Origin of the sequence: Derxia lacustris (assembly GCF_002105195.1) — a bacterium.
Classification (GTDB): domain Bacteria; phylum Pseudomonadota; class Gammaproteobacteria; order Burkholderiales; family Burkholderiaceae_E; genus Derxia; species Derxia lacustris.
This window is the reverse complement of the sequence record NZ_MUHU01000009.1, coordinates 1-57,671: the sequence shown is the minus strand read 5'-3', so window position 1 is coordinate 57,671 and position 57,671 is coordinate 1. Positions and strand designations below refer to the sequence as shown.

Here is a 57,671-nt window from a genome sequence, read left to right as displayed (position 1 = left end):
CGCCGAACAGGCTGTCGCGGTCGCCGCTGGCAAAGCTGTCGAGCCAGTCGTCGCCGGCGCCACCGTCGAGCCGGTCGCTGCCGCTGCCACCGTCGAGCGTGTCGGCGCCGGCGCCGCCCAGCAGCGTGTCGGCGCCAGCCGCGCCGTCGAGCCGATCGTTGCCGCTGCCGCCTTCGAGCCGGTCGGCGCCGGCATCGCCGTCGAGGCTGTCGTTGCCGGCGCCGCCGCGCAGCAGGTCGCCGGCATAGCCGCCGCGCAGGCTGTCGGCGCCGGCAGCGCCGGTCTGGTCGAGCACCGGCGCGGCGCTGCCGTCGGGCGCGATGGCGCCGACGAAATTGGCGCCGGTCAGATCGGCCGCATCCACGCCGCGCAGTTGCAGCACGGTCTTCCAGCCGAACTGGCTGCCGGCGGCGCCGTCCTCGTCCCATTGCAGCAGGCAGTCGTTGCCGTGTTGCAGCAGCCGCAGCAGGCCGATGCCGGCGGCGAAGGGATTGCCGCCATCGCTCGCGCCCGCATCGCCGACGAGGTAGCGCACATCGATGCGGTCGCCACCAGCGCCGGCCGCGAAATCGGCGACCGTGCAATGGCCGGCACGGCCCGGCACGAACAGGTCGCTGCCGCTGCCGCCGCGCGCCAGCAGCGTGCCGTCGGCGCTGCCGTCGTCGATGCCCAGCAGCAGCACATCGGCGCCGGCGCCGCCGTCGGCCACCAGCCGGGCGCCGTCGTGCGCCTGGAGGTCGAGCCAGTCGTCGCCGGCGCCGCCGAGCAGGCTGTCGCTGCCGCCGCCGGCCGAATCGAGCCGGTCGCTGCCGCTGCCGCCTTCGAGCCGGTCGCTGCCGCTGCCGCCGCTCAGGCTGTCGGCGCCGGCACCGCCGCGCAGCCAGTCGGCGCCGCTGCCGCCGTCGAGGGTGTCGGCACCGGCGCCGCCATCGAGCGTGTCGGCGCCGGCCTCGCCGCGCAGGCTGTCGGCGCCGCTGCCCGCGCCGCCCAGCAGCAGATCGGCGCCGCCGCCGCCGGCAAGGCTGTCGTCGCCGCGGCCGCCGTCGAGCGTGTCGGCAGCGCCGCCGCCGATCAGGCTGTCGGCGTGGCCGCTGCCGGTGCGCAGCAGCGCCAGCGGCGCGCTGCCGTCGGGCGCGTAGCCGCCGACAAAGTTGGCCGCGTGCAGGCTGGCCGGGGTCAGGCCGGCAAAGGTCACGACGGTCTGCCAGCCGAGCGGGCCGGCGCTGCCGTCGGCATCGAACTGGAGCGCGGTATCGGCGCCGCTGGCGCGCAGCCGCAACAGGCCGAGCGCCGGATCGAAGGGATTGCCGCCCTGCCAGGCGCCATGGCGGCTGTCGGCCCAGTCGAGCAGCACGCTCACGTCGATGCGGTCGCCAACGAAATCGGTGATGACGAAGCTGCCGATCGGCTCGGTCTGTGCCTCCGACCAGTTGTTGAGCGAGAGCCGGTACAGATCGGCGCCCGCGCCGCCGCTGGCGGTCACCGCGTAGTTGCCGGCACTGCTCAGGTAGACATCGATGCGGTCGTCGCCGGCGCCGCCGCCAACCTGCACCGCGCCGTGATCCGGCTGGTCGCGGCGGTAGGGGCCGGATTCGACGACGGAGATGCTGTCGTTGCCAGCGCCGCCGCGCACCGTGATGTCGCCAAAGCCGAGCACCGACAGGACATCGTTGCCGGCGCCGCCGTCGAGCCAGTCGTTGCCATCGCCGTCGCCGAGGAAGTCGTCGCCCGGGCCGCCGAGCAGGCTGTCGTCGCCGCGCCCGCCGTCGAGATAAACCGGCGAGCCGGCGCTGTAGATCAGGTCGTCGCCGGCGCCGCCGTGGACCGTGCTGTCGCCGCCGCCGCCCGCCACCAGGGTCTCGTCGGCAAGGGGATTGCGCGTGGCAGCAGGCGCAATGACGGGGCTGGCAGCAGACATGGCATTCCTTCGGCAGACGGTGCAGGGCCCGCCATCCTAGGGAATCGCGCCGGCGCAGGCAGTGCGGCCGGCCATGAGCGAAAACCGGCCTGGTGCCGCCAGCGGGCTCAGTGCTGGCCCGGCGGCTCCGACACCAGCGCCACCTTGCCGAAGCCGTTGTCGGCCAGATAGCCCATGGTCTCGATGACCTTGCCGTAGGCCAGATTGCGGTCGCCCTTCACATGGATGCGGCGCTCGGGGTCGCCCTCGGTCGCGGCCTTCACCGTCGCCACCAGCGCCTCGCGCGTGACCGGCGTCTTGTCGACGAACACGTTGCCGTCCACATCCAGGCTGATGGTCACCGGCGGCTTGGGCTCGGTGAGCGGTTTGGCATTGCTGGTCGGCAGATCGACCTTCATGCCGGCGGTCATCAGCGGCGCCGAGACCATGAAGACGATAAGCAGCACCAGCATCACGTCGACCAGCGGCGTCACGTTGATGTCGCTGACCGGCGCGGCGCTGAACGCGCCCGGCACGCCGCCGGCGGCGGGAAGCTTGACGGCCATGGCTCAGGCTCCCTTCAGCGCGGCCGTGGCGAGCGCCACCGGCGCATTGCCGGCGCGGGCCGCATCGCTGCGGCTGGCGCGACCGGCGTCGAGCGGCACGCCGATCAGCTCGGCTTCGAGCTGGCGCGACAGCTTCACCTCGATCAGGCCGAGCAGCGTCGCGACGCGCTGGCCGTACACGCCCAGATCGCCGGCAAGCCGGTTGTAGGCCACCACCGCCGGGATCGCCGCGACGAGGCCAAGCGCGGTTGCAAACAGCGCCTCGGCAATGCCGGGCGCCACCACCGCCAGGCTGGTGTTGTTGCTGGCCGCGATGCCCTGGAAGGAATTCATGATCCCCCACACCGTGCCGAACAGCCCCACGAAGGGCCCGACCGAGCCGACCGTGGCCAGCACTTGCAGCCGCCGTTGCAGCTTCTCGAACTCCACGCCGGAGGCGATCTGGCCCACGCGCGCGAGCCGCTCCTTCAGGCTGTCGCGGCCCGAGTCGCTGCGGTGCAGGCCCTGCTCCACCGTCTGGGTCCATTCGTTGATGACGGCGGCATGCACGCGGGCAAAGGGATCGTCCGGCTCGGACTTGAGCGCCTCGGCCAGCGCCTTGAGGCCGCCGGTCGATTGCACCGTCTCGACCCAGCGGTCGGCCGACCTGGCGGCGCGGCGCAGGCGCAGCCATTTCTCGATGACGATGGCCCAGCTGAGCACCGAAGCCAGCGCCAGCAGCACGATGATGGTCTTGACGATGCCGTCGGCCTGGAGAAACAGCTCGGCCGGCGAGAGCGAGGCCGCGTGAGCGGCGAGTGTGTCGGTAGCGCTCATGGCGACTCCTTGAAGATGCGTTTGGGATGCGGATTTGCGGGCCGGCTCAGTTGCCGAGCCGGTAGACGATGGCGCCCGCCAGCCGGTACGAGGCGGCGCCCAGGTCGGGCAATTTGGGGAAGGGCGCGGCGGCCTTGAGCGCGTCCTCGGCGGCGTTGTCGAGCGCCTCGATGCCGCACTTGTCCAGCTCGTAGCCGAGCAGCGTGCCGTCGGGCGCGAGCGTCAGCCGGTAGCCAATGCGGCCTTCCTGCCGGCGCAGCATCGCGGCCTTGGGATAGCGGCCCGAGGCGATGCGGTTGATGCGCGCGAACACCTGGTTGGCGTAGTCGGTCGGGATCGCGTCGGGCGAGTTGGGCGGGCCCGGATGCGCGGCGGCCGGCGCCGGTGGCGCGGGCGATGCCGGTGCGGCCACCGGGGCCGGCGCCGGCGCGGGTTCGGGCGGGGCCGGCGTGGCGGCGACCGGCGCCGGGCTCGGCACCACGCTGGGCGCGACCGCCGGCGCCGGTGCCGGCTTGGGCGGCGCGGCGCGCGGCGGCTCGATGGTCTTGACCTTGGGCGGCTCGATCGGCTTGGGCGGCTCGATGAGCTTGGGCGGCTCGGGCGGCGCGATCACCATTTCGATCACGCGCTCGGGCGCGGCCGGCGGCGCCGGCTCATGCGACCAGTTCCACAGATAGACCGCGAGGCCGGCATGCAGCGCCAGCGAGATCGCGGCGGCGAGCTTGCGGCGCGGCGAGGCCGGCGCCTCGGGCAGAAACACGCGCCCGGCGGCCAGCACCAGCGCGCGGGCCGGCTCGGCGCGTTCGTCGGCGGCGCCGGGCGGCAGGACGACGGCATTCATGCGCGGCTCCCGGTGGCGGTGGCGGGCCGGCGCGGCGCAGTGGCCACGGACTGGCGGCGGACGAGGGCGGCGTTCATCGCGGTGGCCGCTTCAGTCGAGGAAGTCGGGTTCTTCGCGCAGCACGCGGTCCCACAGCGACTGGAAGCTGAACCAGCCGCCGATCTCGGTGCCGACCTGGCCATGCGTGTGCTTTGCCACCTCATGGTCGAGCGGGCGGATCGGCCCGGCGGCTTCGGAGATGAGCTGGGTCTGGGCCGCGTTCTCGGCCGCGATGTACCACCACACGGCCGACTCGACCGTGGTGCCGACGGTCAGCAGGCCGTGGTTGCGCAGGATCGCGGCCTTCTTGTTGCCGAGCGCGGCGGCGATGCGCTCGCCCTCGCTCGAATCGAGCACCACGCCGGTGTAGTCGTCGAACAGCACATGGTCTTCATAGAACGCGGTCGCGTCCTGGCTGATCGGCGCAAGCAGCCGCGATTGCGCCGAGAAGGCCTTGCCCCAGAGCGCATGCGAATGCGCGGCGGCGATCACGTCGGGCCGGGCCTTGTGCAGCTCGGAATGGATCGCGAACGCGGCGCGGTTGAGATGGCCATCGCCCTCGACGATCTCGCCGTGATGGTTGACCAGCAGCAGGCTGGAGACGGTGACATGGCCGAAGTAGACGCCGGCCGGATTGACCCAGAAATGGTCGGTGCGCTCGGGGTCGCGCGCGGTGATGTGGCCGGCGCCGCCGTAGTCGTAGCCAAAGCGCGCAAACAGCCGGAACGAGGCCGCAAGGCGCTGCTTGCGATGCAGCCGTTCGGCCTCGACCGTGGGCTGGCGCGGAATGCCGTCGCCGCCGAACAGGCCGCGCCCGTCCGCGCTGCGCGGCACCGAATAGATGGCCGGACGCGGCGGCCTGGGCCGGGCGCTGCCCTGGCCGTCGGCCGCGATCACGGCCGCATCGACGATGAGTGAAGTCATGTTGAATTCCTTGAGGAGAGGTGTCAGTAGCCGCGCGCGGGGTCGACCACGTCGGTGAGCGGCTGGCCGGCGCGAAAGCGTTCGAGGTTCTGCACGAAGCGTTCGGCGAGGCTGTCGAACAGCGCCGGCGTGCCGGGCGAGCTGTGCGGCGACAGCCGCGCGCGCGGATGGATGTAGAGCGGATGGCCGGCCGGCAGCGGCTCGGGATCGGTCACGTCGAGCGTGGCCAGCGCGATGCGGCCGGCGTCGAGCGCCTCGACCAGCGCGTCGTGATCGACCAGGCTGCCGCGCGCGATGTTGATGAGATGCAGCCCCGGCCGCGCCGCCGCCAGCAGATGGCGGTTGACCAGCCGCCAGGTTTCCTCGGTGGCGGGCGCGGCCAGCACTACGTGGTCGGCGCGCGCAAACACCTCGACCGCGCTGCCGGCCAGTTCCACGCCGTCGAGCCCGGCCGGGCCGTGGCCACGGCGCAGCGCAATCACCTTCATGCCGAAGGCGAGCGCGCGCTTGGCCACCTCGCGGCCGATCGAGCCGAAGCCGATCAGCCCGAGCGTGCTGCCTTCCACCGTGCCGAGCAGGCGATGGCGCCAGTCGGCGGCGTCATGCACCCACAGCTCGGGGATCCGCTTGCTGGCCGACAGGATCGCGGCGAGCACGTATTCGGCGATGGGGCCGGAGGCGGTGCCGCGCGCGCTGCTGACCACCGGGCCGTCGAACAGCCAGCCCGGGTAGTAGTCGATGCCGACCGAGGACAGCTGCACCCAGCGCAGATCGAAGGGCCAGCCGGGCGGCTCGGGCGCGTGCTTCCAGGCCCGGCCGGGCGGCGCGACCGGGCTGCTGAACAGCACGCTCGCGCCCTCGGGCAGCGCCTCGACCGGGCCGGCCGGCACGCTGACGAAGCGCAGGCCGGTCGTGCGCGCCAGCACGCGGTCATGCACGCGCGCGTCGTGCTGGCTGGCGACGAGGAGTTCGCTCATGTCGGCTCCGGCGCGGCTCAGGCGGCGCGCGCGGCGGCGTCGGCGGCGGTCGCTGCGCCCTGCCCCGCGTCATGCGCGGCGACGGCGGCGCGCACCGCCGGCAGCAGCTCGCGGCCGTAGAGCAGCGCGTCTTCCACCACGTCGAAGCCGCGGAACAGGAAGTGGCCGATGCCGAGCTTGTAGTACTCGACGATGGACTCGGCCACCTGCTCGGCCGTGCCCACCAGCGAGGTCGAATTGCCGGCCGCACGGGTCAGGTCGGCGATGCCGGTCCACAGCCGCTTGTCCACGACGCGGCCCTGCGCCACGGTTTGCAGCAGGCGCTGGGCGCCGGTGTTCTGCGGCTCGCGCGGGCGGTTCAAAAAGAAGGTGTTGGACGGCAGCTGGGCCTTGGCGCGCTCCAGGATGTCGTCGGCGCGGGCCCAGGCTTGCGCCTCGGTCGCGGCCACGATGGGGCGCGACGACAGGCTGAACTGGATGTGGTTCTCGCGGCCGTGCTTGGCGGCCTCGGCGCGCACCTTGTTCACCAGCTCGGCGGTCTGGGCCAGGCTCTCGGCCCAGACCATGTAGACATCGGCATGCTTGCCGGCGACCTTGATCGCGGCGTCGGACGAGCCGCCGAAATAGATCGGCACATGGTTGTCGCGCACCGGCTTCACGCCGGCGAACTGGCCTTCCACGCGGTAGTGCTTGCCGGCGTGGTCGAAGGGCTCGGTGCCGGTCCAGGTGCGCTTGAGCACGTCGAGGAATTCGTCGGTGCGCTCGTAGCGCTCGTCATGGCTCAGGAAGTCGCCGTCGCGGCGCTGCTCGGTGTCGTCGCCGCCGCTGATGACGTTGATGGCCAGGCGCCCGTCGCTGAAATGGTCGAGCGTCGCGAGCTGGCGCGCCGCATAGGTCGGCGCGATGAAGCCCGGCCGCTGCGCGAGCAGAATGCCGAGCCGGTCGGTATTGGCGGCGATGAAGGCGGCGACCTGCTGGCCGTCGACCGACGAGCTGCTGTGCGCGATCAGCACGCTGTCGAAGCCGGCGTATTCCTGCGCGCTGGCCAGCGTGGCGAGATAGCGCTTGTCGACGGCCGGGCCGCTCGGGCGGTGGATTTCGCTGACGTTCTGGGTGTGGGCGATGCCGATGAATTTGACGGGCATGGTGTTCTCTCCGTAAGGACCAGGGGGCGCGGTGAAAGGCGCAGCGGGAATGCGGGTTCAGCGATGGTTGGCGGGCGCCGTGGCCGCGCCGATGAAGCGGCTGGCCACCTTGGGCACGAGCGGCGCGCCGGCCTCGGCGGCAGCGGCTGCGGCGGCAAAGCCGGCGCTGCCGAGCTGGCCGTAGACCGCGTCGTCCTGCGGCGTGTGGATGCGGCCGCAGAGCACGTCGCGGAAATGCCGCTCCAGCGGATTGGCGCGGTGCAGGCCGGGGTTGGACGAGAACTCGACCGCCTTCTGCACCGCCGCGATGGCCTGATTGGTCACCAGCGTCTTGATGAGGCTGTACTCGGCCGGCGCGAGGCCGCCGCGCACGCCGGCATCGAGCAGCACGCGGTTGGAGAACAGCAGCCCGTCGATCTCGCCGAGCGCCTGCTGATAGCGCTGGAGCGTGGACAGCGGCGCGCCGAGCGAGGCCGGCACGCGGGTGCGCGCCCATTCGGCAAACCAGTCGCGCGCCGCGTAGGCCACGCTGTCGTACACGGTCGACAGCAGCACGCCGATCCAGGCGGCAAAGCGCGCATCGGGCGCGGCCGGCTGGTCGGCCGGCGCCACGTCGACCGCATGCTCATCGGGCACGAACACGTCGGTGAACACCACGTCATGGCTGCCCGAGGCGCGCAGGCCCAGGTGGTCCCAGCTCTCGACGATCTCGATGCCCGGCGTGTCGCGATGCACCAGCCACGAGCCCACCAGCGGCACCGCATCGTCGCTGCGGCCCCAGACGAAGTACCAGGTCAGGCCCGGCGCGCCGGTGGAGTAGAGCTTGCGGCCGTCGATGCGCCAGCCGCCTTCCACCCGCCGCGCCACCGTGCCCGGCAGGCCGCCACGCGCCGGCGTGCCCAGCTCGGGCTCGACGCGCAGCGAATTGACCAGCGCGCCGTCGCGCACCACATCGCCGATCACGCGCCGGCGCAGCGGCTCGGGCCAGCGCGCGAGCCGGTCGTGGAAGGCCAGATGCAGGTATTGCATCACCAGCACCAGCGCGGTCGAGGGCTCGCCGCGCGCGACGGCGGCGACCACCTTGCGCGCGCTGTCGAGGCCGGCGCCGAGGCCGCCGTCGGCGACCGGCGCGGTGAGTGCGAGCAGGCCCAGCTCATGCAGGCGGGCGAAGTTGGCATGCGGAAATTCGCGCGTGCGGTCGTGATGTTCGGCGCTGGCGGCGAACTCGGCGCTCAGGCCGGCGAGCAGCCGGTCGAAGTCGGGCGAGGCAAGGTCCGGCACCGGCGGATGCGGCAGACGGTCGGTCATGGAGAGGTTCCCGGGGAGAAGGCTGGAAGACGGCTTGCGTTCACGCGCCATGTTTTTGATAGGCCGGGTTCCAGCGCAGCCAGCGGCGTTCAAGCCCCTTGGCCACGAGGTCGGCGAGCTTGCCGAGCAGCGCGTAGAGCAGCACGCCCACCAGCACCACATCGGTTTGCAGGAATTCGCGCGCATTCATCGTCATGTAGCCGATGCCCGACTGCGCCGAGATGGTCTCGGCCACGATCAGCGACAGCCACATCACGCCGAGCGCGAAGCGCAGGCCGACGAGGATGTTGGGCAGCGCGCCGGGCAGGATCACGTCGCGGTAGAGCGCGAAGCCGCGCAGGCCGTAGGCGCGCGCCATCTCGATGAGCTGGCGGTCGACGGCGCGGATGCCGTGATGCGTGTTGATGTAGAGCGGAAAGAACACGCCCGCCGCGACCAGAAAACGCTTGGCGCCCTCGTCGATGCCGAACCACAGGATCACGAGCGGAATCAGCGCCAGATGCGGAATGTTGCGGACCATCTGCACGCTCGAATCGAAGGTGGCCTCGGCCCAGCGCGACATGCCGGTAAGCAGCCCCAGCCCCAGCCCGAGCGCGCCGCCCAGCGCAAAGCCCGACAGCGCGCGCCAGCCCGAGACTTGCAGGTAGTTCCACAGCTCGCCGCTCGCGGTCAGCTGCCAGAACGCTTTCGCGACGGCGGTCGGCGCGGGAAGGATGTCGGTCGACAGCCAACCGAGCGCGATCGCGCCCTGCCAGCCGAGCACCAGCGCCACCGGCACCAGCCAGGGCAGCAGGCGCAGCAGGGTGGCGGCGAGCGGGCCGTCGCCGTCGAGCCGGGTGGTGGCGACCGGCGCCGGACGCGGCGCGGCGGCGGCAGGCCGGCGCGCCGGCAGGGCTTCGGGCAGCGCGCTCATGCGCGGCCCCGCGCGAAGAATTCGGGCTCGACCAGACCGCGCACATCCACCCGGCGCGGCAGCAGCGCCAGCTCGGCGAACACGTCGGCGACCTTCTGCACGGCGGTCACGTCGGCCTCCTCGACCGGGCGCAGCGCCTGATAGCCGCGCGCGATCACCTTGCGCACGATGGCCGGCGCGAGCCGGGTCTGCTCGGCATACACGCGCTCAAAGGCGTCGCGGTGCGACTCGCTCCATTGCCATGCGCGGTTCATGCGCAGCAGCAGCTCGCGGATCGCGGCGCGCTTGGCCGGATCGGCGAGCGCCTTTTCGGATGCGGTGAGAAAGCCGCGCCCGGTGCTGATGCCCTCGCCGTCGCGCAGCACGCGGGCGCCGGCGTCCTCGGCCACCGCGAGGTAGGGATCGAAGGTGGCCCAGGCGTCGATCTGGCCGGCGCGGAAGGCCGGCAGCGCATCGGTCGGCATGACGAAGCGCGCCTCGACCGAGGCCGGATCGACGCCGGCCTCGCGCAGCGCGCCGATCAGCAGGTATTGCGCGACGCTGCCGCGCGCCGACGACACCACCACGCTGCGGCCCTTGAGGTCGGCCACGCTGCGGATCGGCGACTTGCCCTGCACCACGATGGCGATCGAGCTGCCCGGTCCGGCCGAGGTGGCGACGATGCGGATGCGGCTGTTCTGCGCGGCGGCGGCCAGCACCGGCGTGTCGCCGGCCGGCGCGGTATCGACCGCCCCGGCGCGCACCGCCTCGAACAGGGGCGCCGCGCCCTGGAAGTTGGCCCACTGGTAACCGAAGGGCGCGCCGTCGAGCACGCCGGCCGCTTCGAGCCGGGCGCGGGTGCTGTTGGCCTGATCGCCGAGCACCAGACTGGCGGCGCCCGGCGCGTCGGCGGCGCGCACCGCGCCGGCCAGGCCGAGCAGGCCCAGGCCGGCGCCGGCGGCAAGCAGGGCGCGCCGTTGCGGGCGGGCCTTGCGGCGAAGGAAGTTGGCTTTCATCACGGGGCGGCGGGCCGCTGCGAGCGGCCGGTGAGATGTCGATGGCAGCGACGATATCGGCGCCCTCGGCCCTGCCCCACGATGTTTATTCAATATCTTTATGTGCCCTTATCATTAATAAATCGCATGACGTGAGGCAGCCGCCATGCGCCCGCCGCAATCAGTCGGCCACCACCTTGGCGCTGCGGATGATGTTGCCGGCTACCGCGAAGTCGCGCCTGAGCCGGGCCGAGATCTGCTCCGGCGCGAGCGGTGCCGGCACCAGGCTGAGCGCCTTGAGCTTCTCGACCACGCCCGGGTCGGCGGTCACCTCGCCGACCGTGCGCACCAGCGTGCGGCGGATGTCGTCCGGGATGCCGGCCGGCGCGGCAACGAAAAAGTACAGATCGAAATCCCAGTCCGGCACCGTGGCCTGGATCGGCGGCACGCCGGGCAGCAGCTCGGAGCGCGGCGCGCCGGCGATGGCCAGCGCCTTCACCTTGCCGGCGCGCGCGAACTGGGCCGCGAGCGGATCGAAGAACAGATCGACCCGGCCGGCGACCAGATCGTTGGCCGCCGCCGCACTGCCCTTGTAGGGCACATGCTGGGCATCGAGGCCGGTCTTGAGCTTGAGGTATTCGGTCGACAGATGGCCGCCCGAGCCGTTGCCCGAGGTGGCGTAGTTGAGCGTGCCCGGATGCGCCTTGGAGTAGGCGACCAGCTCGGCCAGGCTGTTGACCGGCAGATCGTTGCGCACCGCCAGCACGGTGACCGAATTGCCGATCATGCCGAGCGGCGTGAAGTCCTTGAACGGGTCGTAGCCGGCCTTGATGAGCTGGGGCACGACCGCAAAGATGGCGCTGGTCGCGTTGAGCAGGGTGTAACCGTCGGCCCGGGCCTTGGCGGCGTATTCGGTGCCCAGGCCACCGCCGGCGCCGGGCCGGTTGTCGATGACGAAGGGCTGACCGAGCTTCTCGGCCAGCTTCTGCGACACGATGCGCGCGGTGTTGTCGCTGGTGGCGCCGGGCGGATAGGGCACGACGTAGTTGACCGCATGGTCGGGCCAAGCGGCGGCCCGGCCGGCTTGCGGCAGGCCGGCAAGCACCGCCGCGCCGCCGGCGGCGGACAGCAGACGGCGACGCGGACGCGAGATTGCGTTCATCGGGAACTCCGGAGTGGGTGAGGACAAGGCCCGGCCGGACGCGGCCGGGCGAGAGGCGCGCAGGCCGACCGCGCGCGGCGCAGCGGCCGCCGGTCGGCGCGGATTCATTCGGCAAAGGCCACGCCGCGCAGCCGGCGCACGCGCGGCAGCGCGACCGCCAGCACCAGCACCACGACCAGCGCCAGCAGGCCGGCGGCGATCGGCCGCTCGACGAACACCGCCGGATTGCCGCGCGCCAGCAGCAGCGCGCGACGCAGGTTCTCTTCGAGCATCGGGCCGAGCACGAAGGCCAGCAGCAGCGGCGCGGCATCGCAGCGCCAGCGCCGCAGCGCCCAGCCCAGCACGCCGAACAGCGCGGTCAGCAGCACCTCGGCGGCACTGTTGTTGACGCTGTAGACGCCGACCAGACAGAACACCAGCACCGCCGGATAGAGCAGCCGGTAGGGCACCGACACCAGCTTCACCCACCAGCCGATCAGCGGCAGGTTGATGACCACCAGCATCAGATTGCCGATCCACATGCTGGCGACCATGCCCCAGACCAGCGCCGGCTGGCTGTCGATGACGCCGGGGCCGGGCGCGATGCCGTGCATCATCATCGCGCCCACCATCATCGCCATCACCGCATTGGCCGGCAGGCCGAGCGTGAGCAGCGGCACGAAGGAGGTCTGGGCGCCGGCATTGTTGGCCGACTCGGGCGCGGCCACGCCGGCCACCGCGCCCCGACCGAAGCGCCCGGGCTCGCGCGCGATGCGCTTCTCGACCGTGTAGGCCACGAAGCTCGCCAGCGTGGCGCCGCCGCCCGGCAGGATGCCGAGCAAGGCGCCGACGACGGCGCCGCGCAGCACCGCCGGCACGGCTTCGCGGGCTTCGGCGCGGGTCGGCCACAGGCTGCCGATGCGTTCGACCCGGCCGCCGGCCGCCTCGCCGCCGGCGATGTTGGCGACGATCTCGGCCACGCCGAACAGGCCCATCGCCACCGGCACGAAGCCGAGCCCGTCGGACAGCACCGGCAAGCCGAAGGTGAAGCGCTGCACGCCGCTGTTGATGTCGCCGCCCACGGTGCCGAGCAGCAGCCCGGCCAGGATCATGGCCAGCGAGCGCACGAACGGCCCCTGCGCCAGCACCACCGCCGCGATCAGCCCCAGCACCATCAGCATGAACAGCTCGGCCGGCCCGAAGGCCTGGGCCGCCGCCGCCAGCGGCGCCGACAGCGCGGCCAGCAGCAGCGTGGCCACCGTGCCCGCAAAGAAGGAGCCGAGCGCCGCCACCGTGAGCGCGGCGCCGGCGCGGCCGTTGCGCGCCATCGCATTGCCGTCGATGCAGGTGATGACCGAGGACGACTCGCCGGGCAGCCGCAGCAGGATGGCGGTGGTCGAGCCGCCGTACTGCGCGCCGTAGTAGATGCCGGCCAACATGATGAGCGCGGTGACCGGCGGCAGCGCATAGGTGGCCGGCAGCAGCATCGCGATGGTGGCCACCGGCCCGAGGCCGGGCAGCACGCCGACCAGCGTGCCGATCAGGCAGCCGGCCAGGCAGAAGGCCAGATTGAGCGGCGTGAGCGCCTCGCCGAAGCCGAGCGCCAGATGGTCGAGCAGCAGATTCATGCCGGCAGCACCGGCAGATTGACGCCCAGCCCGGCCACGAACAGCAGGCTGGCCAGCAGCGCCAGCGCCACGCCCAGCAGCGCCAGTTCGCGCAGCCGCGCGCCGGCGCTGGCCAGCCCCGAGACCAGCACCAGCAGCAGCGTGGCGCCGGCCAGCCCGAGCCGCTCGACCGACAGGCCGAACAGCAGGATGGCGCCGGTCACGCCGCCGAGCGCGCGCAGCTCGGCCGGCCAGTCGTTGCCCGGTGCGTTGCCCGGTGCGCTGTCGTCGCCCTCGACCGGCCCGCTCACCGGCACGGCCAGCGCCGCGCCCACCAGCAGCCAGCCGAGCAGCGTCGGGAAATAGCCCGGCCCCATGCGGCCCGCGCGGCCGAGCGCGTAGTCCTGCGCCAGCACGATGGCGGCGCCGCCGAGCGCGGCACAGGCCAGCGCCAGCCCCAGTCCGCGCGCCGAGGCACGCGCCGCCAGCTCGGCCAGACGGCCGCCGGCCGCACCGCCGCGCAGGTCGGGCGCGCGGTGCTCGATGTCGATGTTCATGTCCTGATTCCCCTGCGGTCGCGACGGATCGGCTGCGCGTGACGCCCGCCTTGAAGCGCGCGCCGCCGGACGGCGGCAGGCGCGCTTGCGCGGTGCGCCCGGGCAGTCGTTACCCAGTCGATGGGGCGCAGCCTAGGGCCGCGCGCGGACCGCATGAATATGCGAATCTCATATGAATATGTTTACTGACTATTTATAAACAGCATGTTCTGACTGACAAGCTCAGCCCATCCCAACGCCCTGCCGCCCCAAAGGAATCCGCCATGCCCTCTGTACCGCTCGTCCGGCGTCGCCTGCTGACCGGCCTCGGCCTGCTGCCGGCCGCGCTGGCCTGCGGCAAGGCCGCTGCGCAGGGCCGCACCGAGCTGCGCGTCGGCGACCAGAAGGGCTTCATGCGCACCGTGCTGGAAGCCGCCGGCGTCGCCGACAACCTGCCGTTCGACATCCGCTGGTACGAATTTCCGGCTGCCGCGCCCTTGCTCGAAGCGCTCAACGCCGGCGCGGTCGACATCGGCCCGGTCGGCGATGCGCCGCTGATCTTTGCGCTCGCCTCGGGCGCCAAGCTCAAGGCGTTTGCCGCGCGCCGCAGCGATCCGTCGGCCATCGCCATCGTCGCCAAGGCCGGCAGCCCGCTCACCGATGCGGCCAGCCTCAAGGGCCGCAGCATCGCCACCGGGCGCGGCTCGATCGGCCATTTCGTGGCGCTGGCGGCGCTCAAGGCGGCCGGCCTCAAGCCCGACGACGTCACCTTCCGCTTCATGCTGCCGAGCGACGCCAAGCTGGCGTTGCACACCGGCGCGGTCGATGCGTGGAGCACCTGGGACCCGTATGTGGCCATCGCCGAGACGCTCGACCATGCCAAGGTGATCGCCACCGGACGCGGCCTGTCGGCGGGCTTGAGCTTTCTGGTTGCGACCGAGCCGGCGCTGCGCGACAAGGCGCGCGCGCTGGTCGAGTTCCGCCAGCGGCTCCAGCTCGCCTCGACCTGGTCGCTCGACCATCTCGACAGCTATGCCCAGGCCTTCGGCCAGGCGGTCGGCATTCCGGCCGAGGCCGCGCGCCTGACCGTGAGCCGGGCGCGCGCGCAATGGGTCGAGATCGACCCCGCCGTCGTGGCCGAGCAGCAGCGCACCGCCGACACCTATTTCGACACCGGCCTGCTCACCCAGCGCGTGACTGCCGCGCCGAGCTTTGCCCAACTCAAGGCCACTTCATGACCGACTTTCCCTCCCTCGCCCGCCGCCGCCTGCTGGGCCTGCCCGGCGCCGCCGCGCTGACCTGCCTCGGCCTCGGCGCCGCGCCGGCCGGCGCGGCCGACATCGACCTGAGCCGGCAGCGGCTGCGCATCGCCACCTACAAGGGCGGCGACCGCACGCTGCTGCGCGCCGCCGGGCTCGACAAGACGCCCTACACCGTCGACTGGGCCGAGTTCGGCGCCGGCAACCTGATCGTCGAGGCGCTCAATGCCGGCTCGCTCGACTTTGGCTCGGGCAGCGAGATTCCGCCGATCTTCGCGGCCCAGTCCAATACCCGCATCAACCTGCGCGTGGTCGCGGTGGTGAAGGACGACGTCAACAGCCAGGTGGTGCTGGTGCCCAGGGATTCGCCGGCACGCGGCATCGCCGACCTGCGCGGCAAGCGCGTGGGCTATGTGCGCGCCACCACCACCCACTACTACCTGCTGCGCATGCTGGAGGACGCCGGGCTCTCGTTCGCCGACATCGATCCGGCCAACCTGAGCCCGGCCGACGGCTTTGCCGCCTTCCGCTCGGGCAAGCTCGATGCGTGGGCCATCTATGGCTACAACGTGCCGCTGGCCAAGTCGCAATCGGGCGCGCGCGTGCTCAAGACCGCCAACGGCTATCTGTCGGGCAACTATCTGTACTACGCCCATCCCGAGGCCATCGCCGACCCGGGCCGGCATGCGGCGCTGGCCGACTATCTGCAACGGCTGCGCCGCGCCTACCAGTGGTTCGAGGCCAATGCCGATGCCTTCGGGCGCATCTACGCGGCCGAGATCCGGGTGCCGGAAGACGCCATCCTCGAACTGTTCCGCAACCGCAGCCAGCCGCGCCGGCTGGTCGCCGTGGCCGATGCCGAGATCCGCAGCCAGCAGCTGGTGGCCGACACCTTCGCCAAGGCGCGCGTGCTCGATGCCAAGGTGGACGTGGCCAGCCTCTGGGACCGCAGCTTTGCCGGAGCGCTCGGTGCCGGCTGATGCGGCAGCGGGCTGTGCATCGGCCGACGCGGCGCCGCGCGGCGCCGCCGGCTCAGGCGGCGCGCGCGTCCTGCTCCACATTGGCCGCGATGCCGCTGGCGACCGAATCGCCAAAGCTCTCGATCGGCCGCGCCAGATTGCCCGGCACCAGACTGCGCACCAGCCACAGATCGATGGTCGGCGTGAAGTCGGCGACCTCGACGATCTCGACCTGATGGCGGTACTGGCTCACCGCCACCAGCGCGCGCGGCGCAAGGCCCAGCCCGCCGCCCTCGGCCACCACCTTGAGTTGCAGCTCGGCGCCAAAGGCATCGAAGGCCACGTCGAGCGGCAGGCCCAGGTCGGCAAGCCGGCGCTGCAGGCGCGCCCGGAAGCCGCAGCCGTCGGGATTGAGCACCCAGCCGCGACCGGCGATCTCGCGCAGCGGCCAGGGACCGCGCCGCTTGCCCAGACTGCCGACCGCCGCGACCACCACCATCTCGAAGGGCATGAGCCGGCGCGCCGACAGCGTGGCCGGAAAGCTCTGGCCGGACGGAAACATGACGGTCGCCGCATCGATCTCGCCGCGCTCCAGCAGGCCGACCAGCTCGGCGCTCCAGCGCGTGCAGACATGCAGCCGCAGCGCCGGGAATTCGCGCCGGAACAGGTCGAGCAGCGCGGTCATGCCCAGCTCGGCGATGGCTTGCGTCACGCCGAGCCGGATGCTGCCCTCGGGCACGGCATCGGTCGTGACCAGGCTGCGCAGCGAATCGACCTCGGCCAGCAGGCTCTGGCATTGCTCGTACACGCGCCAGCCCATCACCGTGGGCTTGAGCGGCTTGGTCTCGCGGTCGAGCAGCAGCACGCCGAGCGCCTCCTCCAGACTTTGCAGCCGGCGCGTGACGGCGGGCTGGGTCAGGCCCAGCGCCTCGGCGGCGCGCGACAGCGAGGCGTGGCGCACGGTGGCCACGAAGGAGGCGATGTCTTCGATCTTGAGATGCATGGCAGGCAAGCGCTGGGCAGTTTGAGCAACGCACCTGATTATGCGGACTCCACATGATCGACTGCCAATAACTTGAACAACCACAAACTCCGCCGGACATTACTTTTCATTCTTTTCGCGACGCCATGAGCCTGCCTAGCCCCCGTCGCCTGCGCGAATTCGTCACCGCGCTGGCCGAACTGCTCGACGAAAACCCCGACGAAGCCCGCACGCTCGATGCCGGCGCCACGCTGCTGCGCGATCTCGTCGCGCATGACGACTGGCTGCCCGAGGCCTATGCCCAGCCCGATCCCGAGCGCTATCGCCAGTACCTGCTGCATGCCGATTCGCGCGCGCGCTTCTCGGTGGTGAGCTTTGTCTGGGGTCCGGGCCAGCGCACGCCGATCCACGACCACACGGTGTGGGGCCTGATCGGCGTGCTGCGCGGCGCCGAGCTGGCCCAGCCCTACCGCCTCGACGGCGGCGCGCTGCTGCTCGACGGCGCCGAGCAGCGGCTGGAGCGCGGTCAGGTCGAGGCGGTGTCGCCGCGCATCGGCGACATCCACCGCGTGAGCAATGCGCTGGCCGATCAGCCCTCGATCAGCATCCATGTGTACGGCGCCAACATCGGCGCGGTCAGGCGCTCGGTGCTGCTGGAGGACGGCACGCGCAAGCCCTTCATCTCGGGCTATTCCAACGACACCCTGCCCAACATCTGGGACCTTTCCCGCGAGGTGACCGCATGAGCCTGCTGCTCGATTCCGCCGACTCCGACATCACGCCCACGGCTGGCGAACCGGCAGCGACCGCTGGCCTGCCGCAACGCACGCCGGCCTGGGTGCGCGAGCGCCTCATCGCACGCGATGAAATCGCGCTCATCGACCTGCGCGAGGAAGACCCGCATGCCCAGGCGCATCCGCTGTTTGCCGCCAACCTGCCGTTCGCGCGCATCGAGCTGGATGCCTGGAGCAAGCTGCCCAATCTCGGCGCGCCGATCGTGCTGTTCGACGACGGCGAGGGCCTGGTCGAGCGCGCCGCCGCCACCTTCCGGCACCTCGGCTATCGCGATGTCGCGCGGCTGGCCGGCGATCTCGACGGCTGGCGCGATGCTGGCTACGAGCTGTTCCGCGACGTGAATGCGCCGAGCAAGGCCTTCGGCGAACTGGTCGAGGCCGAGCTGCACACGCCGTCGCTCGCGGCCGAGGAAGTGCAGGCGCTGATCGACGCCCGCGCCGATGTCGTCATCGTCGATGCGCGCCGGCCCGACGAGTACCAGACCATGAGCATCCCGACCGCGACCAGCGTGCCGGGCGCCGAACTGGTGGCCCGCGTGCGCGCGCTGGCGCCCGATCCGGCTACGCGCGTGATCGTCAATTGCGCCGGCCGCACGCGCAGCATCATCGGCACGCAATCGCTCATCAACGCCGGCCTGCCCAATCCGGTGAGCGCGCTGCGCAACGGCACCATCGGCTGGACCCTGGCCGGCCAGCGCCTCGACCAGGGCCAGACCCGGCGCGCGCCGCTCGATCTGCAAACCCCGCCCACGCCCGAGGCCCGCGCCGCCGCGCGCCGCGTCGCCGACCGGGCCGGCGTGCGGCGCGCCAGCCTCGCCGACCTGGAGCGCTGGCTCGCCGAGCCGGGCCGCAGCACCTACCGCTTCGACGTGCGCCTGCCCGAGGATTTCGAGGCCGGCCATCTGCCGGGCTTTCGCAATCTGCAAGGCGGCCAGCTGGTGCAGGAAACCGAGATGCATGCGCCGGTGCGCGGCGCCCGGCTGGTGCTGGCCGATCCGCAGGGCGCGCGCGCCGACATGACCGCCTCGTGGCTGGCGCAGATGAACTGGGAGGTGCATGTGCTCGACGACGTGCCGGCCGCCGCCTTCAGCGAAACCGGCCAGCCGCCCGCGCCGGCGGCGCCGGTCGAGCCGCCGCTCGGGCCCGACGACCGCATCGATCCGGCCACGCTGCAAGCCTGGCTCGCGGCCGATCCGGCGACCCGGCTGCTCGACTTCACCACCAGCGCCAACCATGTCGCGCGCCACATCCCGGGCGCCTGGTGGGCGCTGCGCTCGCGGCTCGCGCATGCGCTGGTCACGGTGCCGGCCGGCAACCGCTATGTGCTCACCTGCGGCAGCAGCGCGCTGGCGCGCCACATCGTGGCCGAGGTGCGCGCGCTGACCGGCCGGCCGACCTTTCTGCTCGAAGGCGGCAATGCGGCCTGGTTTGCTGCCGGCCTGCCGACCGAGGCCGGCGACGCGCGCCTCGCGTCGCCGCGCATCGACCGCTACCGCCGCCCCTACGAAGGCACGGACAACCCGCGCGAAGCCATGCAGGGCTATCTCGACTGGGAGTTCGGCCTGGTGGCGCAACTCGGCCGCGACGGCACGCACGGCTTCAGGCCGCTGCGGCTGCGCGACTGAGCGGGGCGCCGCGATGACCGCCGCCACCGTGGCGCCGCGCACGCCGGCCGGCCCGGCCTTGCAGCTGCCGGCCGCGCCGCTCGCGCTCGATACCGACGTGCTCATCATCGGCGGCGGCCTGGCCGGCACCTGGGCCGCCGTGGCCGCGCGCGAGGCCGGCGCGCGCGTGGTGCTGGTCGACAAGGGCTGGTGCGGCACCAGCGGCGTGACCGCGCCGGCCGGCCCCGGCCACTGGTGGCTGCCGCCCGACCCGGAGGTGCGCGCCGACGCCATCGCGCGCCGCCACGCCGCCGGCCTTGGCCTCGCCGACGCGCAGGCAATGCAGCGCGCGGTCGAGGAAACCTGGACCCGCCTGCCCACGCTCGCGCCCTGGTACGACTACCCGCGCGACGCCACCGGCGCCGTGCAATACCGCGCCCTGCGCGGCCCCGAATACCTGCGTGCGATGCGCGCCCGCGTGCTCGCCGCCGGCGTCACCGTGCTCGACCATGCGCCGGCGCTCGAACTGCTGCTGCGCGACGACGGCAGCGCCGCCGGCGCGCGCGGCCTGCTGCGCCAGCCACAGCCCGGCCATGCCGCCGGCAGCAACTGGCAGATCCGCGCCGGCGCCGTCGTCATCGCCACCGGCGGCTGCGCCTTCCGCGCCCGGCTGCTCGGCGCCGACACCAACACCGGCGACGGCTATCTCATGGCCGCCGAGGCCGGCGCCGAACTCTCGGGCATGGAATTCAGCAGCTATCACACGGTCACGCCGACCTGGTCGTCGATGACGCGCGCCATGTCCTATGCCTTCGCGCGCTACTTCGATGCCGACGGCCGCGAGCTCGACATCCCGTTCAGCCACGACGGCATGGTCGCGCTCGGCCGCGCGCTCGATGCCGGCCCGGTCAGCTGCTCGCTCGACCGCATGCCCGAGGCGGTGCGCGAGGCGCTGCCGCGCATCTCGCCCAATGTGCTGCTCAGCTTCGACCGTGCGGGCGTCGATCCCTTCCGCCAGCGCTTCGCCATCACCCTGCGCGGCGAAGGCACGGTGCGCGGCGTGGGCGGCCTGCGCCACGCCAGCGCCGATGGCGAGACCACGGTGCCGGGCCTGTACGCCGCCGGCGACGCCAGCTCACGCGAGCCGATTGCCGGCGCGATCTCGGGCGGCGGCGCGCAGAACTCGTCGTGGGCGCTGGGCACCGGCGTGTGGTCGGGCGCGGCGGCCGCGCGGCGCGCCTTGCAGCGTCCGCTCGGCGCCGGCGAACCGCTGCGTGCGCCGGGCGGCGCCGGCCTGCGTCCGCGCAAGAACGGCCCGGCCGGGCTCGACGCCGCCGGCGCCATCGCCGCCGTGCAGCGCGAGACGCTGCCGTTCAACCAGAGCCTCTACCGCGACGGCCCGCGCCTCGCCGCCAGCCTCGACCGGCTCGATGCGCTCTGGCAGGAGCTGCGCGACCACGCCGGCCACGCAGCCGACGCCAGCCCCACCGACCGCCTGCGCTGGCGCGAAGCCGCCGCCCTCGCCGCGACCGCGCGCTGGTGCCAGGGCGCCGCGCTCGCCCGGCGCGAAAGCCGTGGCCTGCTTGTGCGCGACGACCTGCCCGCGAGCGATCCGGCACTCGCCGTGCGGCTGCACACCGGCGGGCTGGACGCGCGCTGGACCCGTTACGCCCGGGCGGCCTGACTGCCGGTTTCCTCCACGCCGCGCCGGCCATCCCGCCGCGCGCGCCCTTGCCTCCGTCCACCCACCATGCTCGAACTCGTCCTCGCCGACCGCTGCACCGGCTGCAATGCCTGCGTCGCCGCCTGCCCGACCAATGTGCTCGACGCCCAACCCGACGCGCCGCCCGTCATCGCGCGCCAGGGCGATTGCCAGACCTGCTTCCTCTGCGAGCTGTACTGCAAGGCCGATGCGCTCTACGTCGCGCCCGACGTGGATAGCGCCCGGCCGATCACGCCGGCGGAGGCCATCGGCGGCGGCACGCTCGGCCGCTACCGCCGCGAATCGGGCTGGGATGAATGGGCCGGCGATCCGCGCCATGCCAACGAGCATTGGCGCATGGGCGAGATGTTCGGGATTGCGGCGAGGATCGATGCGGAGGCGCGGGTGAAGGTCAGGCTCGTCGAGTCGTCACAGCCCGCCCCTGAGCGCGATCAAGCCCTTCCCATATAGCGAGCAATCCGGTAGCGCCGCTGCAACTCAATTGAGAACCGGATTCAACCGGTATTCCCGGCCTGACGGAGCCTGTTGTTGGAGCGCCCCAAAACATATCCTGAAATTCCCCCCAACAATGTGCCCAATACATTCTCCGACAACCGATGCCCCAAGCCGAGAAGCAGAATGGTCACCGTCAGCAGGAAAACCGTGAAAACATCGAGAACGATTCCCGATGCAAATATCGCCGCTTGCAATTCCTTGTCCTTGTAGAGCACAGGTATCACAAGTATTCCGATCAACAACAATCCCAGAACCGGCAATCCCCACTGAATGATCTTCTTGTCGATCTGCGATTGCCCTTCCTCGATCGTTTCATTCAATTCCTTTTGCGACTCCTTCAGCACCGCCATCTTGCCGCGCGCGGTCACAAGCCCGGCATCGTGACGGGCAATTTCCTTCGTCAAATACTCTTTTGCCACCTGAGCGATCTTCTCGAATCCATCCTTGTTGAAATAGGTACGCAACTCTGCCGATGAAGTTTGCGCCACGGCGAAGGATTGAATATTCTGATTGAAATAAAGAGGCCGTCTCAACTCATCGACATAACGCAACGCCGGCGCTTGCCAGACCGCCGCTTGAAAACCATCGGAAAATTCCTGCAAATACTGCTCATCGAGAGAAACGGTGCGCGCATCGCGCTTGACAGCGCGCCAGATCTCCAAAATTCCGGGAAAGGCATCCCATACGTCATCGGCGATCTTGGACGAATAGTTTTGAAAAAACGGGAAATCCGACTGGGAAATTACATATCCTTCCTTCGACTTCGGCCGATCCTCCAACCACTTGGCAAACTTCTCGACATCGCGCTCCAGTACAGGCGGCAATGTCATCGATTTCGTTTTTTCCAACTCAGCTCGAAGACGCCCGACCGCCGTCTCCCGAGCATTGATTTCCACAGACAATTGATCGATCTGCTTCAGCAGGTCGGACAATTGCTGCTGCGCAACGATCGGAGATGGTGCAGCCAAACGTCCTGCCTTGTCGGAATCCGCAGAATTCGCCGTCGAAGCGGCAAGTGAAGTGAGCAACGTCAGCACCACCCGGAACATCGAAGCAAATCTACGCATGTTGAACTCCACCTTGTCGAACTCAACCCAAATGATTCACTGCCGTCACCACCTCGAAACCAGTTGCGAATCCGATTCCATCAAAGAATGAAGTTGTCGGCGCCGAACGCGACCAGACCGGTAATGCATACGGAGAAATCCGCCACCAGATCGCCATCCACATCACCGTACAAATAGGTATTGAATGCATCCTGGGTATAGCGCAACTGCGCGCCCACATCCGTGAAGCGATCGCGACCGATGAAGGTGAAGGCCTGATTGCCGTCGATTGCAAAAGAAGCGTCGATTTCGGACAAATCGATGACATCGCCCTCGGCAAGCCGGAAATCGACAATTGTGTCGCGCGCAGTGGCCAGACGGCCCGAATCGGTGACATGGGTAAATGCAAATACATCGGCGCCGATGCCGCCGGTCAATTTATCCGCACCACTTCCACCTTCCAGCCTGTCGCCACCCGCACCACCATTCAGCACATCGTTGCCGCCGCCGCTCCGCAGCCAATTGGCAGCGTCATTTCCGGCAAGAATATTGGCCAAGCCGTTGCCGCTGCCATCGATTGCCGCCGATCCGGTCAACGCGAGATTCTCCGCACTCGTCCCCGCAAGAGAAAAACTCACCGAAGCCTGGACGCTATCCACGCCCGCGTTGCCTGCCTCGATTACCCGGTCGCCGAGATTGTCAACGATATACAAATCGTTGCCGACGCCACCCGTCATCCTGTCTGCACCCGCACCGCCATCGAGCGTATCGTTTCCGGCGCTATCGGTCAGCACATCGTTTCCACCACCCCCTTGCAGCCGGTTGGCCTTGCCGTTTCCGGTCAACGTATTGGCCAATCCGTTGCCGATGCCGTTGATCGCAAGCGTGCCGGTGAGAATGAGATTTTCCACGACGGTATCGACGAGCGAAAAACTCACCGACGATTGAACCGTATCGGTGCCGCCGCCCGCCGATTCGGCAACGTGATCGCCGATGTTGTCCACGATATAAACATCGTTGCCGGTGCCGCCTGCCATGTCATCGGCGCCGGCACCCCCATCCAGCGTATCGTTGCCGCCGCCACCGCTCAATATGTCATTGCCGCCGCCGGCTTGCAGCCGATTGGTGGCGCCATTCCCGGTCAGAATATTGGCAAGACCGTTCCCGCTAGCATTGATTGCCGAATTTCCGGTCAGGGTCAGATTCTCGATATCGGTATCGAGCAATGAAAATGCTATCGACGACTGTACGCCATCGGTGCCGGCACCGGGCAATTCGACAATGCGGTCGCCGATGTTGTCCACGATATAGATGTCGTTGCCGGTCCCGCCCGTCATCTGGTCGGCACCGGTACCGCCATCGAGCGTGTCGTTGCCGGCGCCGGCAGTCAGGCTATCGTTGCCGCGACCGCCTTGAAGTCGATTGGCACCGGCATTCCCGATCAGAAGATTGACAAGATCGTTTCCGCTGGCATTGATGGCCGAGATTCCGGTCAGGGTCAGATTTTCGACATTGGTCCCGACCAGAGAAAAACTCACCGACGACTGGACGCTGTCGTTGCCGGCATTGGCTGCCTCGATTGCACGGTCGCCGCCATTGTCGACGATATACACATCGTTGCCCGTTCCGCCCGACATGCGATCCGCTCCGAGCCCGCCATCCAAAGTGTCGTTGCCGGCGCCGCCTGCAAGCGTGTCATTGCCCTTGCCGCCCAGCAGCCGATTGGCAGCAGCATTGCCGGTCAGACTGTTGGCCAGATCGTTGCCGCTGCCATCGATGGCCGAAGTTCCGGTGAGAAGCAGATTCTCCACCTGGGTATTGGCGAGCGAAAAACTCACCGATGCGCGAACGCTGTCGATTCCGGCATCTGCCAATTCGACAATGCGATCGCCAACGTTGTCGACGAAATACAAATCGTTGCCAGTGCCGCCGGTCATGGTGTCCACACCGGCACCGCCATTCAGGCTGTCGTTTCCGCCAGCGCCGACCAGTTCATTGGCGGCCGAATTGCCGCTCAGCATATTGGCCAGATCGTTGCCGGTGCCGTTGATTGCTGCCGATCCGGTCAGGACAAGATTTTCGATCTGAGTGCCAGCCAACGAAAAGCTTGCGGATGAGCGCACGCTATCGATTCCGTCATCGGCGGCTTCGACAATATGCTCGGCACTGTTGTCGATGAAATAGACATCGTCGCCGCTGCCGCCTTCCAGCGTATCGTCACCGCCATTGCCGATCAGTGAATCGTTGCCGTCCAGACCTAATACCAGCGTGGCACCCGATTCAGCCGCAAGACTGTCATTGCCGGCACCGCCTGAAATCGTCGTGGGCCCGACTTCGCCATTGAATACGACGGTGTATTGCGCAGTCTTCACATCGTCGAGGACATGAATCCGGGTTTCATAAACCGGGCGCAGCGCGGCATTGGCAAAAGTGCGGTCGGTAATCCAGAACTGCCCCGAATCGAGCAGGCTGCCGTCGGCACGCATGACCGACAGGATTTGAATCTGGCCGGCCGCTCCGGCCAGCACGCCGGAAAGATAGCCCCACGCCTGTTCGCGGTCGCCGGCAGAAATGACGACGCTGTGGCCGCCACCGCTGGCGGCAATGCTGCCCACCGATGTGCCGACGGTGGCCACGTCGACGATCTGGCCGCCCGACAGATGCAGCTTGTCCGGCTGGTCGAGCAGATCGGGAAAATCGTTGATGAGGAAATCGGTGCCGCCGTCGCCATTGAAATCGGCACCGTGAATCAATTCATGGACTCTCACATCGGTGATCTGGGAAACCTCGGACATGCCCAGTTCATTCACATGCTCGAAATTGACCGTGTAATCGATGAATTTTCCCTGCAATGAGGCTTCGAGCGACCAGATTGCGGTCCTGGTCTGGCCAGCGGCAATATCGCCGAAATGCGCGGTGAGACCGTTGTTGGCAGCCTGCCCATCGACCTGCGAACCGATGATCGAAAAATCGATCAGCAATCCCTTTTGATTGTCGATGATTTCGGGCTGGGCGCTTTCGATCCGCACATCGGATGCCTTGCCGCGACCGGAATTGGTGACGCGCACGCCCAGCAGAAATGGCTGGCTGTCTTCCACTTCATCGGTAAATGGATCGTCGGCAACGACATTGCGTTCATAGTAATAGTCGAGCTGCAATTCTGCCGAAGGATGGACTTCGATCTGCACCGGCTGAAAATCGATCGCCACGCTGGCGCCGCCGTCCAGATAGGTCATTTTTCCGCCAATGCTGTAGCCGGTATCGCCGAGCGCGGCGGCCAGCCGGCTTGGCAGGAACAGGTATTCGGCATTCAGAGTTTGGCCGGCTGCCAGCCCGGCGGTGCCGTCAAGGCTGGCAATGCCTTGCAGACTGGTATTGGCAGAACCGAAAAGGCTGCTGTCCACCAGATTGCCGCTCTTGTCGAAAATCAGGATTTCAAGTTTGAGATTTTGCAGTGGCGTTTCTCCGGCGGTCAGTTCCAGCGTGCCGAAGAAAGCCTGGCGCTCCATCACGAGATCCTGCTCGATGCGCAGCTTGATGGTGGCGCAGACGCCGGAAACCTGCTTGTCTTCCTCGATCTGGTATTCGACGATGGCCTGGGTCAGATCCTTGACCATTTCATCGTCGGAACGGGCGATTTCCTCGCGAGCTTCTGCCGACAGATTGGCTGAGCCAATGGCGTTTTCAAGCAAGGTCTTGGCAACGTCGATGGCGTAAAAGTCGGGATTGGCCCCTTCCGGCAATTGACTGGCCAGATGAATTCCGTGATCCCAGTAATCGATCGTTCGATTGAAACGCGCGACAAACGCATCGACCAGTGCCGCCGAGATGCCCTTGGGTACTGGAATGACCGAGGCATCTTCGATCTTGACGCCGGCGAGATAGGCTGCGGCGACAAACTTGGCGAAGGTTTCCAGGCCGGCATAATCCGTCGTATCGAACCAGCGGATATCGCCATATAAATTGGCCAGATAAAGACCATAGGCGGATGCACGCGCAACATAATCGTCCGCAAGCATGAAGCCGTCGAAACGGTCGCCGAGTATTTCCTCGGGAGTCGCAGCTGTTCCCGCAGCAGCAAGCGCATTGCCTGTCGCAGAACCGCTTGCAGACCCGGAACCGCATCCGCAATCGGCGTCTTTGCTTGCTGCGTCGGTCATGCCGATGGAATTCGGCATTTGCATGCTGGAATCGCCACGGGCACTGGTGATGGTGTGTCCATAAAGCAGACACTCCGCGAGATCGTTGATGTCATTACCGATCGTCAATACCGAACCCAGCGCCCCGAGAAAGTGCCCACCGACCGTTTTGGCGGTTCCCGCCAGGGTGTGCCCATCTGCCATGTCTTCGAGCAGTGAGCCAGTGATCGATAAACTGGCTTCAGCGGCAGCCTGATTGGCCTGCCCCTCTCCCGGCTTTGAATTGTAGATTTCGTATGCCGCATCCAATAATGCCAATGGAATGGCCAATTGTGGCACCAAGATACTGATTGCAATGATGCCTATGTCCTTCAGCAAATTGACAGTCTTTTCCTGCACACAATCCGACGGTGCCGTCGCAGAATTGGCCGCACCGCAAGGCTTGGTCACGCTTTCTACCGGAATTGGCGAATAGGAGAATCCCGGCAATCCATGGCCCGTTCCCGAACTTGATCCGCCTCCGCCGCCACTGCTGCCTCCCCCGCCTCCACCGCCGCCGCCCGCCGACACAAAGCCCGAGACCGAGTCCGACCAAGCTCCGTTTGAAACCGGAACCACCGGCGTATCGGAGCAGCCGTCGTAAGCAATGCCCGCCACGCGAACCACGGTGCCATTGCAGTTGTATTCGTAAGTCATGTGGCCCGAACATCCGCTGCCATCGGGATCGGGCGTTCCGGGGTCGTCGGGATTTGTCGGATCGCCGAGCGGATCACGACTGATCGTGATCGGAATGGTCATGCTGGTTTTCGCCGGCAAAACCGGAATTGCCTCGATCAATCCGTCGATGGAAAAGCCGGTGGGATCGGGCAGATTCAGATCGACATTCAGCGCCGCAATCAGGCCGTGATTGGTGATCGTGACTTCGATGATCTCGGTTTCACCAGGCGCCAGATTTCCGAAATGCAGGATCGGCGGGTCCATCGTGACGACCGGCACCGGCACGTCGGTCTGAAAGGTGCTGTCGAGCGTGATGTGGGTGCGTTCCTCGACCGTGCCTTCGACCACCGTCCAGTGATAGGTGACGGTCTCGCGCGGGACGAAGGCGCGCAGCTCGGTCCGGCTGCCCTCGGTGATCTGGAACAGGCCGGTGAAGTTGCTGTGGTTGGCCGAGCTGACGCTGAGCACATAGCTGCCCTCGTTGAGCGAGTCGAGCTGGAGCGTGCCGTCCACATTGTCGAAACGCGCGACCTGCTGGCCTGTGACCGCATCGACGATGCGCACCACCGCGTCGCTCACCAGCGGATGTTCGGCGGCGAAGTAGCTGTACTCGTCGGTGATCCGCAGCGACAGCGAGCCGGTTTCGTCCGAGGTCAGGTTCCAGTCGAAATTGGCGGTCGACAGCTGGGCCGCGCCGCTGCCGTCGACATAGCGGACATGGATGTCGCCGGCGTAGGTGCCGAGCGCGGCCGCGTCGTCGGGCGACAGCAGCAGGGTCACGGTGCGGGTTTCGCCGGCATGCAGCACGCCCAGGTTGTCGTCGCCGGCCAGTCGCATCCAGGGCAGGCCGGGCAGTTGCACCACCACGCCGGTCGCATCCTCGCCGCCGGCATTGGTCAGGTTGAAGCTGACGACGGTCTGGTCGCCGCGCAGCACGCCGCGGTCGAGTCCGTCGTCGCTCACGACGAGATGGGCGGCGGCGGGCGCGGTGCTGGCCAGCAGGCTGGCGCTGTCGTGCGCGCCCTGGTCGGTGTCGAGCGTGAGGGTGAGGTTCTGGGTGGCGACCGCGCCGGCCGGCGTGGTGAGCGTGAAGCCGACCGTGGCGCTGGCGCCGGCTGCCAGCGTGTCGGGCAGGTTGTTGAAGGCGATCGTCCAGCCGGCCGGCAGCCCGGCGGTGGCGAGTTCGAGCCCGGTGACCTGGGTGGCGCCGGTGTTGTGGACGACCAGGCTGCCGGCGCCCGGCTGGCCCGAGGCGCCGGTCCATTCGATGTTCGACGCGACGATGTCGATGCCGTGCAGCGCAAAGCCGGCCTCGGGCGCGCTGTCCTCGCCCGGATAGGCCGGGTTGTAGGCGCGCGCGCTGTAGCTGCCGGCCGTGCCGGGCAGGCTGGTGAACTCGATCCGGAACTGGCCCTGGGCGTCGGCAATGGCGGTGATGACCCGGCTGTGCTCGCCGGAGACGATCTCGACCGCGACCGGCACATAGGCGACGCTGTCGAGCGGCGAGCTGGCGACGCAATGGCCGGTCAGCGTCACGACATCGCCGGCGGCATGGCTGTCGATGTGGGAGTCGAGCACGGCCGAATAGACCGCGACCCGTTCGGCGACGAGGTTGTCGCTGCTGTCGCTGGACCGATAGGCGAAGTCGTCGACCACCAGCTCGGCGGTGATGCGAAAGCCGTGCTGGCCAAAGCCGAGATCGGCGAGGCTGGCGCCCGGCACCAGGAAAGCGCCGGACAGCGTGCCTGCGGCGCCGCCGCCGAATTCCGTCAGCGCAATCTCGCGCGTGGCGACGGTGACACCGGCATCGGCCGCGCCGCCGTCGGCCTGCACCAGCCGGACGATCACATGGCCTTCGAGCCCGCTGCGGCCCTGGTAGTCGAGCTCATAGCCGAACACCGACAGGCCGGTGGCCGCAATGCGGCTCGGCGCCTGGGCCGAGGCGACCTCGATGGTGATCGGGCTGCCGGTGACCGTGACCGACACCGTGGCTTCGGAAGTGCGGCCGCTGGCATCGGACACGGCGTAGCTGAAGCTGTCGACGCCGGTCTGCCCGGGCAGCAGTTGCGCGAAGGCGCTGGATGGGTCGTAGACCAGGTTGCCGTTGTTCAGCGTGAGGCTGGCGCCGGCGGCGGTATGGGCCGGGACCGCGACGACGGTGAGCGTGTCGCCCGGGTCGGCGTCATGGTCGTTGGCGGTGAGCGTGCTGCCGGCGATGAGCGTGCTGCCCGCGTTGCCTGCAGTGACGGCGTCGGCGGCGGCCACCGGCGCATCGGGCTGGGGCTGCACGACCAGCGTCACCTGGCCCGAGATGCGTTCGCCGCCGGCATCGGTGGCGGCGTAGACGAAGCTGTCGGTGCCGGTGAAGTCGGCGCGCGGGGTGTAGGTGAACGAGCCGTCGGCAGCGAGCGTCAGCGTGCCGCCATACACGCCGCGCACCACCGAGGCCGCGAGGCCGGCGCCGTCGGGATCGCTGTCGTTGGCCAGCACGCCGGTGGCGGCCGACACCGTGAGCGCACCGTCCTCGTCGAGCCGGTAGCTGTCGGGCACGGCGACCGGATAGGCGGCGCCCTGGGCCAGCGGAATGACGCTGCCGTCCTCGAAGACGATGCGTTCGATGCGCCGGCCGAGGCTGGCGCCGTCGGCGTCGGTCGGTGCGTAGATGTCGAAATGGCTTGAGCTGCCGTCGGCCGCCCGCAGCGCAAGACGGGTGTAGCTCGCGCCATAGGGGCTGGCGATGAAGCTCAGGTCGGCGGCGCTGGCGCCCAATATCAGCAGCGTGTCGATGCCGGCACCGATGTCTTCGCGGATCAGTTCCTGGCCGGTGGTTGCACCGTCGCCGGCGCGCAGGATGTAGGTGTCGTTGCCGGCGTTGCCGTAGAGCGTGTCGGTGCCGGCGCCGCCTTCGAGGGTGTCGTCGCCGGCGTTGCCGTAGAGCGTGTCGTTGCCGGCGGCGCCGGTCAGCACGTCATCGGTCGCCGCGCCGGTGAGGGCTTCGGCGCCGGCGGTGCCGGTGAGCGTCAGGCTCTGGCTCAGGTCCCAGATGGTGCCGTCGTCGAAGACGACCCGCTCGATGCGCTGGCCGAGGCTGTTGCCGTCGGCGGTTGCCGGGGCGTAAAGCTCGACGAAGGAGTCGGTGCCGTCCGCCGCGCGCAGCGCCAGACGGACAAAGTTCGAGTTGTAGGCGCCGGTGGTGAAGCGCACATCGGCCGGCGTGACACCGACGATGCGCAGCGTGTCGCTGCCTTCACCGAGGTCTTCGCGCAGCTGCTCGTAGGAACCGACCGCGCTGCCGTCGCCGGCGCGCAGCACGTAGGTGTCGTCGCCCGCGTTGCCGTAGAGCGTGTCGGCGCCGGTACCACCGTCCAGCGTGTCGTTGCCAGCGTTGCCGTAGAGCGTGTCAGCTCCGCTGCCGCCGGTCAGCATGTCGTTGCCGCCATAGCCGGTCAGCGCGTCGTTGCCGGCGTCACCGGCCAGCACATCGGCGGTCGCCGCCCCGGCGAGGTTGTCGCTTCCGGCGGTGCCGGTGAGCGTCAGGCTCTGGCTCAGGTCCCAGGTCGTGCCGTCGTCGAAGACAACCCGCTCGATGCGCTGGCCAAGGCTGCTGCCGTCGGCGGTGGTCGGGGCATAAATCTCCACGAAGGAGTCGGTCCCGTCCGCCGCGCGCAGCGCCAGCCGGACGTAGTAGAGGCTGTAGGGACTGGTGGTGAAGCGCACATCGGCCGGCGCAAGACCGACGATGCGCAGCGTGTCGCTGCCTTCGCCGAGGTCTTCGCGCAGCAGCTCGTAGGAGCCGACCGTGCTGCCGTCGCCGACGCGCAGCACATAGCTGTCGTCGCCCGCGTTGCCGTAGAGCGTGTCGGCGCCGGTGCCACCGTCGAGCGTGTCGTTGCCGGCGCCGCCGGTGAGGTTGTCCGTGCCCGCGCCGCCGGTCAGCGTGTCGTTGCCGCCGTAGCCGGTCAGTGCGTCGTTGCCGGCGTCGCCGGCCAGCACATCGGCGGTCGCCGCGCCGGTGAGGTTGTCGCTGCCGGCGGTGCCGGTGAGCGTCAGGCTCTGGCTCAGATCCCAGGTCGTGCCGTCGTCAAAGACGACCCGCTCGATGCGCTGGCCAAGGCTGCTGCCGTCGGCGGTGGGCGGGGCGTAGAGGTCGACGAAGGAGTCGGTCCCGTCCGCCGCGCGCAGCGCCAGACGGACGTAGTTGGAGCTGTAGGGACTGGTCGTGAAGCGCACGTCGGCCGGCGTGAGGCCGACGATGCGCAGCGTGTCGGTACCTTCGCCAAGCTCTTCGCGCAGCAGTTCGTAGGAGTCGACCGTGCTGCCGTCGCCGGCGCGCAGCACATAGCTGTCGTCGCCCGCGTTGCCGTAGAGCGTGTCGGCACCGGCGCCGCCTTCAAGGGTGTCGTCGCCGGCGTTGCCGGTCAGCGCGTCATTTCCATCGCCGCCAGCCAGTACGTCAGCGGTCGCCGCGCCCATCAAGGGCTCCCCTGCGGCGGTGCCAGTGAGGGTCAGCCTCTGGCTCAGGTCCCAGGTCGTGCCGTCGTCGAAGACAACCCGCTCGATGCGCTGGCCGAGGCTGTTGCCGTCGGCGGTGGTCGGGGCATAAATCTCGACGAAGGAGTCGGTCCCGTCCGCCGCGCGCAGCGCCAGCCGGACGTAGTAGAGGCTGTAGGGACTGGTGGTGAAGCGCACATCGGCCGGCGCAAGACCGACGATGCGCAGCGTGTCGCTGCCTTCGCCGAGGTCTTCGCGCAGCAGCTCGTAGGAGCCGACCGTGCTGCCGTCGCCGACGCGCAGCACATAGATGTCGTCGCCCGCGTTGCCGTAGAGCGTGTCGGCGCCGGTGCCACCGTCCAGCGTGTCGTTGCCGACGCCGCCGGTGAGGTTGTCCGCGCCCGCACCGCCGGTCAGCGTGTCGTTGCCGCCGTAGCCGGTCAGCGCATCGTTGCCGGCATCGCCTGCCAACACATCTGCATTGGCTGCCCCAGCGAGGTTGTCACCGCCGGCCGTACCGGTGAGGGTCAGGCTCTGGCTCAGGTCCCAGATGGTGCCGTCGTCAAAGACGAGCCGCTCGATGCGCTGGCCAAGGCTGCTGCCGTCGGCGGTGGTCGGGGCATAAATCTCCACGAAGGAGTCGGTCCCGTCCGCCGCGCGCAGCGCCAGCCGGACGTGGTAGAGGCTGTAAGGACTGGTGGTGAAGCGCACATCGGCCGGCGCAAGACCGACGATGCGCAGCGTGTCGCTGCCTTCGCCGAGGTCTTCGCGCAGCAGCTCGTAGGAGCCGACCGCGCTGCCGTCGCCGGCGCGCAGCACGTAGGTGTCGTCGCCCAATCCGCCGTAAAGCGTGTCCGCGCCCGCGCCACCCTCCAGCGTGTCGTTCCCCTCGCTCCCCGTCAGCACATCGTTGCCGCCCTCGCCCGCCAGCCGATTGGCGCCGCCATTCCCGGTCAGCGCATCGCCGAAGGCCGAGCCGGTCAGGGCGTCGATGGCGAGCAGCAGATCGGTGCCCGAGCCGCCGGTCGATTGCGCGGTGCTGCGCGAGAGGTCCACGCTCACACCCGCCGGCGCGCCCGCATAGCTCACCGCATCGTCGTCGGCCGTCGTTCCAGTGAAGCTGTCGTTTCCAGTGGTTGCGACGAACAGGGCCATGACGGGTGCTCCGAGAGTGCAGGTTGCGGGACCAAGGGTTTTGGAGAACTCAAGAAATCGGGCCGCATGCTGCACGACGAGGGCAGTCCGATCCTCGCGTCGAGATGAAACCGGCCGCCCCTCGCCCTCGACAGCGCAGACCCGCTCACGCCTGCCCAACCCGCCGCAACACCTGCTGCAATCCCCGCACCTCAACCGCCCCGCCTGCCCCATTCCCGCCCAAGCGCCGCCCATCCGCCGGGCCCGGAACTTGATTCATCCGCAGCCCGCCCGCTCCAGGCGCGGCAACCGGCGCGCAGCACGCGCCACCCCGCCGCACCGCCTCCCTCCGCAGATGCCCGTCTTCCCCACCTCCACCTTGCACAGGCTTGCAACCCTCCTGCTCGCCGCCGCCGGCCTCGCGTTCGTCGCCGGCGCCTTCACCCCAGCCGCCCGCGCCGCCGACCTGCCGCGCGCCGCCCAGGTGCCGGTCGAGACCTATGCCGCCCTGCCCGTCGCCGCCGGCGGCCGGCTCGCGCCCGACGGCCGGCGCTTCGCCGCCATCACCGGCGCCGACGGCCGGCGCGCCTTCGCGATCTGGGACCTCGACGGCCAGGAGCCGCCGCGCATCATCCCCACCGGCGTCGGCGAGCCGGCCTGGGTCGAGTGGAAGACGCCGACCCTGCTGATCGCCTCGGTGCGCGTGGTCACGCAGCGCGGCCCGCTCATGCGCACCGCCGACACCCGGCTGGTCGCCATCGATGCGGCCAGCGGCGCGGTGCGCGAGCTGGTCCATTCCGACCGCGGCGACTGGGAGCCGCAGTTCCAGGACCGCGTGCTCAGCTTCCTGCCCGACGATCCCGACCATCTGCTGCTCGAACTGCCGACCATCGAGCGCAGTTCGCGCGCCGCGCTGTCGGGCGCCACGATCCAGCAGCGCATCGAGCATCCCGAAGCCGTGCTGGTCGACGTGCGCGACGGCAGCACCCGCACGGTCCAGCGCAGCCACGGCCTCATCAACCACTGGATCGCGGCGCGCGACGGCAGCATCCGGCTCGGCTGGGCCTATCAGCGCGGCCGCAGCGTCAGCCTGCTGACGCGCGCCGGCCCCGATGCGCTCTGGGAAACCGTCGAGACGCTGCCGCTGAATGCCGGCCAGAACTTCGAGCCGCTGGCCTTCATCGACGGCGCGCCCGACCGCATCCATGTGCTGACCAACCGCGACAGCGGCCGCGACGCCATCGTCGAATACGACCTCGCCGCGCATCGCGTGCTGCGCACCGTGGCCGCGGACCGCGAGGACGATGTGCGACCGCTGCTGCGCGCCGGCCGGCTGGTCGGCGCCGAAGGCAGCGGCGCCACGCTCTGGCTCGACGCGGCCTGGGCCGCCGACGCCCGGCTGCTCGATGGCGCGTTGCGCGGCAGCCGCCATTCCATCGTCGACCGCAGCACCACCGGCCAGCGCACGCTAGTGGCGGATCGGCGCGGCAACCAGCCGCTCGGCTACTGGCTGCTGTCGCGCGAGGACGGCAAGCCGGTGCTCGATCCGGTGGTCGAGACCCAGCCCGGCCTTGCGCCCGAGCGCATCGCGCCGACGCTGGTGCTCGACTATCCGGCGCGCGACGGGCTGACGATTCCGGCGCTGATCACGCTGCCGGTCGGCCGTCAGGTCGGCGACGGGCCGATTCCCTTCGTGGTGCTGCCGCACGGCGGCCCGTCGGCGCATGACGTGCCGGGCTTCGACTACTGGGTGCAGTTCCTGGCCAGTCGCGGCTATGGCGTGCTGCAACCGCAGTTCCGCGGCTCGACCGGCTATGGCCGCGACTTTCTGGTGGCCGGCTATCGCCAATGGGGGCTGGCGATGCAGGACGACCTGACCGATGGCACGCGCTGGCTCATCGAGCAGAAGCTGGCCGATCCGGCGCGCATCGCCATCGTCGGCGGCAGCTATGGCGGCTATGCGGCGCTGATGGGCGCGGTGAAGGAGCCGGCGCTCTACCGCTGCGCCGTCGCCATCGCGCCGGTCACCGATCTGCGCCAGCTGCTCGACGACCAGGCCGATTACGTGTTCGGCGACCTCAACCTGCCGCAGATCGGCGACCGGCGCGCGCTCGACCCGACCTCGCCGGTGCGGCAGGCGGCGCGCATCCAGGTGCCGGTGCTGCTATTGCACGGCAAGCAGGACACGGTGGTGCCGGTGCGCCATGCCGAGGCGATGAACGCCGCGCTGGAACGCGCGCAAAAGCCGGTGCAGACGCTGCTGCTCGACGGCGCCGATCACTTCTTTCAGCGCGAGGCCGACCGGCGGGTGCTGCTCACCGCGATCGAGGGTTTTCTGGCGGCCAATCTGCGCTGAGGCGGCGGCCTCACAGCGGGCGGCCATATGCATGGACGAAAGCATGCGTTCGCCGGCCCGGGGCCGCTGCCGACAATCCACGCCCCATCCACGCCCGCGCCGAACATGCACTCAGCCATCCTGGTCGACCTCGACGACACCCTGCTCGACGACCGGCGCGCCCAGCGCCTTGCATTGCAGGCGCTGCGGGCCGACCGGCCGCGCACACCGCGCCGGCCCGACCGGGTGCCCGGCCCGACCGATGCGCAGTTCGCGCGCTATCTCGCGGCCTATGAGCGCCACTGGGCGCTGCTGCCGGGCGCGGCCGAATTCCTCGCGCGCACCCGCAGCGTGCCCAAGGCCGTCCTGTCCAACGGCGAGCGCGGCCTGGTGCTGCGCAAGCTGCGCGCGCTCGGGCTGGAGCGGCATTTCGTGGCGGTGGTCACGCCCGAGAGCGCCGGCTGCGCCAAGCCGGCGCCGGGCTTCTTTCTGCATGCGCTGGCGCGGCTGGGCAGCTCGCCGCGCCGCACGCTGATGGTCGGCGACAGCCCGGAGCAGGACATCGCGCCGGCGCGCGCGCTCGGCCTGCCGACCTTCCTGGTCGATGCCCGGCTGCCGGCCGGCCAGCTGAGCCAGGCCTGGCCGCCGGCGGTGCTGCGGCTGCCGTTGCAAGCCTTTGCCTGCTGACCGACCCGGCGGCCGGATCCCGGAAGCGATGCGAGGTCCGGTCGCCATCGTCAAGCCGCGCAAAGCTGCCCGGCGCCGACACCAAGACCCGCGACGGCTACCTCATGGCGCCGAGGCCCGCGCCGAACTCTCGGGCGACGTGCCCGCCGCTGCGGACGAATCCAGCGACGCCAGGATTTCGTCGCGACAGGCGGCCAGGATTTCGTCGGCCAGCGGTGAATCGTCCGGGCAGGCCCGGGACATGACGATGGCACCAACCGCATGCGCCATCAGGTCGAGGTACCTGGCTCGCGTCCTGGCCGGATCGGCATCGCCCGACGACAGGTCTTCACGGCTCAGCACGGCCAGCAGGCTCTCGATCCCGGCTGCAAACGCGGCCCGGACCGATTCCGGTTGACGTACCGCATCGCCGCTGAGTGCCGCCATCGTGCAGCCGGTCGCGCGGGTGTCGCGGTGTTCCCGCGACAGGTAGGCCCGCACGAAGTCCGACAGGTCGGCACCGGCGGTCAGCGCCGCTGTCCGTGCCATGCCGCAGGCCGCCGATTCCGCCATCAGGTCGGCCTTGGAGCGGAAGTGCTTGTAGAAACCGCCGTGAGTGAAGCCGGCGGCCGCCATCAGATCGGCAACGCCGACGCCGTCATATCCGCGCTCACGAAACAGCCGGGACGCCGTTTCGACAACGTGCGCCCGGTTGGCCTGCGCCTGCGCCTGGGTCACCTTCATTGATCGACCACCTGAGTTGATGCCTGCATGAAGGCCCGACTATACATTCATGACGATCATCATCAAAAGCTTGACTTTTTAGATTATGATCGTAATCATTGCTTCCGTTCCAACGCCACGTCCCGACCGAAGCCACCAGCAACCTGCAAAGAGAGAAACCATGAGCACCCAGCCCACCGTCCTCATCACCGGCGCCTCCAGCGGCATCGGCGCCACCTATGCCGAGCGCTTCGCCCGCCGGGGTCACGACCTGGTACTGGTCGCGCGCGACAAGGCACGACTGGATGCACTGGCAACGCGCCTGCGCGATGAAGCCAAGGTCGCCGTCGATGTGCTGCAAGCCGATCTCACCGAGCCGGCCGACCTCGCGGCCGTCGAGGCACGCCTGCGCGACGACGCCCGCATCGGCATCCTGATCAACAACGCCGGCATCGCGCAGTCGGGCGGGTTCCTGCAGCAGTCCGCGCCGGGCATCGACCAGTTGCTCAGCCTCAACGTCACGGCGCTCACCCGGTTGGCCGCCGCCGTGGCGCCCCGCTTCGCGCAATCCGGCAGCGGTGCAATCGTCAACGTCGGCTCGGTGGTGGGCTTCGCGCCCGAGTTCGGCATGTCGATCTACGGCGCCACCAAGGCCTTCGTGCTGTTCCTGTCCCAGGGCCTGAACCTGGAACTGGCGCCCAAGGGCGTCCATGTGCAGGCCGTGCTGCCGGCGGCGACCCGCACGGAGATCTGGGGCCGCGCCGGCATCGACGTCAACACGCTCTCTGAGGTGATGGAGGTCGGCGAGCTGGTCGATGCGGCCCTGGTCGGCTTCGACCGCCGCGAGCTGGTCACGATCCCGCCGCTGCATGTGGCGGAGCGCTGGGATGCCCTGGACCAGACGCGTCAGGCGCTGCTCGCCGACATCCGGCAAGCCCACGCGGCCGAGCGCTATCGGGCGCAGTCCTGAACGCGCCGGATTTCCGAGCCCGCTCATTCAAGGACAACCCGATCGATGTCTCACACGCATCTGACCGCGCCGACCCGGTTCGTGGAGGTCGATGGCGCTCGATTCGCCTACCGCCGCTGGGGCAATACCGGCACCTCGCAACCGCCCCTGCTGTTCCTGCAGCACTTTCGCGGCGGCATGGACCACTGGGACCCGCTGATGACGGACGGTCTGGCCGCAGACCGCGAAGTCATCCTCTTCAACGGCCGTGGCGTCGCGTCTTCCGGCGGTACGCCCCGCACCCGCATCGAGGACATGGCAGATGACGCGGCGGCAGCCGTGCGTGCACTGGGCTTGGCGCAGATCGACGCCCTGGGCTTTTCGCTCGGCGGCTTCCAGGCACTGGACCTGACATGGCGCCATCCCGGGCTGGTGCGCAAGCTGATGCTGCTGGGCACCGGCCCGCGCGGCGGCAATCCCGACATGGAACCGCAAGTGCTGACCACGGCGCCACGGCCCGTTCCGGTCTTCGAGGACTTCCGGTACCTGTTCTTCGGTCGGTCGGCGCAAGCCGAGCAGGCAGCGCGCGAATTCTGGCAACGCCGTCATCGGCGCATCGACCAGGACCCGCCCTCGTCGCCGGAGGTCGCCAACGCGCAGATCGAAGCCAACATGTTCTATCTGCCCAGGCTGTCGGAGGACGATCCCTTTGCCTACCTGCGCGGCATCCGGCAGCCCACCTTCATTCTCAACGGCGTGAACGACGTGATGATCCCGACCGTCAACTCGTTCTACATGGCCCGCAACCTGCCGAACGCCCAGTTGTTCCTCTACCCGGATTGCGGTCACGCCGCGCAGTTCCAGTGCCCGCAGCGCTTCCTGCATCACGTCACGCACTTTCTTGGCGAGTGACGGCCACACGGCAGTCATCGCTCCCGCAATTCCCCGATCCAGAGACCCTTGCGATGCTCAAGTTCAAGTTGCTGCTGTGGGCATTCGCCCGACTCCTTCAACGGCAGATCACGCACAACCCCGACTGCGCGCGCTATGTCGAGGGAAAGATTCTGGTGTTCCAGATCCGCACGGTGTCCGGCGCCGGTCGCCATTACGTCATCCGCGACGGCGCGATCCGTTCGTTTGCCGGACTGACGGCGCATCCCGAGTTCACCCTGAGCTTCAGCAATGCCGCGAAAGGATTCGCAATCCTGACCGCCGGGGAAAGCCAGGCCGCTTTCCTGAGGGGACTCGGCAACAAGGAACTGACGATCAGCGGCAATTTCCAGGAAGTGATGTGGTTTCAGGGCCTGACGGCATTCCTGCAACCGCCCAAGGTCGTCGCGCCCTGCGACCGAATTGCTTTGTGAGATATCGCCGTCGCCATCGGCGGCTTGCACGCGGTGACTGACCTGAATGTCGCCCCGGAGGGAATCGAGAACAACATGAAAGCACTCACCTTGAGACGTTATGGCAAATCGCCCGATATCGGATTTGCCGATGTTCCCCTCCCCGCGATAAAGCCCAATGAATTGCTGGTCCGGGTCCACGCGGCGGGACTCAATCCGATCGACAACATGATTCCCAAGGGAACATTCAAGCCGATCCTCAAATTCCGGTTGCCGGCCACGCTCGGCAGCGATATTGCCGGCGTGGTGACCGAGGTCGGCAGCCGTGTCACGCGTTTCAAGCCGGGCGACGCAATCTTTGCCAGCCTTTTCGATCTGGATCGGGGTTCACTGGCGGAATTCGCGGCGGTGCCGGAAAGCGTCGCCGCGCTCAAGCCGGCCAATCTCGACTTCGTGCAGGCGGCATCCATTCCGATGGTCGGGCTGACCTCATGGCAAGCCCTGAAGAACCGGGCCGATATCCGCGCCGGTCAGAAAGTCTTCATTCCCGCCGGTGCCGGCGGCATCGGCACATTTGCGATCCAGCTGGCAAGGCACTTTGGAGCCCGGGTGGGGACGACCACCAGCACGGACAATGTCCCGCTGGTAACCCGGCTGGGCGCGGACGAAGTCGTCGATTACCGAAAGCAGGAATTCGAGCAGGTGCTGCGGGGTTATGACGTGGTGCTGGGCACGCTGCGGGGCGACGTGGTCGAGAAATCCATCGATATCCTCAAACCCGGAGGCAAGATCGTTTCTCTCGTCGGTCCACTGGATGCTGCATTTGCCCGCCTGCGGCGATTGAACGTCTTTCTTGCTTTCGTGTTCGGCATGATGAGCCGGAAAATCATGCGCCTCGCAGAGAAACGGGAAGTCAACTACTCGTTCCTGTTCGTGCATCCCGATGGCGACCAGCTCGCCGAAATCGGCAAACTCCTCGAATCGGAATGCATTCGACCGGTGATCGACAAGGTGTTTCCGTTCGAGAAAGCCAAGGAAGCACTCGAATACCTGGATCAGGGACGCGCCAAAGGCAAGGTCGTGGTGCAGGTCAGGGAATAACCGCAGCCCCTATTTATTCGATATGTCCAGCCATTGGGATTGCTTCAATCCCAATGGCGCTTGCGCGAATTGCCGCAGCCTGGCGCGAAATGGTCGAGGTTGCACGCCGCAAATGCATCAGCGCCGCCCGGCAGGCCGGCAGCCACTGCGGCCGGCGCGCCACAGGCACCCGGCACGGCCCGCCCGCCGGCGTCCGCGTCAAGCATCCGGATCATGTCCGGCCGCTCATAAAATGCGCTGATTGCATCTTTGCATTTGCAAATCATCTATAACGCGCATGTAAAGCCCATCCCAGAATGCGTCGGTCGTTCTCTGCACGGCGCTGCGGCGCCGCCCGTCCGCACTCATTCGCGAGGCTTTCATGACCGCTCCCCGCCAACTCAAGCTCGGCTTCATCCTCCACGGCGTCGGCGCCGGCTGGAGCGACTGGCGCCATCCGCAGGCCAATCCGCTGGCCAGCACCGACATCGATTTCTACCGCTACCAGGCCCAGCTGGCCGAGGCCGCGAAGTTCGACTTTCTGTTCGTGGCCGACAGCGTGAGCATCAACGAGCGCTCCAGCCCGCACTACCTCACGCGCTTCGAGCCGCTGACCATCCTGTCGGCGCTGGCCACCGTCACCAGCCGCATCGGCCTGGTCGGCACCGTGACCGTGAGCTACAGCGAGCCCTACACCGTGGCGCGCCAGTTCGCCTCGCTCGACCACATCAGCAAGGGCCGCGCGGGCTGGAATGTGGTCACGTCCTGGCTGTCGGGCAGCGCCGACAACTACGGCAAGCCCGAGCATCCGGCGCATGACGTGCGCTACGGCATCGCGGCCGAGCATCTCGACACGGTGCGCGGCCTGTGGGACTCGTGGGAGGACGACGCGGTCATCGCCGACCGCCAGACCGGCCGCTTCTTCGATCCGGCCAAGCTGCACACGCTCAATCACAAGGGGCCGCATTTCTCGGTGAAGGGGCCGCTCAACATCCGCCGCGCGCCGCAGGGCCATCCGGTGATCTTCCAGGCCGGCGCGTCGGAGGACGGCCGCAATTTCGCGTCGAAGCATGCGGACGCGATCTTTGCCGGCGGCGGCGCATTCGAGGAACAGGCGGCCTACTACGCCGACGTCAAGCGGCGCGCCGCCGGCTTTGGCCGCGATGCCGACCAGCTCGCGGTGCTGCCGGCGCTGCGCGTGATCGTGGGCCGCGACGAGGCCGAGGCCGAGCGCAAGTTCGACGAGGTGCTGGCGCTGATCCGCATCGAGGATGCGCTGCCGGCGCTGGCGCGCTCCTTCGACGATCACGACTTTGGTCAGTACCCGCTCGATGCGCCCTTCCCGGTCGACGCGGTGGTGGCGCTGGGCAAGCAGAGCAACCAGAGCCAGTCCGACCGCATCCTGCGCTGGGTGCGCGACGAGAACCTGACGCTGCGCGAAGCCGCGCTGCGGGTGCTGGCGCCGGGCCGCGAATTCGTCGGCACGCCGACCAAGGTGGCCGACAGCATCCAGCGCTGGTTCGACGGCCGCGCGGCCGACGGCTTCGTGTTCTTTGCGTCGCTGCCGGGCGAGCTGGAAAGCTTCGTCGAGCTGGTGCTGCCGATCCTGCGCGAGCGCGGCCTGTTCAAGACCGACTACGCGGCCGACACGCTGCGCGGTCATCTGGGCCTGCCGCGCCCGGCCAACCGCTTTGTGCAGGCCGCGGCCGAAACCGCCGCCAGCGCCGGCTGAGGCGCGCATGTCGTCGATGAATCTGGCGCTGTTCGTGTCCGACGCCGGCACGCATCTGGGCGGCTGGCGCCATCCGCGCGCGGCCGCGCCGCAACCGCCCGATCTGGCCGCGCTGCGCGCGCTGGCGCTGCATGCCGAAAGCGCTTGCATCGACACGCTGTTCATCGCCGACAAGCTCGCGCTCGACGACATCCACGGCGGCAGCTTTGCGTCGACCGTGGAGACGCGCGCCATCGGCGGCCATGCCGAGCCGCTCACCGCGCTGGCGGCGCTGGCCGGCGTCACCACGCGCATCGGGCTGGCCGGCACGGTGTCGTCGAGCTACAGCCAGCCCTACACCGTGGCCCGCATGCTCGCGAGCCTCGACCATCTGAGCGGCGGGCGCGCCGGCTGGAACGTGGTCACCTCGGTCAGCGACGGCGAGGCGCGCAATCATGGCCTCGCGCAGCACCTGGAGCACGGCGAGCGCTACCGCCGCGCGGCCGAGTTCATCGAGGTGGTGCAGGCGCTGTGGGACAGCTGGCTGCCCGGCTGGGAGATTGCCGACAAGGCGAGCGGCGTTTACGGCGATGCGAGCCGGTTGCGCGCCATCGACCATGCGGGCGAGTTCTTCCGGGTGAAGGGGCCGATCAACCTGCCGCGCCCGCCCCAGGGCCGGCCGGTGCTGATCCAGGCCGGCGTGTCGGACGACTTCCGGCGCGTGGCGGCCGCCAGGGCCGAGGTCATCTTCAGCGTGCAGCCCGACGAGGCGAAGGCACGCGACTTCTACCGCAGCTTCAAGGCCGAGGTCGCGGCGCTGGGCCGCAGCCCGGAGCAGGTGCGCATCCTGCCGGGCATCGTCCCGGTGATCGGCGCCACCGAGCGCGAGGCGCGCGAGCTGGACCGCGAGCTGCGCGCGCTGGTGCTGCCGCGCGCGGGCCTGAGCTTCATGTCGGCCAGCATGAATCACGACCTGGGCGCCTACGACCCCGACAGCAAGGTGTTCGACTTCACCGACCGCATCACCGGCAGCAAGGGCCGCTTCGAGGCGGTGGTGCGCAAGGCCATCGCCGAAGGGCTGACCTTTGCCCAGCTGGGCAAGTGGTATGGCGAGAGCCTGTCCTTCCTGGCGCCGGTAGGCAGCGCCGATCAGGTGGCGGACGTGCTCGCGCGCTGGTATCGCGAGCGGGCGGCCGACGGGTTTGTGGTGCTGCCGCCCTTCATGCCGGACGGGGCGCGCGACTTTCTCGACAAGGTGGTGCCGGAGTTGCAGGCGCGCGGGGTGTTTCGGAGTGCGTATGCGGGGAGCACGTTGCGCGAGACGCTGGGACTGACGGTGCCGCAGGCGGAGTGAAATTCCTGCGGGCGCAGGAACCGGCTTGAGCCATGTGCCCCACCGTTCCTGCGCTTGCAGGAATTGCCATGCAAATCCCCAACTCACGCCGGCCCAGGACCGCCTGAGCACCCGCAGCGATTTCACGCTGGCGCCAGCCGACGGGCACGCGCGCTGGCCGGCGCTGCCGCCGGAGGCGCAGCAGTAGCCGGGGGCGAGCTGCGGTTGTTGCGAGCGATTCAGTACCTTGTGTTACCAGCGATGGTCGGGCGGGTCAGGATGGAGTAATAGCCATCGCTCCGGCATTTCAATCGCTGGCCTGTCCTTGCTCGCACTGCGGGGCATTCCGATCATGGGCCAGCTGAATGAATCATCGAGTTGTGCCTCGGATTGCCCCCTGGATGTCGCGACGCCGCACGCATATCGGGGCGGCATGAATGTCAAAAGCACAACGGTTCCAGAATCCCCATTGCTGGCAATTTGGAGGAATTCATCATGGCACCGACACCATTCCAGCCTCAAGCGAACGAATCCGTTCCATCTTCAACAGAGATGCCGCCGAATTCAAAAACCGAAGTTTCGGGCGACGCATCAACGGGCTCGCCGGCTCGGCCATCTGAAGCCCCACCGCCAACGCAGACCGAAAGCATTTTCTCCTGGAAGAGCCTGCTTAGAATTGCCGGATTGGGGACTGTAATCCCCGGGCTTATAACGGCCGGAGTATCAATCGCAACCATGATTACCAACTGCACTACGGAGCAGATCAAGGTAAATGCCAATCATGAAGACCAGAAATTGCGACTGGCGGTTGCGTCACAGGCAAGGGAAGAAAAATTGGCGCAGGACGAACGAGAAAGACGGGACATCAATGCCGCAAGACTGCGAGAACTGCGAACAAAGTATGTCGACATGGCGCTGGGAAGACAGCTTTGCCTGGATTATCGTGTTCGGGTATTCGGCTACCTGGTAGCCGTCGTTGAAAATTCAGAGAAGGCTTGGGCTCAGGAAGAATTGCGCAAAGCCACGGAAGCCCAAGACCGCATCAATGCCCTGAAAAACCAGCTTGGCGAGGCTCAGGCAAATCTTGTGAGCCCAACACAGAATGCAATAAAGCAGTTTCAGGCATCGGGGCCCATCATCGAAAGCACGAACAACGTGCTTGCAGTATTTCGCCAAACCAATGAACAGAAGATCAAGTCAATCCAGACCCAGCTCGCCGACTTGAAAGCGGACGATCCGCAATGTTATGAACCGACCGCGCAGAATCATCAGTAAGCGCCATCGTTTGCAGAGTCGCGTCATTCGGCATGCGGGTGATGTCGAAACGGGATGTCGAAACGACTTGCCCTGCTTCAGGCTCGAAATGCGGAATTGCCGTGTCGAGCAGCATCGCAAGGCCCACCCTGGCGCTCGTGGATGGCAGTCATGACGCAACCCTCCATTTCCTTGGTGGAACATGAAGCATTTCTCTGCCAGCAAATCACTGTTTGGGCTTGCCTGGATTCTCGTATCGGCCTGGGCAATTGCGCTGGGAGCGAAGATATTCGACCTCCTGGTGCTTGCGACGGCCTGGGGCGCCTCGCCACCAGCGTCGTTTCAGCACTTGCCTTACGGGAAAGATTACCCGATTGATCCGGGCAATTTCTTTCAGCCGCTTAGCGCACTTCTTTTGCTGGCCAACATCGGCGCCTTGTTGCTCGCATGGCGGAGTCCAGCTCGAAAAATCATTCTGGCTTCGTTTGCAAGCCTCATTGTCATTTGGATATTTACGCCAACTGTATTCTGGCCAATGATAGCTCAGCTCTGGGAAATTCACCGCGGAAGGCTGGCGGCAACGGACGCCGAAACAATCGCCCTGGTACACCGTTGGTTCATTTTGGATTCAGGCCGAATTGTTCTGATTTTCATTGGCTTCATCCACAGCGTCCGTTTCCTGATTGCTTTGGAATCAAGACAAGACGATTAGCCTGGAATTGAAAACTTGCACGGGATACGGTTCACAACCGGCGCCAGCCATTCCCGCATGCCAATAGCCGCATCGCGCGCCAATGCGACGCAAGTGCAGCGAATCACTCCTGCACCTCCACCCGCAACGACTCCAACGCCGCAACCACCGCCCCCGCCTCCGTCCGCAGCAGCCAATCCGGATGCACATCGGCGAACACCACCCGCCGCCCTGCTCCGATGACCACTACCGTCGGCATCGGCAATTCCCAGGTGCCGGTACCTGTCACCTCGCCGATCGGCGTGCCGCGCGCAATTGCCGCGTCCTTCGACGGCTGATCGAACTCGTAGACGATGCCGAGCCGCCGCGCGAGCGCATTGCCCGCATCGCTCGCCACGAAGAAGCCGAGGTCATGCCGCCGCTTGATCGCGCCGAGCTTGTCGGGCACCTGCGGACTCACCGCCACCAGCGTCGCACCCAGCTCGCGCGCGGGGCCGAGCAGATTGCGCTGGTAGTAGGGCAAGGCCAGGTTGCAGGCCGGGCAGCCCTCGAAGCGGAAGAACACCAGCACCACCGGTCCGTGCGCCAGCAGCACGTCGAGCGAGAGCAGGCTGCCGTCCACCTCGTGCAGGCGGAAGTCGTCGAGCACGTCGCCGGCCTTCACGAAGCCGGCGTAATTGGCGTCGCGCACGAGGGTGGCGCGCTGGTTGATGTTGATGGCCAGCGCGGCCGGGTCCATGGTCTTCACGCGGTGGGCGTGCAGCTCGCGGAACAGCTGGTGCAGGGATTCTTCGGGCATGGGCATCCTCCGTCGCCGCTCAGTGCGGCAGCGCCTCGTGGTCTTCGATGAGCACGCGTTCCAGCTCGCGCGGGTAGTCGCCGTAGTTGGTCACCGGGTAGTGCAGGCCGGCGCGGTTGTCCCAGAACACGACCGAATGCGGTGTCCACTTGAAGCGCACCTGGAACTCGGGCCGGGCGTAGTAGCCGAGCAGTTCGTCGAGCAGCGCCTTGCTGTCGGCACGGTCCCAGCCCACCACCCACGGCGCCATCGACCAGTTGGCCCAGACGATCTTCTCGCCGGTCTCGGGATGGGTCTTGACCAGCGGATGGGCGACGATCGGGTAATCGATGCCGGCGCGCTTGAGCGAGCTCTGGAAGTCGTGCGTGACGTAGAGGCCGTCGATCTTCTGCTTCAGCGCCTCGGGCAGCGCCTCGTACACGGCATGGCCGTCGGCCCAGATCGTGTCGCCGCCGGTGGGCGGCAGATCGATGTCGCGCAGGATCGCGCCCCAGGTCGGGCGCACCAGCCAGCTGGTGTCGGTATGCCAGCGGCCCGACGTGGGGTTGTAGAGCTGGCGCGCCTCCACCGCCGAAATGCGGTGCGAGTCGGGCACGCCGGCGCGCACGCGGCTGGTGGTCGGATGCTCGTAGACCTTGCCGAACTGGCGCGCGAAGGCGATCTGCTGCTCGCTGTCGATGGGCTGGTCGCGGAAGAACAGCACGCGGTGCCTGAGCAGCAGCGCCTTGATCTCGTCGCGCAGCGCGGTGCCGAGCGGCTGGCGCAGGTCGATGCCCGAGAGCTCTGCGCCGATGGTGGGTTCGAGCGGGCGCACGACCAGCTGCGCGACGGCATTGACGGGGGCGATGACGGTGGACATGCGCGGGTCTCCTCGTGGATGGGGCTCAGAAGTCGTAGCTCAGGCGGCCGTAATAGAAGCCGCCGTTGAGGCCGAACGGGCTGTAGCTGCCGTAGTTGTTGCTCGCGTCTGCAAGCGTCGGCAGCGCGCTGCCCAGGCCGGTCTGCGTAGCCGAGACCGGCTGGCGGTCGGGCCGGATGCCGAACAGGTTGTTGGCGCCGATCGCGGCCGTGAGCGTCTTCGTCATGCGCCACGACAGGTCGGTATCGGTAATCCACTTGGCGCTGAAGCGGCGGTCCAGCGCGACGGTCGTGCCCGGCTCCAGATACTTGCCAAAGCGCGTGAGCCGCAGGTTCACGCCGAACGGCCCCTGCGACCAGTTGCTGCCGAGCAGCAGCTTGTCGCGCGGCGCCGACTCGGTGAGCGTGAGCTGGGCCTGGCGGCCGAACACCACATAGCGCGAGCCCAGAAAACCCAGCTCGGCCGGGTTGTCCTTGATGCGGCGGATGTTGAGCCGGTTGTAGCTGTACTGCGCCGACCAGCGGACCAGCCCGTAGCTGCCCAGGTCCTGGGTCAGCTCCGATGCCAGATCGACGCCGCGCACCTTCACGTCGGCGGCGTTGGCGTTGTATTGCGCGGCGTAGAGATTGCTGTAGCCGAGCGAGGCGAGCCGGTCGCGCACGAGCGTGGAGCCGGCGCCGTCGACCAGGTTCTCGCCCTTCACGATCAGGTCGTCGACCAGGATTTCGTAGGCGTCGAGCGTGACGCGCGCGGTCTTGACCGGCTCCCAGGTGGCGCCGACGCTGAAGTTGAGCGACTTCTCGGGCTTGAGCGGCTTGGCGCCGAGCGCCTGCGCCAGCGCGCTCGACGACGGCAGGTATTGCGCCAGCAGGTTCTGGGTACTGCCGTCCGGCAGGCGGATCGAGGTCTGCTGCGTGACCGAGAACGCCTGCTGCGCCAGCGACGGCGCGCGAAAGCCGTTGTTGACCGTGCCGCGCAGCGCAAAGCCCGGCGTCAGCTCATAGCGGGTGGACAGCTTGCCGGCCACGGTGTTGCCCGAGCTGTCGTCGTAATGCTCGGCGCGGCCGGCCAGGCTTGCGGTCCAGCGTTCGGTGAACTTGGTGCCCAGGTCCACATAGGCCGCGACGCTGTTGCGCGTGACGGTGCTGGCATCGCCAGGGCGGTTGCCGACAAAGCTTTGCAGCCCGGCCGGCGGGCGCTGGCCGGCGCGCGGGCCCGACGGAATCACATAGCCGCCGTCGCGCCACGAGTCGGGCTCGCCGGCGCCTTCGGCCCACAGTTCCCAGCGGTGCTCGGCGCCGACCGACACCTGCACCGGGTTGGGCAGGCCGAGGTTGAAGGCGCGCGTCAGGTCGAGGTTGTTGGTCCATTGCTGGAAGCGCATGGAGCCGAGGTAGAAGCGCGTGGGGCTGGTCGGGCCGATCGAGGCGTTGAGCGTGTTCTGCGCGCCGAGGCGCACCGCGTCGCGGCCGTAGGTGCTGCTCAGGTCCCAGTTCCAGCTGGCCAGCAGGCCCTTGCCGCCGAGCGTGAGCTGGTAGTCGGGCTCGCTGATGAGGCGCTGGGCCGCGAAGCCGTCGGGGAAGACTTCGGGCAGCGAGCTGACGCTGTTGGGCCGGAAGGTGCCGCGCGTGTCGACAATGCTGCGATGGCTGTAGGTGGCAAACGAGTACAGCGACAGGTCGGCCGACAGCGGCAGCTCGGCGTTGTAAGCAAAGTTGAGCACGCGGTCGCGGTTGGAGCGGCCGTAGCCCTTTTGCAGCAAGCGGTCGACGGTGGCGTCGCGCGGGTCGGGCGTGGCGCCGGGCGTGCCGTAGGCCACGGGCTGACCGTTGAGCAGCGGGTAGTAGAAGCTGCCCTGGGCATCGCCGGCCGCGTAGGACGGGCCCTGCGAGCGCGTGTCGAAGGACAGGCTGGCAAAGCCGCCGTCCTCGCCGAGCGCGAAGCCCTTGTTGATGCTGGTCTGGAACAGGTCGCCGGGGCTGTCTTCCTGCCGGCCGGCGGTGACGGACGCAGTGCCGCCGCTGTCGTTGCGCTTGAGGATGATGTTGAGCACGCCGGCGATGGCATCCGAGCCGTACTGGGCCGCCGCGCCGTCGCGCAGCACCTCGATGCGCTCGATGGCCGAGATCGGGATGAGGTCGAGATCGACCGGCGTGCTGCCGGTGCCGAAGTTGTTGTACACGGCCGTGCCGTGGCGCCGCTTGCCGTTGATGAGCACCAGCAGCGCATCGCCGCTCAGGCCGCGGATGCGCGTGGGCCGGATGCTGGCCGAGGTGCCGCCGCCGGGCTGGGCCGCCGCCGTGAACGACGGCACCAGCGTGCCGAGAATCTCGCGCAGGCTGGCCTTGCCGGTGAGTTGCAGCTGCTCGGCGTCGATCACGTCGATCGGCGAGGGGCTGTCGGCAACGGCGATCTGGCCGCCGCGAAAGCCGGTGGTGACGACCACGTCCTGCACCTGGGTTGGCGCAGCGGCCTGGGCCAGCACGGGCAGCGCGGCGAGAGCAAGCGCGAGCGGGCGCAGGCGGAGCGCGACAGCCGTCATGCCGCGACTCCCGGTTCGGCGACGGTGGCCGCTGCATTGGCGGAGGCGGTGGCGTCGGCCGCGCCGGCCAGCGCCTCGGCCGCCGCGCGCCGGGCCGCTGTGTGGCGGTTGACCGGAATCGCGAGGCCGAGGTTGCCGCGCAGCGTCGTGTCTTCGTATTCGCGCCGGAACAGGCCGCGCGCCTGAAGCAGCGGCACGACCTGGGCCGCGAACTGGTCGAGATCGCTCGACTGATCGACGCCCACGATGAAGCCGTCGGCGGCGCCGTCGCGGAACCAGCGCTCGACCGTGTCGGCCACGGTGGCCGGCGCGCCGAGGAAGGGGCTGCGCGGCGTGGCCAGGCGCAACGCGGTCTGGCGCAGCGTCAGGCCCTCGTCGCGCGCCAGCCGCTTGATGCGCTCGCTGTGGCTGCGATAGGCGTTGGCGCCGGCGTCGCCCAGCTCGGGGAAAGGCGCGTCGAGATCGTGGCGGCTGAAGTCGTAATAGCCGAACGGCCGGCCGAGCTGCACCAGCGCATGGTCCAGGCTCACCGCGTCGGCACGCCGGCGGTATTCGGCCTCGGCTTCGGCGTCGGTCGCGCGCAGCAGCGGCCGGATGCCGGGGAACACGAGAATCGAATCGGGATCGCGGCCGGCCTCGGCGGCGCGACGGCGAATGTCGGCGCGGAAGACGTGCGCCTCCTCGAAGTCCTCGGACATCGTGAAGATCGCATCGGCGGTGCGCGCTGCCAGATCGCGCCCCGATTCCGAGCCGCCGGCCTGGAAGATCACCGGCTGGCCCTGGGCCGAGCGCGAGATGTTGAGCGGCCCGGTCACTGAGAAGAACTCGCCGCGATGGTTGAGCGCATGCAGCCGGTCGCGGTCGAGGAACTGGCCGCTGGCCTTGTCGCGCGGGAAGGCGTCGTCCTCGTAGGAGTCCCAGAGGCCGCGCACGACTTGCAGATGCTCGTGCGCGCGCCGGTAGCGCTCGCCGTGGTCGAAATGGGCTTCGCGGCCGTAGTTGCCGGCCGCGCCTTCGAGGCCGGTGGTCACCACGTTCCAGCCGGCGCGCCCGTGGCTGATGAGATCGAGCGAGGCGTACTGGCGCGCGACCGTGAACGGCTCGCTGTACGAAGTGGTGAGCGTGCCGACCAGCCCGATGCGCGAGGTAACGCCGGCCAGCGCCGACAGCAGCGTCAGCGGCTCCAGCCGGTTGAGGAAATGCGGCGCCGAGTCGGGTGTGATGAAGGTGCTGTCGACGATGAACACGAAGTCGAACTTCGCGTCCTCGGCCAGCCGCGCCTTGGCGCGATACCAGTCGATGTCGATGCTGGCGTCGGCCTGCGCGTCCGGCGCGCGCCAGGCTTCGGGGGCTGTGCCCGCGCCGATCAGTACCGCGCCCAGCCTGATGCTTCTTTCCGTCATGTGTCGCTCCGTTGCCCTTTCGTGTTGAAGGCAAGGACGATAGGTGCGGCCGACGGACAGCATGAAGATGCTGTTTGAATATGTTTATCAGCTCAAGTCATGCGTGTTTGTCATCAAACAGCGCGATGGAGCGGGGTTGCAGTCACAACTTCCGGTCACATTCAAACGCCTTTCACGCTGTTTGAAAGCAAGCAGTGCCTGCCTAGCCTCGGGCCGACCCATCATCAGACAGGACACATCCGCATGACCTCCTTCTTCCGTCACGACCGCCGCCACGCGCTTGCCAGCCTTGGCGCATTGGCCGGCAGCGCATTACTTCCCGCGCGCGGCCATGCCGCCACCGGCACGCTGCGCATCGGCTATCAGAAGTCGTCCACGCTCATCACCGTCATCAAGACGCGCGGCAGCCTCGACGCGCTGCTGGCGCCGCTGGGCGTGACCGTCAGCTGGCACGAGTTCGCCAGCGGCTTGCCGCTGCTCGAAGCGCTCAATCTCGGCAATGTCGATTTCAGTGCCGACGTGGCCGACACGGTGCCGGTGTTCGCGCAGGCGGCCGGCGCCGATCTCACCTTCGTCGCGCGCGAGACCGCCTCGCCGGCAGCCCAGGCCATTCTGGTCAAGGGCGATTCGCCCCTGCAGACGCTAGCCGACCTCAAGGGCAAGCGCGTGGGCTTTGCCAAGGCCGCCGGCGCGCACTACCTGCTGCTGGCGGCGCTGCAAAGCGTGGGGCTTAGCTTTGCCGACATCACGCCGGCCTATCTGGCGCCGGCCGATGGCCGCGCGGCTTTCGAACGCGGCGCGCTCGATGCATGGGTGGTGTGGGATCCGTTCCTGGCCGCTGCCCAGCGCCAGGCCGGCGCACGCGTGCTGGCCGATGGCCGCAATCTGGCCAGTTATCAGCGCTACTACCTCGCATCAACGCCCTACGCACGTGCCCACGGCGACGTGCTGCAAGCGCTGTTCGACGAGCTGCGCCGCACCGGCCAATGGACCAAGCAGAACCCGAAGGAAGCCGCCGCCCTGCTCAGCCCGGCCTGGGGCCTCGACGCCGACACCATCGAGGTAGCCAACGGCCGCCGCAGCTATGACGTGCAGGCAGTTCGGCCCGGCTCGCTCGACGAACAGCAGCGCATCGCAGACGCCTTTCTGGCCGAGAAACTGCTGCCCAAGCGGGTCGATGCTTCGGCAGTAGCGCTATTTCAGCCCGGCAAGCGCTGAGCTCATTCGCCAATTTCCGCACGCGCGAAATCGACACCAAGACTCGGCGTGAAATCCGAGGTCGGCTCGATCAAGGCTAGTCGAGTGAAATCCAGGCGCACTCGACATGCATTGACGGTCTCACACGGCTTGAGAAGAGATGGCAAAGCAAAAGGGGCGACTCAGAGTTGAGTCGCCCCTTTCAGAGGAGGAGCCTGACGATGACCTACTTTCACACGGGAACCGCACTATCATCGGCGCGGAGGCGTTTCACTGTCCTGTTCGGGATGGGAAGGAGTGGGACCACCTCGCTATGGTCGTCAGGCATAACTTGTCGATTTCTTGTTAAGTACGGTCAAGAGACGAGCACTCGATCAAGAAATCCAATTTAGAAGAAGCAATTGCTACAGAGTTGGGGAGTGATCGCATTGTTAGCGACATTCTGATCGACCATTGGCATACACCAAGGTTATAGGGTCAAGCCTCACGAGCAATTAGTACTGGTTAGCTTAATGCATTACTGCACTTCCACACCCAGCCTATCAACGTCCTGGTCTCGAACGGCTCTTCAGGGAGATCAAGTCTCCAGGGAAGTCTCATCTTCAGGCAAGTTTCCCGCTTAGATGCTTTCAGCGGTTATCTCTTCCGAACTTAGCTACCCGGCGATGCCACTGGCGTGACAACCGGTACACCAGAGGTTCGTCCACTCCGGTCCTCTCGTACTAGGAGCAGCCCCCGTCAAACTTCCAACGCCCACGGCAGATAGGGACCAAACTGTCTCACGACGTTTTAAACCCAGCTCACGTACCACTTTAAATGGCGAACAGCCATACCCTTGGGACCGGCTACAGCCCCAGGATGTGATGAGCCGACATCGAGGTGCCAAACACCGCCGTCGATATGAACTCTTGGGCGGTATCAGCCTGTTATCCCCAGAGTACCTTTTATCCGTTGAGCGATGGCCCTTCCATTCAGAACCACCGGATCACTAGGTCCTGCTTTCGCACCTGCTCGACTTGTCGGTCTCGCAGTTAAGCACGCTTATGCCCTTGCACTATTAGCACGATGTCCGACCGTGCCTAGCGTACCTTCGAACTCCTCCGTTACCCTTTAGGAGGAGACCGCCCCAGTCAAACTGCCTACCATGCACTGTCCCCGACCCGGATAACGGGCCAAGGTTAGAACCTCAAACAAACCAGGGTGGTATTTCAAGGATGGCTCCACGAGAGCTAGCGCCCCCGCTTCAAAGCCTCCCACCTATCCTACACAGATCGGTTCAAAGTCCAATGCAAAGCTACAGTAAAGGTTCATGGGGTCTTTCCGTCTAGCCGCGGGGAGATTGCATCATCACAAACATTTCAACTTCGCTGAGTCTCGGGAGGAGACAGTGTGGCCATCGTTACGCCATTCGTGCAGGTCGGAACTTACCCGACAAGGAATTTCGCTACCTTAGGACCGTTATAGTTACGGCCGCCGTTTACCGGGGCTTCGATCAAGAGCTTGCACCCCATCACTTAACCTTCCGGCACCGGGCAGGCGTCACACCCTATACGTCCACTTTCGTGTTTGCAGAGTGCTGTGTTTTTATTAAACAGTCGCAGCCACCTATTCACTGCGGCCCTGTTTGGCTCCGTTTGTACAACTTCACCTACTGAGGGCGTACCTTATCCCGAAGTTACGGTACAAATTTGCCGAGTTCCTTCTCCCGAGTTCTCTCAAGCGCCTGAGAATACTCATCACACCCACCTGTGTCGGTTTGCGGTACGGTCCCGTCAAGCTGAAGCTTAGTGGCTTTTCTTGGAAGCTTGGTATTACTCACTTCGTGAACAATGTTCACTCGTTATCACGCCTCATCTAAGCCGCCCGGATTTGCCTAAGCAGCACGACTACACGCTTGAACCAACTATTCCAACAGTTGGCTGAGCTAACCTTCTCCGTCCCCACATCGCACTTGACGGCGGTTCCGGAATATTAACCGGATTCCCATCAGCTACGGCTCTCGCCCTCGCCTTAGGGGCCGACTCACCCTACGCCGATGAACGTTGCGTAGGAAACCTTGGGTTTACGGCGAGCGGGCTTTTCACCCGCTTTATCGCTACTCATGTCAGCATTCGCACTTCCGATACCTCCAGCATCCTTTACAAGACACCTTCACAGGCCTACGGAACGCTCTCCTACCATCACATTTCTGTGATCCGCAGCTTCGGTGACTGGCTTAGCCCCGTTACATCTTCCGCGCAGGACGACTCGATCAGTGAGCTATTACGCTTTCTTTAAAGGGTGGCTGCTTCTAAGCCAACCTCCTGACTGTTTTAGCCTTCCCACTTCGTTTCCCACTTAGCCAATCTTTGGGACCTTAGCTGGCGGTCTGGGTTGTTTCCCTCTTGACGTCGGACGTTAGCACCCGGCGTCTGTCTCCCGCGCTCATACTTCCAGGTATTCGGAGTTTGCTATGGCGAAGTAACTCGCAATGAGCCCTCCAACCATTACAGTGCTCTACCCCCTGGAGCAATACGCGAGGCACTACCTAAATAGTTTTCGGAGAGAACCAGCTATTTCCGGATTTGTTTAGCCTTTCACCCCTATCCACAGCTCATCCCCTAGTTTTTCAACACTAGTGGGTTCGGGCCTCCAGTGAGTGTTACCTCACCTTCACCCTGGCCATGGATAGATCATCCGGTTTCGGGTCTACACCCAGCGACTGAACGCCCTATTAAGACTCGGTTTCCCTGCGCCTTCCCTATACGGTTAAGCTTGCCACTGAATGTAAGTCGCTGACCCATTATACAAAAGGTACGCCGTCACCCCTTGCGAGGCTCCGACTGTTTGTATGCATGCGGTTTCAGGATCTATTTCACTCCCCTCCCGGGGTTCTTTTCGCCTTTCCCTCACGGTACTGGTTCACTATCGGTCGATTACGAGTATTTAGCCTTGGAGGATGGTCCCCCCATCTTCAGACAGGATTTCACGTGTCCCGCCCTACTTGTCGCAAACTTAGTTCCACAATGGTGTTTTCGCATACGGGGCTATCACCCACTATCGCCGGACTTTCCAGACCGTTTTGCTAACACCACTGTTAAATCTTGCAGGCTGATCCGATTTCGCTCGCCACTACTTTCGGAATCTCGGTTGATTTCTTTTCCTCTGGCTACTTAGATGTTTCAGTTCACCAGGTTCGCCTCACATGCCTATGTATTCAGCATGAGATACCCTTGCGGGTGGGTTTCCCCATTCGGACATCTCCGGATCAAAGCTTATTTGCCAGCTCCCCGAAGCTTTTCGCAGGCTATCGCGTCCTTCATCGCCTGTAATCGCCAAGGCATCCACCACATGCACTTATTCACTTGACCCTATAACCTTGGAGAATCTTTACGATTCCAATGCTATAGGTTGAGCAAAATGCTGCTGCCAGTATTTCTGGCTGATGCAATCACAACCCATGAATCAGCAATTTCTTGCTGATTTCTGTATTTGCTTCTTCTAAATTGTTAAAGAACAAAAGCCTAATGGCATTGCGATAGTGACTTTCGCTATCGCAATGCGTCTGAAGAGTTTTGGTGGAGGTGAACGGGATCGAACCGATGACCCCCTGCTTGCAAAGCAGGTGCTCTCCCAGCTGAGCTACACCCCCAGTTGGATAATGTTGGTGGGTCTGGTTGGATTCGAACCAACGACCCCCGCCTTATCAAGACGGTGCTCTAACCGACTGAGCTACAGACCCTCCTTATCAAACACAGGAGTCCTGCGCACCTAGTCTTTCCAGGTGCACCCTTCAGACAGACTTTTCTAACAGCCGATAAGAGTGGGCGTTTATTGAGTGAGATACTCTAGAAAGGAGGTGATCCAGCCGCACCTTCCGATACGGCTACCTTGTTACGACTTCACCCCAGTCATGAATCCTACCGTGGTAATCGCCCTCCTTACGGTTAGGCTAACTACTTCTGGTAAAACCCACTCCCATGGTGTGACGGGCGGTGTGTACAAGACCCGGGAACGTATTCACCGCGACATGCTGATCCGCGATTACTAGCGATTCCGACTTCATGCAGTCGAGTTGCAGACTACAATCCGGACTACGATCGGTTTTATGAGATTAGCTCCCCCTCGCGGGTTGGCAACCCTCTGTACCGACCATTGTATGACGTGTGAAGCCCTACGCATAAGGGCCATGAGGACTTGACGTCATCCCCACCTTCCTCCGGTTTGTCACCGGCAGTCTCATTAGAGTGCCCTTTCGTAGCAACTAATGACAAGGGTTGCGCTCGTTGCGGGACTTAACCCAACATCTCACGACACGAGCTGACGACAGCCATGCAGCACCTGTGTCCCGGCTCCCTTTCGGGCACTCCCACCTTTCAGCAGGATTCCGAGCATGTCAAGCGTAGGTAAGGTTTTTCGCGTTGCATCGAATTAATCCACATCATCCACCGCTTGTGCGGGTCCCCGTCAATTCCTTTGAGTTTTAATCTTGCGACCGTACTCCCCAGGCGGTCTACTTCACGCGTTAGCTGCGTTACCAATCAGTAACCTGACCGACAACTAGTAGACATCGTTTAGGGCGTGGACTACCAGGGTATCTAATCCTGTTTGCTCCCCACGCTTTCGTGCATGAGCGTCAGTGTTATCCCAGGGGGCTGCCTTCGCCATCGGTGTTCCTCCACATCTCTACGCATTTCACTGCTACACGTGGAATTCCACCCCCCTCTGACACACTCAAGCCTTGTAGTTTCAAATGCAGTTCCCAGGTTAAGCCCGGGGATTTCACATCTGACTTGCAAAACCGCCTGCGCACGCTTTACGCCCAGTAATTCCGATTAACGCTTGCACCCTACGTATTACCGCGGCTGCTGGCACGTAGTTAGCCGGTGCTTATTCTGCGAGTACCGTCATTAGCGTCAGGTATTAACCAACGCCGTTTCGTTCTCGCCAAAAGTGCTTTACAACCCGAAGGCCTTCTTCACACACGCGGCATGGCTGGATCAGGGTTTCCCCCATTGTCCAAAATTCCCCACTGCTGCCTCCCGTAGGAGTCTGGGCCGTGTCTCAGTCCCAGTGTGGCTGGTCGTCCTCTCAGACCAGCTACGGATCGTCGCCTTGGTAGGCCTTTACCCCACCAACTAGCTAATCCGACATCGGCCGCTCCAATAGCGCGAGGTCTTGCGATCCCCCGCTTTCCACCTTGGTGCGTATGCGGTATTAGCTATCCTTTCGGATAGTTATCCCCCACTATTGGGCACGTTCCGATGCATTACTCACCCGTTCGCCACTCGCCACCAGGGTTGCCCCCGTGCTGCCGTTCGACTTGCATGTGTAAGGCATGCCGCCAGCGTTCAATCTGAGCCAGGATCAAACTCTTCAGTTTAATCATGCTTATTGCCCTTACTTTCGTAAGGTCGCGACTCAACGAAATTTCAGGTTTTCACCTTACTTTTTTGTGAGCCTTTATTGCTTTGAGCACACTGCGCGCCTCGCGGCATGCAGCCCCATCACAACAAACGCCCACACTTATCGGCTGTTAACTTGTTAAAGAGCGATACTGCAATCTACCTACAACTTGCTTCGCCTTGCTTGGCGCCGCGTCGTCATCAGCAGAGAGGCGAGATTATGCACTGCTTTTTTCTCACCGTCAACTGTTTTTGAACTTTTTTATTTCGCTGCCATCTCGGCAAACCTTGCGGCCCTGCTTCCTCAGCAGCGAAATCATCGTTCAGCAACAGCTGAGCCATCGACTATAACCAGAACATCGCTAGTTGGCAAGC

The 57,671-nt window shown here is 67.0% G+C and carries 38 protein-coding genes, 2 tRNA genes and 3 rRNA genes (1 of these 43 running past the window's edge); 17 read left to right on the top strand and 26 right to left on the bottom strand.

The features are described 5' to 3' along the window. From B9P64_RS09825 to B9P64_RS09765, 13 genes are all read right to left on the bottom strand, one after another. Nucleotides 1-1,918, bottom strand: partial view of a calcium-binding protein gene (locus B9P64_RS09825; protein WP_085316069.1) — the 5' portion only. It extends 461 nt beyond the left edge of the window; the window shows 1,918 of its 2,379 coding nt (coding positions 1-1,918); it begins with the start codon at nucleotides 1,916-1,918; the stop codon falls past the left edge of the window. 107 nt (nucleotides 1,919-2,025) lie between these two features. Continuing rightward, nucleotides 2,026-2,463, bottom strand: a complete 438-nt coding sequence (locus B9P64_RS09820) for an ExbD/TolR family protein (RefSeq protein WP_085316068.1) — start codon at nucleotides 2,461-2,463, stop codon at nucleotides 2,026-2,028. A gap of 3 nt (nucleotides 2,464-2,466) precedes the next feature. Beyond that, nucleotides 2,467-3,279: a MotA/TolQ/ExbB proton channel family protein gene (locus B9P64_RS09815; RefSeq protein WP_085316067.1), complete on the bottom strand. Its 813-nt coding sequence runs from the start codon at nucleotides 3,277-3,279 to the stop codon at nucleotides 2,467-2,469. 46 nt (nucleotides 3,280-3,325) lie between these two features. Beyond that, nucleotides 3,326-4,120, bottom strand: a complete 795-nt coding sequence (locus B9P64_RS09810) for a TonB family protein (protein WP_085316066.1) — start codon at nucleotides 4,118-4,120, stop codon at nucleotides 3,326-3,328. A gap of 90 nt (nucleotides 4,121-4,210) precedes the next feature. Beyond that, a complete protein-coding gene (locus B9P64_RS09805) occupies nucleotides 4,211-5,083 on the bottom strand; it encodes a class II aldolase/adducin family protein (protein ID WP_085316065.1) in 873 nt (290 codons plus the stop codon). A gap of 23 nt (nucleotides 5,084-5,106) precedes the next feature. Then, the gene (locus B9P64_RS09800; protein ID WP_085316064.1) at nucleotides 5,107-6,060 is read right to left on the bottom strand and encodes a D-isomer specific 2-hydroxyacid dehydrogenase family protein; all 954 of its coding nucleotides are present in this window, start codon (nucleotides 6,058-6,060) and stop codon (nucleotides 5,107-5,109) included. Nucleotides 6,061-6,077: 17 nt separating this feature from the next. Beyond that, entirely contained in the window at nucleotides 6,078-7,205 is a 1,128-nt protein-coding gene (locus tag B9P64_RS09795) for an LLM class flavin-dependent oxidoreductase (protein ID WP_085316063.1), read from the bottom strand. Between the two features lie 57 nt (nucleotides 7,206-7,262). After that, the gene (locus B9P64_RS09790) at nucleotides 7,263-8,513 is read right to left on the bottom strand and encodes an acyl-CoA dehydrogenase family protein (protein WP_085316062.1); all 1,251 of its coding nucleotides are present in this window, start codon (nucleotides 8,511-8,513) and stop codon (nucleotides 7,263-7,265) included. Between the two features lie 40 nt (nucleotides 8,514-8,553). Beyond that, entirely contained in the window at nucleotides 8,554-9,426 is an 873-nt protein-coding gene (ssuC, locus tag B9P64_RS09785) for an aliphatic sulfonate ABC transporter permease SsuC (RefSeq protein ID WP_085316061.1), read from the bottom strand. Then, nucleotides 9,423-10,421, bottom strand: a complete 999-nt coding sequence (locus tag B9P64_RS09780) for an ABC transporter substrate-binding protein (protein WP_085316060.1) — start codon at nucleotides 10,419-10,421, stop codon at nucleotides 9,423-9,425. Before B9P64_RS09780 ends, ssuC begins: the two co-directional genes overlap by 4 nt. Before the next feature lie 160 nt (nucleotides 10,422-10,581). Continuing rightward, nucleotides 10,582-11,562: a Bug family tripartite tricarboxylate transporter substrate binding protein gene (locus tag B9P64_RS09775; protein WP_176256788.1), complete on the bottom strand. Its 981-nt coding sequence runs from the start codon at nucleotides 11,560-11,562 to the stop codon at nucleotides 10,582-10,584. Between the two features lie 104 nt (nucleotides 11,563-11,666). Then, nucleotides 11,667-13,169, bottom strand: coding sequence for a tripartite tricarboxylate transporter permease (locus B9P64_RS09770; protein WP_085316058.1), 1,503 nt, complete (start codon nucleotides 13,167-13,169; stop codon nucleotides 11,667-11,669). Then, the gene (locus B9P64_RS09765) at nucleotides 13,166-13,705 is read right to left on the bottom strand and encodes a tripartite tricarboxylate transporter TctB family protein (RefSeq protein WP_085316057.1); all 540 of its coding nucleotides are present in this window, start codon (nucleotides 13,703-13,705) and stop codon (nucleotides 13,166-13,168) included. Before B9P64_RS09765 ends, B9P64_RS09770 begins: the two co-directional genes overlap by 4 nt. A 263-nt stretch (nucleotides 13,706-13,968) precedes the next feature. On the opposite strand from B9P64_RS09765, the gene B9P64_RS09760 reads away from it, so the two are divergent. Both B9P64_RS09760 and B9P64_RS09755 read left to right on the top strand, forming a co-directional pair. Beyond that, a complete protein-coding gene (locus B9P64_RS09760) occupies nucleotides 13,969-14,922 on the top strand; it encodes an ABC transporter substrate-binding protein (RefSeq protein ID WP_085316056.1) in 954 nt (317 codons plus the stop codon). Further along, complete coding sequence (locus tag B9P64_RS09755) at nucleotides 14,919-15,923, top strand: ABC transporter substrate-binding protein (protein WP_085316055.1); 1,005 nt, start codon at nucleotides 14,919-14,921, stop codon at nucleotides 15,921-15,923. The genes B9P64_RS09760 and B9P64_RS09755 overlap by 4 nt, the downstream gene beginning before the upstream one ends. Before the next feature lie 52 nt (nucleotides 15,924-15,975). On the opposite strand, the gene B9P64_RS09750 is transcribed toward B9P64_RS09755, so the two are convergent. Beyond that, nucleotides 15,976-16,905, bottom strand: coding sequence for a LysR family transcriptional regulator (locus B9P64_RS09750; protein WP_085316054.1), 930 nt, complete (start codon nucleotides 16,903-16,905; stop codon nucleotides 15,976-15,978). 125 nt (nucleotides 16,906-17,030) lie between these two features. On the opposite strand from B9P64_RS09750, the gene B9P64_RS09745 reads away from it, so the two are divergent. The 4 genes from B9P64_RS09745 (at nucleotide 17,031) to B9P64_RS09730 (ending at nucleotide 21,455) form a co-directional block, all read left to right on the top strand. Continuing rightward, nucleotides 17,031-17,630 carry a cysteine dioxygenase family protein gene (locus tag B9P64_RS09745; protein WP_085316053.1) on the top strand — a complete coding sequence of 200 codons (600 nt, stop codon included), beginning with the start codon at nucleotides 17,031-17,033 and terminating at the stop codon, nucleotides 17,628-17,630. Beyond that, nucleotides 17,627-19,303 carry a rhodanese homology domain-containing protein gene (locus tag B9P64_RS09740; protein ID WP_085316052.1) on the top strand — a complete coding sequence of 559 codons (1,677 nt, stop codon included), beginning with the start codon at nucleotides 17,627-17,629 and terminating at the stop codon, nucleotides 19,301-19,303. Before B9P64_RS09745 ends, B9P64_RS09740 begins: the two co-directional genes overlap by 4 nt. Before the next feature lie 13 nt (nucleotides 19,304-19,316). Then, on the top strand, nucleotides 19,317-20,966 hold the full coding sequence (locus tag B9P64_RS09735; RefSeq protein WP_085316051.1) for an FAD-binding protein: 1,650 nt from the start codon (nucleotides 19,317-19,319) through the stop codon (nucleotides 20,964-20,966). A gap of 66 nt (nucleotides 20,967-21,032) precedes the next feature. After that, entirely contained in the window at nucleotides 21,033-21,455 is a 423-nt protein-coding gene (locus tag B9P64_RS09730; protein ID WP_085316050.1) for a 4Fe-4S dicluster domain-containing protein, read from the top strand. Between the two features lie 44 nt (nucleotides 21,456-21,499). On the opposite strand, the gene B9P64_RS09725 is transcribed toward B9P64_RS09730, so the two are convergent. Both B9P64_RS09725 and B9P64_RS09720 read right to left on the bottom strand, forming a co-directional pair. Further along, a complete protein-coding gene (locus B9P64_RS09725) occupies nucleotides 21,500-22,567 on the bottom strand; it encodes a hypothetical protein (RefSeq protein WP_139826242.1) in 1,068 nt (355 codons plus the stop codon). A gap of 80 nt (nucleotides 22,568-22,647) precedes the next feature. Beyond that, entirely contained in the window at nucleotides 22,648-33,048 is a 10,401-nt protein-coding gene (locus tag B9P64_RS09720) for an Ig-like domain-containing protein (protein ID WP_085316048.1), read from the bottom strand. 334 nt (nucleotides 33,049-33,382) lie between these two features. Between B9P64_RS09720 and B9P64_RS09715 the strand changes: the two genes are divergently transcribed. Together B9P64_RS09715 and B9P64_RS09710 are read left to right on the top strand one after the other, a co-directional pair. Beyond that, complete coding sequence (locus B9P64_RS09715) at nucleotides 33,383-35,383, top strand: alpha/beta hydrolase family protein (RefSeq protein WP_139826240.1); 2,001 nt, start codon at nucleotides 33,383-33,385, stop codon at nucleotides 35,381-35,383. A 105-nt stretch (nucleotides 35,384-35,488) separates the two neighbouring features. Next, nucleotides 35,489-36,049, top strand: coding sequence for an HAD family hydrolase (locus tag B9P64_RS09710; RefSeq protein WP_176256787.1), 561 nt, complete (start codon nucleotides 35,489-35,491; stop codon nucleotides 36,047-36,049). Nucleotides 36,050-36,151: 102 nt separating this feature from the next. On the opposite strand, the gene B9P64_RS09705 is transcribed toward B9P64_RS09710, so the two are convergent. Further along, entirely contained in the window at nucleotides 36,152-36,772 is a 621-nt protein-coding gene (locus B9P64_RS09705) for a TetR/AcrR family transcriptional regulator (RefSeq protein ID WP_085316045.1), read from the bottom strand. A gap of 160 nt (nucleotides 36,773-36,932) precedes the next feature. Here B9P64_RS09705 and B9P64_RS09700 point away from each other — a divergent pair, with 160 nt between their 5' ends. The 8 genes from B9P64_RS09700 to B9P64_RS09670 all read left to right on the top strand — a co-directional run bounded on the left by B9P64_RS09700 (nucleotide 36,933) and on the right by B9P64_RS09670 (nucleotide 45,133). Continuing rightward, nucleotides 36,933-37,721 (top strand): SDR family NAD(P)-dependent oxidoreductase, encoded by a 789-nt coding sequence (locus B9P64_RS09700; RefSeq protein ID WP_085316044.1) that lies wholly within the window; start codon nucleotides 36,933-36,935, stop codon nucleotides 37,719-37,721. A 45-nt stretch (nucleotides 37,722-37,766) separates the two neighbouring features. Then, entirely contained in the window at nucleotides 37,767-38,612 is an 846-nt protein-coding gene (locus B9P64_RS09695) for an alpha/beta fold hydrolase (RefSeq protein ID WP_085316043.1), read from the top strand. A 53-nt stretch (nucleotides 38,613-38,665) separates the two neighbouring features. Continuing rightward, nucleotides 38,666-39,064: a helicase gene (locus tag B9P64_RS09690; RefSeq protein WP_085316042.1), complete on the top strand. Its 399-nt coding sequence runs from the start codon at nucleotides 38,666-38,668 to the stop codon at nucleotides 39,062-39,064. Nucleotides 39,065-39,139: 75 nt separating this feature from the next. Then, nucleotides 39,140-40,144 (top strand): NADP-dependent oxidoreductase, encoded by a 1,005-nt coding sequence (locus B9P64_RS09685; protein WP_085316041.1) that lies wholly within the window; start codon nucleotides 39,140-39,142, stop codon nucleotides 40,142-40,144. A 361-nt stretch (nucleotides 40,145-40,505) separates the two neighbouring features. After that, on the top strand, nucleotides 40,506-41,855 hold the full coding sequence (locus tag B9P64_RS09680; protein WP_085316040.1) for an LLM class flavin-dependent oxidoreductase: 1,350 nt from the start codon (nucleotides 40,506-40,508) through the stop codon (nucleotides 41,853-41,855). Between the two features lie 7 nt (nucleotides 41,856-41,862). Then, entirely contained in the window at nucleotides 41,863-43,188 is a 1,326-nt protein-coding gene (locus tag B9P64_RS09675; RefSeq protein ID WP_217808673.1) for an NtaA/DmoA family FMN-dependent monooxygenase, read from the top strand. Nucleotides 43,189-43,662: 474 nt separating this feature from the next. Beyond that, complete coding sequence (locus tag B9P64_RS24320) at nucleotides 43,663-44,442, top strand: hypothetical protein (RefSeq protein WP_139826239.1); 780 nt, start codon at nucleotides 43,663-43,665, stop codon at nucleotides 44,440-44,442. Between the two features lie 181 nt (nucleotides 44,443-44,623). Then, the gene (locus B9P64_RS09670) at nucleotides 44,624-45,133 is read left to right on the top strand and encodes an anthrone oxygenase family protein (RefSeq protein ID WP_085316038.1); all 510 of its coding nucleotides are present in this window, start codon (nucleotides 44,624-44,626) and stop codon (nucleotides 45,131-45,133) included. 103 nt (nucleotides 45,134-45,236) lie between these two features. On the opposite strand, the gene B9P64_RS09665 is transcribed toward B9P64_RS09670, so the two are convergent. From B9P64_RS09665 to B9P64_RS09650, 4 genes are read right to left on the bottom strand one after another with little or no spacing between them, the layout of a single operon-like run. Next, complete coding sequence (locus B9P64_RS09665) at nucleotides 45,237-45,911, bottom strand: peroxiredoxin-like family protein (protein ID WP_085316037.1); 675 nt, start codon at nucleotides 45,909-45,911, stop codon at nucleotides 45,237-45,239. A 19-nt stretch (nucleotides 45,912-45,930) separates the two neighbouring features. Beyond that, a complete protein-coding gene (locus B9P64_RS09660; RefSeq protein WP_085316036.1) occupies nucleotides 45,931-46,770 on the bottom strand; it encodes a TauD/TfdA dioxygenase family protein in 840 nt (279 codons plus the stop codon). 25 nt (nucleotides 46,771-46,795) lie between these two features. Then, on the bottom strand, nucleotides 46,796-49,312 hold the full coding sequence (locus B9P64_RS09655) for a TonB-dependent receptor plug domain-containing protein (protein WP_085316035.1): 2,517 nt from the start codon (nucleotides 49,310-49,312) through the stop codon (nucleotides 46,796-46,798). Further along, complete coding sequence (locus B9P64_RS09650) at nucleotides 49,309-50,715, bottom strand: LLM class flavin-dependent oxidoreductase (RefSeq protein ID WP_085316034.1); 1,407 nt, start codon at nucleotides 50,713-50,715, stop codon at nucleotides 49,309-49,311. The genes B9P64_RS09655 and B9P64_RS09650 overlap by 4 nt, the downstream gene beginning before the upstream one ends. Nucleotides 50,716-50,958: 243 nt before the next feature. Between B9P64_RS09650 and B9P64_RS09645 the strand changes: the two genes are divergently transcribed. Next, nucleotides 50,959-51,933, top strand: a complete 975-nt coding sequence (locus tag B9P64_RS09645) for an aliphatic sulfonate ABC transporter substrate-binding protein (protein WP_085316033.1) — start codon at nucleotides 50,959-50,961, stop codon at nucleotides 51,931-51,933. A 192-nt stretch (nucleotides 51,934-52,125) separates the two neighbouring features. Here B9P64_RS09645 and rrf read toward each other — a convergent pair. From rrf to B9P64_RS09620, 5 genes are all read right to left on the bottom strand, one after another. After that, nucleotides 52,126-52,237 (bottom strand): 5S ribosomal RNA (rrf, locus tag B9P64_RS09640). 148 nt (nucleotides 52,238-52,385) lie between these two features. After that, nucleotides 52,386-55,262: ribosomal RNA gene (locus B9P64_RS09635) — 23S ribosomal RNA — on the bottom strand. A gap of 205 nt (nucleotides 55,263-55,467) precedes the next feature. Continuing rightward, nucleotides 55,468-55,543: transfer RNA gene (locus B9P64_RS09630), tRNA-Ala, on the bottom strand. A 13-nt stretch (nucleotides 55,544-55,556) separates the two neighbouring features. Next, nucleotides 55,557-55,633: transfer RNA gene (locus tag B9P64_RS09625), tRNA-Ile, on the bottom strand. 110 nt (nucleotides 55,634-55,743) lie between these two features. After that, nucleotides 55,744-57,274 (bottom strand): 16S ribosomal RNA (locus tag B9P64_RS09620). The 16S, 23S and 5S rRNA genes sit together here with 2 tRNA genes alongside, the layout of an rRNA operon. Between the last annotated feature and the right edge of the window lie 397 nt (nucleotides 57,275-57,671).

Excerpts from the sequence above, each read along its gene's own strand:
- B9P64_RS09820 (WP_085316068.1), bottom strand. The coding sequence starts at position 2,463 with ATGGCCGTCAAGCTTCCCGCCGCCGGCGGCGTGCCGGGCGCGTTCAGC.
- B9P64_RS09815 (WP_085316067.1), bottom strand. The coding sequence starts at position 3,279 with ATGAGCGCTACCGACACACTCGCCGCTCACGCGGCCTCGCTCTCGCCG.
- B9P64_RS09810 (WP_085316066.1), bottom strand. The coding sequence starts at position 4,120 with ATGAATGCCGTCGTCCTGCCGCCCGGCGCCGCCGACGAACGCGCCGAG.
- B9P64_RS09805 (WP_085316065.1), bottom strand. The coding sequence starts at position 5,083 with ATGACTTCACTCATCGTCGATGCGGCCGTGATCGCGGCCGACGGCCAG.
- B9P64_RS09800 (WP_085316064.1), bottom strand. The coding sequence starts at position 6,060 with ATGAGCGAACTCCTCGTCGCCAGCCAGCACGACGCGCGCGTGCATGAC.
- B9P64_RS09795 (WP_085316063.1), bottom strand. The coding sequence starts at position 7,205 with ATGCCCGTCAAATTCATCGGCATCGCCCACACCCAGAACGTCAGCGAA.
- B9P64_RS09790 (WP_085316062.1), bottom strand. The coding sequence starts at position 8,513 with ATGACCGACCGTCTGCCGCATCCGCCGGTGCCGGACCTTGCCTCGCCC.
- ssuC (WP_085316061.1), bottom strand. The coding sequence starts at position 9,426 with ATGAGCGCGCTGCCCGAAGCCCTGCCGGCGCGCCGGCCTGCCGCCGCC.
- B9P64_RS09780 (WP_085316060.1), bottom strand. The coding sequence starts at position 10,421 with ATGAAAGCCAACTTCCTTCGCCGCAAGGCCCGCCCGCAACGGCGCGCC.
- B9P64_RS09775 (WP_176256788.1), bottom strand. The coding sequence starts at position 11,562 with ATGAACGCAATCTCGCGTCCGCGTCGCCGTCTGCTGTCCGCCGCCGGC.
- B9P64_RS09770 (WP_085316058.1), bottom strand. The coding sequence starts at position 13,169 with ATGAATCTGCTGCTCGACCATCTGGCGCTCGGCTTCGGCGAGGCGCTC.
- B9P64_RS09765 (WP_085316057.1), bottom strand. The coding sequence starts at position 13,705 with ATGAACATCGACATCGAGCACCGCGCGCCCGACCTGCGCGGCGGTGCG.
- B9P64_RS09760 (WP_085316056.1), top strand. The coding sequence starts at position 13,969 with ATGCCCTCTGTACCGCTCGTCCGGCGTCGCCTGCTGACCGGCCTCGGC.
- B9P64_RS09755 (WP_085316055.1), top strand. The coding sequence starts at position 14,919 with ATGACCGACTTTCCCTCCCTCGCCCGCCGCCGCCTGCTGGGCCTGCCC.
- B9P64_RS09750 (WP_085316054.1), bottom strand. The coding sequence starts at position 16,905 with ATGCATCTCAAGATCGAAGACATCGCCTCCTTCGTGGCCACCGTGCGC.
- B9P64_RS09745 (WP_085316053.1), top strand. The coding sequence starts at position 17,031 with ATGAGCCTGCCTAGCCCCCGTCGCCTGCGCGAATTCGTCACCGCGCTG.
- B9P64_RS09740 (WP_085316052.1), top strand. The coding sequence starts at position 17,627 with ATGAGCCTGCTGCTCGATTCCGCCGACTCCGACATCACGCCCACGGCT.
- B9P64_RS09735 (WP_085316051.1), top strand. The coding sequence starts at position 19,317 with ATGACCGCCGCCACCGTGGCGCCGCGCACGCCGGCCGGCCCGGCCTTG.
- B9P64_RS09730 (WP_085316050.1), top strand. The coding sequence starts at position 21,033 with ATGCTCGAACTCGTCCTCGCCGACCGCTGCACCGGCTGCAATGCCTGC.
- B9P64_RS09725 (WP_139826242.1), bottom strand. The coding sequence starts at position 22,567 with ATGCGTAGATTTGCTTCGATGTTCCGGGTGGTGCTGACGTTGCTCACT.
- B9P64_RS09720 (WP_085316048.1), bottom strand. The coding sequence starts at position 33,048 with ATGGCCCTGTTCGTCGCAACCACTGGAAACGACAGCTTCACTGGAACG.
- B9P64_RS09715 (WP_139826240.1), top strand. The coding sequence starts at position 33,383 with ATGCCCGTCTTCCCCACCTCCACCTTGCACAGGCTTGCAACCCTCCTG.
- B9P64_RS09710 (WP_176256787.1), top strand. The coding sequence starts at position 35,489 with ATGCACTCAGCCATCCTGGTCGACCTCGACGACACCCTGCTCGACGAC.
- B9P64_RS09705 (WP_085316045.1), bottom strand. The coding sequence starts at position 36,772 with ATGAAGGTGACCCAGGCGCAGGCGCAGGCCAACCGGGCGCACGTTGTC.
- B9P64_RS09700 (WP_085316044.1), top strand. The coding sequence starts at position 36,933 with ATGAGCACCCAGCCCACCGTCCTCATCACCGGCGCCTCCAGCGGCATC.
- B9P64_RS09695 (WP_085316043.1), top strand. The coding sequence starts at position 37,767 with ATGTCTCACACGCATCTGACCGCGCCGACCCGGTTCGTGGAGGTCGAT.
- B9P64_RS09690 (WP_085316042.1), top strand. The coding sequence starts at position 38,666 with ATGCTCAAGTTCAAGTTGCTGCTGTGGGCATTCGCCCGACTCCTTCAA.
- B9P64_RS09685 (WP_085316041.1), top strand. The coding sequence starts at position 39,140 with ATGAAAGCACTCACCTTGAGACGTTATGGCAAATCGCCCGATATCGGA.
- B9P64_RS09680 (WP_085316040.1), top strand. The coding sequence starts at position 40,506 with ATGACCGCTCCCCGCCAACTCAAGCTCGGCTTCATCCTCCACGGCGTC.
- B9P64_RS09675 (WP_217808673.1), top strand. The coding sequence starts at position 41,863 with ATGTCGTCGATGAATCTGGCGCTGTTCGTGTCCGACGCCGGCACGCAT.
- B9P64_RS24320 (WP_139826239.1), top strand. The coding sequence starts at position 43,663 with ATGGCACCGACACCATTCCAGCCTCAAGCGAACGAATCCGTTCCATCT.
- B9P64_RS09670 (WP_085316038.1), top strand. The coding sequence starts at position 44,624 with ATGAAGCATTTCTCTGCCAGCAAATCACTGTTTGGGCTTGCCTGGATT.
- B9P64_RS09665 (WP_085316037.1), bottom strand. The coding sequence starts at position 45,911 with ATGCCCGAAGAATCCCTGCACCAGCTGTTCCGCGAGCTGCACGCCCAC.
- B9P64_RS09660 (WP_085316036.1), bottom strand. The coding sequence starts at position 46,770 with ATGTCCACCGTCATCGCCCCCGTCAATGCCGTCGCGCAGCTGGTCGTG.
- B9P64_RS09655 (WP_085316035.1), bottom strand. The coding sequence starts at position 49,312 with ATGACGGCTGTCGCGCTCCGCCTGCGCCCGCTCGCGCTTGCTCTCGCC.
- B9P64_RS09650 (WP_085316034.1), bottom strand. The coding sequence starts at position 50,715 with ATGACGGAAAGAAGCATCAGGCTGGGCGCGGTACTGATCGGCGCGGGC.
- B9P64_RS09645 (WP_085316033.1), top strand. The coding sequence starts at position 50,959 with ATGACCTCCTTCTTCCGTCACGACCGCCGCCACGCGCTTGCCAGCCTT.